This window comes from Vagococcus proximus, from assembly GCF_029143285.1.
Taxonomy (GTDB): Bacteria; Bacillota; Bacilli; order Lactobacillales; family Vagococcaceae; genus Vagococcus_D; species Vagococcus_D proximus.
The window spans coordinates 57,672-115,342 of sequence record NZ_JAPDSH010000006.1 but is presented as its reverse complement, the minus strand read 5'-3'; the positions used below and the strand labels follow the sequence as shown (position 1 = coordinate 115,342).

At 35.2% G+C, this 57,671-nt stretch carries 52 protein-coding genes and 1 tRNA gene (2 of these 53 cut by a window edge); 10 read left to right on the top strand and 43 right to left on the bottom strand.

Annotation, left to right across the window (positions count from 1 at the left end; all coding sequences use genetic code 11):
- The 10 genes from OL233_RS08645 to OL233_RS08600 form a co-directional block, all read right to left on the bottom strand.
- Nucleotides 1-975: the 5' portion of an ABC transporter ATP-binding protein gene (locus OL233_RS08645; RefSeq protein ID WP_275471925.1), read on the bottom strand. Its footprint begins 105 nt before the window's first position; only the first 975 of its 1,080 coding nucleotides appear in the window; it begins with the start codon at nucleotides 973-975; its stop codon lies beyond the left edge, outside the window.
- A gap of 13 nt (nucleotides 976-988) precedes the next feature.
- Nucleotides 989-2,029: an extracellular solute-binding protein gene (locus OL233_RS08640; RefSeq protein WP_275471924.1), complete on the bottom strand. Its 1,041-nt coding sequence runs from the start codon at nucleotides 2,027-2,029 to the stop codon at nucleotides 989-991.
- Between the two features lie 110 nt (nucleotides 2,030-2,139).
- Entirely contained in the window at nucleotides 2,140-2,907 is a 768-nt protein-coding gene (locus tag OL233_RS08635; protein ID WP_275471923.1) for a response regulator transcription factor, read from the bottom strand.
- On the bottom strand, nucleotides 2,892-4,544 hold the full coding sequence (locus OL233_RS08630) for a sensor histidine kinase (protein ID WP_275471922.1): 1,653 nt from the start codon (nucleotides 4,542-4,544) through the stop codon (nucleotides 2,892-2,894). The genes OL233_RS08635 and OL233_RS08630 overlap by 16 nt, the downstream gene beginning before the upstream one ends.
- Before the next feature lie 118 nt (nucleotides 4,545-4,662).
- Nucleotides 4,663-4,845, bottom strand: a complete 183-nt coding sequence (locus tag OL233_RS08625; RefSeq protein ID WP_275471921.1) for a hypothetical protein — start codon at nucleotides 4,843-4,845, stop codon at nucleotides 4,663-4,665.
- Between the two features lie 15 nt (nucleotides 4,846-4,860).
- Nucleotides 4,861-6,219: a TrkH family potassium uptake protein gene (locus OL233_RS08620; RefSeq protein WP_275471920.1), complete on the bottom strand. Its 1,359-nt coding sequence runs from the start codon at nucleotides 6,217-6,219 to the stop codon at nucleotides 4,861-4,863.
- Between the two features lie 81 nt (nucleotides 6,220-6,300).
- Complete coding sequence (locus OL233_RS08615) at nucleotides 6,301-7,101, bottom strand: energy-coupling factor ABC transporter ATP-binding protein (RefSeq protein WP_275471919.1); 801 nt, start codon at nucleotides 7,099-7,101, stop codon at nucleotides 6,301-6,303.
- Complete coding sequence (locus OL233_RS08610) at nucleotides 7,102-7,941, bottom strand: energy-coupling factor ABC transporter ATP-binding protein (RefSeq protein ID WP_275471918.1); 840 nt, start codon at nucleotides 7,939-7,941, stop codon at nucleotides 7,102-7,104.
- Nucleotides 7,929-8,705, bottom strand: a complete 777-nt coding sequence (locus OL233_RS08605; RefSeq protein WP_275471917.1) for an energy-coupling factor transporter transmembrane component T family protein — start codon at nucleotides 8,703-8,705, stop codon at nucleotides 7,929-7,931. The genes OL233_RS08610 and OL233_RS08605 overlap by 13 nt, the downstream gene beginning before the upstream one ends.
- Nucleotides 8,706-8,721: 16 nt before the next feature.
- Complete coding sequence (locus OL233_RS08600) at nucleotides 8,722-9,330, bottom strand: ECF transporter S component (RefSeq protein WP_275471916.1); 609 nt, start codon at nucleotides 9,328-9,330, stop codon at nucleotides 8,722-8,724.
- Between the two features lie 545 nt (nucleotides 9,331-9,875).
- Between OL233_RS08600 and OL233_RS08595 the strand changes: the two genes are divergently transcribed.
- The gene (locus OL233_RS08595; RefSeq protein WP_275471915.1) at nucleotides 9,876-10,619 is read left to right on the top strand and encodes a hypothetical protein; all 744 of its coding nucleotides are present in this window, start codon (nucleotides 9,876-9,878) and stop codon (nucleotides 10,617-10,619) included.
- Between the two features lie 31 nt (nucleotides 10,620-10,650).
- On the opposite strand, the gene OL233_RS08590 is transcribed toward OL233_RS08595, so the two are convergent.
- The 4 genes from OL233_RS08590 to OL233_RS08575 form a co-directional block, all read right to left on the bottom strand.
- Nucleotides 10,651-12,294 (bottom strand): glucosaminidase domain-containing protein, encoded by a 1,644-nt coding sequence (locus tag OL233_RS08590; RefSeq protein WP_275471914.1) that lies wholly within the window; start codon nucleotides 12,292-12,294, stop codon nucleotides 10,651-10,653.
- A gap of 416 nt (nucleotides 12,295-12,710) precedes the next feature.
- A complete protein-coding gene (locus OL233_RS08585) occupies nucleotides 12,711-13,163 on the bottom strand; it encodes a DIP1984 family protein (protein WP_275471913.1) in 453 nt (150 codons plus the stop codon).
- 23 nt (nucleotides 13,164-13,186) lie between these two features.
- Nucleotides 13,187-13,519 carry a nitrous oxide-stimulated promoter family protein gene (locus OL233_RS08580; protein ID WP_275471912.1) on the bottom strand — a complete coding sequence of 111 codons (333 nt, stop codon included), beginning with the start codon at nucleotides 13,517-13,519 and terminating at the stop codon, nucleotides 13,187-13,189.
- Nucleotides 13,520-13,593: 74 nt separating this feature from the next.
- Entirely contained in the window at nucleotides 13,594-13,761 is a 168-nt protein-coding gene (locus tag OL233_RS08575; protein WP_275471911.1) for a PspC domain-containing protein, read from the bottom strand.
- A 156-nt stretch (nucleotides 13,762-13,917) separates the two neighbouring features.
- Between OL233_RS08575 and OL233_RS08570 the strand changes: the two genes are divergently transcribed.
- Both OL233_RS08570 and OL233_RS08565 read left to right on the top strand, forming a co-directional pair.
- Complete coding sequence (locus OL233_RS08570) at nucleotides 13,918-14,361, top strand: MarR family winged helix-turn-helix transcriptional regulator (protein WP_275471910.1); 444 nt, start codon at nucleotides 13,918-13,920, stop codon at nucleotides 14,359-14,361.
- Nucleotides 14,361-15,788 (top strand): MDR family MFS transporter, encoded by a 1,428-nt coding sequence (locus OL233_RS08565; RefSeq protein WP_275471909.1) that lies wholly within the window; start codon nucleotides 14,361-14,363, stop codon nucleotides 15,786-15,788. The genes OL233_RS08570 and OL233_RS08565 overlap by 1 nt, the downstream gene beginning before the upstream one ends.
- A 28-nt stretch (nucleotides 15,789-15,816) precedes the next feature.
- Here the strand turns inward: OL233_RS08565 and OL233_RS08560 are convergent, their stop codons facing one another.
- From OL233_RS08560 to OL233_RS08550, 3 genes are all read right to left on the bottom strand, one after another.
- On the bottom strand, nucleotides 15,817-16,812 hold the full coding sequence (locus OL233_RS08560; RefSeq protein WP_275471908.1) for a CobW family GTP-binding protein: 996 nt from the start codon (nucleotides 16,810-16,812) through the stop codon (nucleotides 15,817-15,819).
- 118 nt (nucleotides 16,813-16,930) lie between these two features.
- Entirely contained in the window at nucleotides 16,931-18,082 is a 1,152-nt protein-coding gene (locus OL233_RS08555) for a serine hydrolase (protein WP_275471907.1), read from the bottom strand.
- 214 nt (nucleotides 18,083-18,296) lie between these two features.
- Nucleotides 18,297-22,994 carry an LPXTG cell wall anchor domain-containing protein gene (locus OL233_RS08550; protein WP_275471906.1) on the bottom strand — a complete coding sequence of 1,566 codons (4,698 nt, stop codon included), beginning with the start codon at nucleotides 22,992-22,994 and terminating at the stop codon, nucleotides 18,297-18,299.
- A 989-nt stretch (nucleotides 22,995-23,983) separates the two neighbouring features.
- On the opposite strand from OL233_RS08550, the gene OL233_RS08545 reads away from it, so the two are divergent.
- Nucleotides 23,984-24,322: a DUF1904 family protein gene (locus OL233_RS08545; protein ID WP_275471905.1), complete on the top strand. Its 339-nt coding sequence runs from the start codon at nucleotides 23,984-23,986 to the stop codon at nucleotides 24,320-24,322.
- A 52-nt stretch (nucleotides 24,323-24,374) separates the two neighbouring features.
- Here the strand turns inward: OL233_RS08545 and OL233_RS08540 are convergent, their stop codons facing one another.
- The 8 genes from OL233_RS08540 to rpoN form a co-directional block, all read right to left on the bottom strand.
- The gene (locus OL233_RS08540; RefSeq protein WP_275471904.1) at nucleotides 24,375-24,878 is read right to left on the bottom strand and encodes a DUF2165 domain-containing protein; all 504 of its coding nucleotides are present in this window, start codon (nucleotides 24,876-24,878) and stop codon (nucleotides 24,375-24,377) included.
- A gap of 166 nt (nucleotides 24,879-25,044) precedes the next feature.
- A complete protein-coding gene (eno, locus tag OL233_RS08535) occupies nucleotides 25,045-26,343 on the bottom strand; it encodes a phosphopyruvate hydratase (RefSeq protein ID WP_126829813.1) in 1,299 nt (432 codons plus the stop codon).
- Nucleotides 26,344-26,629: 286 nt separating this feature from the next.
- Nucleotides 26,630-28,159 carry a 2,3-bisphosphoglycerate-independent phosphoglycerate mutase gene (gene gpmI, locus OL233_RS08530; protein ID WP_275471903.1) on the bottom strand — a complete coding sequence of 510 codons (1,530 nt, stop codon included), beginning with the start codon at nucleotides 28,157-28,159 and terminating at the stop codon, nucleotides 26,630-26,632.
- A gap of 1 nt (nucleotide 28,160) precedes the next feature.
- On the bottom strand, nucleotides 28,161-28,916 hold the full coding sequence (gene tpiA / locus OL233_RS08525) for a triose-phosphate isomerase (RefSeq protein ID WP_126829809.1): 756 nt from the start codon (nucleotides 28,914-28,916) through the stop codon (nucleotides 28,161-28,163).
- An 80-nt stretch (nucleotides 28,917-28,996) separates the two neighbouring features.
- Complete coding sequence (locus OL233_RS08520; protein ID WP_275471902.1) at nucleotides 28,997-30,196, bottom strand: phosphoglycerate kinase; 1,200 nt, start codon at nucleotides 30,194-30,196, stop codon at nucleotides 28,997-28,999.
- Nucleotides 30,197-30,300: 104 nt separating this feature from the next.
- A complete protein-coding gene (gene gap, locus OL233_RS08515; RefSeq protein ID WP_126829805.1) occupies nucleotides 30,301-31,305 on the bottom strand; it encodes a type I glyceraldehyde-3-phosphate dehydrogenase in 1,005 nt (334 codons plus the stop codon).
- A gap of 40 nt (nucleotides 31,306-31,345) precedes the next feature.
- The gene (locus OL233_RS08510; protein WP_275471901.1) at nucleotides 31,346-32,383 is read right to left on the bottom strand and encodes a sugar-binding transcriptional regulator; all 1,038 of its coding nucleotides are present in this window, start codon (nucleotides 32,381-32,383) and stop codon (nucleotides 31,346-31,348) included.
- Between the two features lie 245 nt (nucleotides 32,384-32,628).
- Complete coding sequence (gene rpoN, locus OL233_RS08505) at nucleotides 32,629-33,960, bottom strand: RNA polymerase factor sigma-54 (protein WP_275471900.1); 1,332 nt, start codon at nucleotides 33,958-33,960, stop codon at nucleotides 32,629-32,631.
- Nucleotides 33,961-34,055: 95 nt separating this feature from the next.
- On the opposite strand from rpoN, the gene OL233_RS08500 reads away from it, so the two are divergent.
- The 3 genes from OL233_RS08500 to OL233_RS08490 all read left to right on the top strand — a co-directional run bounded on the left by OL233_RS08500 (nucleotide 34,056) and on the right by OL233_RS08490 (nucleotide 35,313).
- Nucleotides 34,056-34,127 (top strand) — tRNA-Arg (locus OL233_RS08500).
- A gap of 216 nt (nucleotides 34,128-34,343) precedes the next feature.
- A complete protein-coding gene (locus OL233_RS08495; protein ID WP_275471899.1) occupies nucleotides 34,344-34,739 on the top strand; it encodes a hypothetical protein in 396 nt (131 codons plus the stop codon).
- 133 nt (nucleotides 34,740-34,872) lie between these two features.
- A complete protein-coding gene (locus tag OL233_RS08490) occupies nucleotides 34,873-35,313 on the top strand; it encodes a hypothetical protein (RefSeq protein ID WP_275471898.1) in 441 nt (146 codons plus the stop codon).
- A gap of 106 nt (nucleotides 35,314-35,419) precedes the next feature.
- Here OL233_RS08490 and OL233_RS08485 read toward each other — a convergent pair whose 3' ends face one another.
- Nucleotides 35,420-36,403 carry a hypothetical protein gene (locus OL233_RS08485; protein ID WP_275471897.1) on the bottom strand — a complete coding sequence of 328 codons (984 nt, stop codon included), beginning with the start codon at nucleotides 36,401-36,403 and terminating at the stop codon, nucleotides 35,420-35,422.
- A 263-nt stretch (nucleotides 36,404-36,666) separates the two neighbouring features.
- On the opposite strand from OL233_RS08485, the gene clpP reads away from it, so the two are divergent.
- Both clpP and OL233_RS08475 read left to right on the top strand, forming a co-directional pair.
- The gene (gene clpP / locus OL233_RS08480; protein WP_275471896.1) at nucleotides 36,667-37,248 is read left to right on the top strand and encodes an ATP-dependent Clp endopeptidase proteolytic subunit ClpP; all 582 of its coding nucleotides are present in this window, start codon (nucleotides 36,667-36,669) and stop codon (nucleotides 37,246-37,248) included.
- Between the two features lie 62 nt (nucleotides 37,249-37,310).
- Nucleotides 37,311-37,841 carry a thioredoxin domain-containing protein gene (locus OL233_RS08475; protein WP_275471895.1) on the top strand — a complete coding sequence of 177 codons (531 nt, stop codon included), beginning with the start codon at nucleotides 37,311-37,313 and terminating at the stop codon, nucleotides 37,839-37,841.
- 24 nt (nucleotides 37,842-37,865) lie between these two features.
- Here the strand turns inward: OL233_RS08475 and whiA are convergent, their stop codons facing one another.
- The 17 genes from whiA to trxB form a co-directional block, all read right to left on the bottom strand.
- Nucleotides 37,866-38,801 (bottom strand): DNA-binding protein WhiA, encoded by a 936-nt coding sequence (gene whiA, locus OL233_RS08470; protein WP_275471894.1) that lies wholly within the window; start codon nucleotides 38,799-38,801, stop codon nucleotides 37,866-37,868.
- A 34-nt stretch (nucleotides 38,802-38,835) separates the two neighbouring features.
- Nucleotides 38,836-39,816 carry a gluconeogenesis factor YvcK family protein gene (locus OL233_RS08465; protein ID WP_275471893.1) on the bottom strand — a complete coding sequence of 327 codons (981 nt, stop codon included), beginning with the start codon at nucleotides 39,814-39,816 and terminating at the stop codon, nucleotides 38,836-38,838.
- The gene (rapZ, locus tag OL233_RS08460; RefSeq protein WP_275471892.1) at nucleotides 39,813-40,697 is read right to left on the bottom strand and encodes an RNase adapter RapZ; all 885 of its coding nucleotides are present in this window, start codon (nucleotides 40,695-40,697) and stop codon (nucleotides 39,813-39,815) included. Before rapZ ends, OL233_RS08465 begins: the two co-directional genes overlap by 4 nt.
- Before the next feature lie 110 nt (nucleotides 40,698-40,807).
- Complete coding sequence (gene uvrA / locus OL233_RS08455; RefSeq protein ID WP_275471891.1) at nucleotides 40,808-43,627, bottom strand: excinuclease ABC subunit UvrA; 2,820 nt, start codon at nucleotides 43,625-43,627, stop codon at nucleotides 40,808-40,810.
- A gap of 13 nt (nucleotides 43,628-43,640) precedes the next feature.
- A complete protein-coding gene (uvrB, locus tag OL233_RS08450; protein WP_275471890.1) occupies nucleotides 43,641-45,647 on the bottom strand; it encodes an excinuclease ABC subunit UvrB in 2,007 nt (668 codons plus the stop codon).
- A gap of 62 nt (nucleotides 45,648-45,709) precedes the next feature.
- Nucleotides 45,710-46,063, bottom strand: coding sequence for a thioredoxin family protein (locus OL233_RS08445; RefSeq protein WP_275471889.1), 354 nt, complete (start codon nucleotides 46,061-46,063; stop codon nucleotides 45,710-45,712).
- 114 nt (nucleotides 46,064-46,177) lie between these two features.
- On the bottom strand, nucleotides 46,178-47,395 hold the full coding sequence (locus OL233_RS08440; RefSeq protein WP_275471888.1) for a M20 metallopeptidase family protein: 1,218 nt from the start codon (nucleotides 47,393-47,395) through the stop codon (nucleotides 46,178-46,180).
- Nucleotides 47,396-47,511: 116 nt separating this feature from the next.
- The gene (locus OL233_RS08435) at nucleotides 47,512-48,000 is read right to left on the bottom strand and encodes a DedA family protein (RefSeq protein WP_275471887.1); all 489 of its coding nucleotides are present in this window, start codon (nucleotides 47,998-48,000) and stop codon (nucleotides 47,512-47,514) included.
- A 7-nt stretch (nucleotides 48,001-48,007) separates the two neighbouring features.
- On the bottom strand, nucleotides 48,008-48,787 hold the full coding sequence (gene asd / locus OL233_RS08430) for an archaetidylserine decarboxylase (protein WP_275471973.1): 780 nt from the start codon (nucleotides 48,785-48,787) through the stop codon (nucleotides 48,008-48,010).
- 11 nt (nucleotides 48,788-48,798) lie between these two features.
- The gene (gene pssA, locus OL233_RS08425; protein ID WP_275471886.1) at nucleotides 48,799-49,311 is read right to left on the bottom strand and encodes a CDP-diacylglycerol--serine O-phosphatidyltransferase; all 513 of its coding nucleotides are present in this window, start codon (nucleotides 49,309-49,311) and stop codon (nucleotides 48,799-48,801) included.
- Nucleotides 49,312-49,506: 195 nt separating this feature from the next.
- Nucleotides 49,507-50,220, bottom strand: a complete 714-nt coding sequence (locus tag OL233_RS08420) for a YebC/PmpR family DNA-binding transcriptional regulator (protein ID WP_275471885.1) — start codon at nucleotides 50,218-50,220, stop codon at nucleotides 49,507-49,509.
- Between the two features lie 142 nt (nucleotides 50,221-50,362).
- Entirely contained in the window at nucleotides 50,363-50,965 is a 603-nt protein-coding gene (locus tag OL233_RS08415; protein ID WP_275471884.1) for a YitT family protein, read from the bottom strand.
- A 34-nt stretch (nucleotides 50,966-50,999) separates the two neighbouring features.
- Complete coding sequence (locus OL233_RS08410; protein WP_275471883.1) at nucleotides 51,000-52,763, bottom strand: glycoside hydrolase family 35 protein; 1,764 nt, start codon at nucleotides 52,761-52,763, stop codon at nucleotides 51,000-51,002.
- A gap of 17 nt (nucleotides 52,764-52,780) precedes the next feature.
- On the bottom strand, nucleotides 52,781-53,608 hold the full coding sequence (locus tag OL233_RS08405; protein WP_275471882.1) for an MBL fold metallo-hydrolase: 828 nt from the start codon (nucleotides 53,606-53,608) through the stop codon (nucleotides 52,781-52,783).
- A gap of 81 nt (nucleotides 53,609-53,689) precedes the next feature.
- Nucleotides 53,690-54,865 carry a nucleotidyltransferase gene (locus tag OL233_RS08400; protein ID WP_275471881.1) on the bottom strand — a complete coding sequence of 392 codons (1,176 nt, stop codon included), beginning with the start codon at nucleotides 54,863-54,865 and terminating at the stop codon, nucleotides 53,690-53,692.
- Between the two features lie 15 nt (nucleotides 54,866-54,880).
- A complete protein-coding gene (locus OL233_RS08395) occupies nucleotides 54,881-55,441 on the bottom strand; it encodes a nucleotidyltransferase family protein (RefSeq protein ID WP_275471880.1) in 561 nt (186 codons plus the stop codon).
- Between the two features lie 94 nt (nucleotides 55,442-55,535).
- On the bottom strand, nucleotides 55,536-56,453 hold the full coding sequence (gene trxB / locus OL233_RS08390; RefSeq protein ID WP_275471879.1) for a thioredoxin-disulfide reductase: 918 nt from the start codon (nucleotides 56,451-56,453) through the stop codon (nucleotides 55,536-55,538).
- Between the two features lie 256 nt (nucleotides 56,454-56,709).
- On the opposite strand from trxB, the gene OL233_RS08385 reads away from it, so the two are divergent.
- On the top strand, nucleotides 56,710-57,671 hold the 5' portion of the coding sequence (locus OL233_RS08385) for an MATE family efflux transporter (protein ID WP_126829761.1). Its footprint extends 394 nt past the window's final position; 962 of the gene's 1,356 nt are visible here — the first part of the coding sequence; it begins with the start codon at nucleotides 56,710-56,712; the stop codon falls past the right edge of the window.

The following is a 57,671-nucleotide window of genomic DNA, read 5'->3' as shown; positions in this document are numbered from 1 at the left end:
AAATGTTGACTCTTCTGTTACTTGGATTTTTTGGTTGCCACCTAAATTTAAATAGTACTCTGTATTCAAACCTAGATAAATACTGTCAATAACATCAGCTGCAATACCATGATCGCCTGTTCTAACAAACTCTTCTGGGCGAATACTAATTTTTACCTTCTGCTCCTCAACGTGATTAAGTTGAGGGAAAGGTAGCTCATAATGATTCGGAAAAACCAGAACAGCTTTACTCTCTTTTTTCACTAATCTACCTTCAATCACATTTGTTCTTCCAATAAATGAAGCCACAAAGATATTACTTGGACGATGATATAATTCTTTTGGACGGCCTACTTGTTGAATTTTGCCATCTCTAAGTACCGCAATTTTATCCGAAATCGCCATAGCTTCTTCTTGATCATGAGTCACATAAACTGTTGTAATCCCAACCTCTTTTTGAATCTCACGAATAGCTTGACGCATATCAATTCGTAACTTAGCATCCAAGTTACTTAGAGGCTCATCCATAAGTAACACATCAGGACTAATCGCAATCGCTCTTGCTAAAGCCACACGTTGTTGTTGCCCACCACTCAATTGATCAGGTTTACGATCTTGATATTGGTCAATCTGCATTAATTTTAAATAAGTATCCGTTTTGTCTTTAATCTCTGTTTTTGAAAGTTGGCGTTGCTTCAAACCAAATTCTACATTTTGACGAACTGTTAAATTAGGAAAAATAGCATAATTCTGGAATACCATCCCGATATTACGTTTGCTAGGCTCCTTGTCATTAATCCGTTCATCATTGAAATAAAAATCGCCACCTTCGATTGAATTAAAACCGGCAATCATTCTAAGCAAAGTGGTTTTACCACATCCTGACGGGCCTAATAGAGTAAAGAGAGACCCATCTGGGATATCAACGGATAAATCTGGAATAACTTCTAATCCGTTGTATATTTTTTTAGCATGATTTATAGTAATTTTACTCATTTTGACTACTCCTCTATTTATTAGATTGAATGTCTACATAGACATCACTGTATTTTTTAACAATATCTTGTTTATTTTTAATTACATATTCTTGGTCTTCTTCAATTGTTTTAATATCAGATAGCGGTTTCATATTTTCGCTAGTTTCAGCGTCTTTTCTAACAGGACGATTTGTTGTCGTTGTTCCTAAAATATCTTGAACTTCTTTTGAGATAACATAGTCAACAAATTTCTTGGCATTCTCTTCATGGACAGAATTTTTGATAATCGCTGCACTTGCTGGTAGGAAAACGGTTCCCTCTTCTGGATAAATAATTTCTACATCTGCCCCGTCATTTAATAACTTCACACTAGGATCTTCATACGTTAACCCTATTGTCATCTCACCGTCAGCTACTGTTTTATAAACATTGCTAGAACTTGATGAAATTTTACCATCAACTAACGTAAAGACATCTTTAACATAATCCCAAGCTTTTTCATCTTCATAACCACCTTTTGCTAATAACATATTAGTTAACTGAGCAAAGGCACTTGATGAATTAGCTGGGTCTGCTGTCGAGATTTTCCCTTTAAATGATTCATCTAATAGATCACTATAGCCTTTTATTTTTTTGTCACCAATTAATTTCTTATTAGCTAAAATAACACTGCCATCAATCGTGTATGGTGTATAATATCCTGTTTTATTTTGATACTCATCTACTACATTTTCATTCTCTTTAGACGTGTACTTTTCAAATAAATCTGTGCTCTCTGCGTATTGGGAATAAGCACCACCCCAGATTACATCAGCCACAGGTGCTTCTTTTTCAGTTTCTAATTTCTTGAATAATTCACCTGTTCCAGCTTGAACGAGTTCAACTTTAATTCCATATTTCTCTTCAAAACCTGGAATGACCGCATCACTTAATCCTTCTGAATTGGGTGAATAGATGATAATTTTCTTTTCATCTGACTTCCCGCTGGCTTTATCCTCATTTTTAGCAGAGCATCCCACCAATAACGCTGCTGATGCAACCAAAACTCCCAAACTTAAATAGATTTTTTTCATTACAATACCCCTTTTCTTTAATTGATACCCTAATTGTAAGCGCATACTATCGTTAAGACTATCCAAAAATAATTTGATTTCGGTAAAAATAATCGCAAAAAAATGCTTCCTTATTCAACTAAGGAAGCAAAATCTGATACGCACATGCCTGTGTACTTATTAAAAACTTTATTAAAATACTTATATTCCTTAAATCCACACGCTGACGCAATTTCATAGACTTTATGCTTGTTTTTTATCATTTCAACTGCTTTTTGAATACGATAACGGTTCATAAACTCATTAAAGGTATAGTGTGTTGCTTTCTTAAATCGTGCCTGTAAGACTGACTTACTATAATTTAACTCGTGTTCTAACTCCTCCAAAGTTATTTTTTCACCATAGTGTGTCTCAATATAATGAATCATCTCTAACACCAGCTCATCTGTCATCTCTTGTTTTTGAAAAACCAATACCTCTTTCGAAAGCGCACAATTTTTAGCAGACAGTTGTTCGTGATAAAGACTCTGCATTTCTTTATGTTCGATTGCTTTTTTTATAGAGAGAGCCAACTTATCCATATCAAGAGGCTTTAATAAAAATTCTGTTACCCCAAACTTGATTGCTTGCTGAGCCATTTTAAACTCGTTAACACCTGAAATAATGATAGTACTATAAACCATATCTTGCGTTTCCTCTAACATATCAAATGCATTTTTCACAGGCATATTTATGTCACTGATTACAATATCCGGATTCAATTCTCTAATCATTTCAATACCAATTTGCCCATTAGACGCTTCACCTACGACCAAACAATTATATTTCGCATAATCAAATCCATAGACAATTCCTTTGCGTATAATCTTTTCATCTTCGACTACTAGAACCTTATACATGACTCGCCACCCCCTGTTTCAATAATCATTTCCACCACTGTTTGCACATCTGCACGGTAAATGGTGAATGTACTACCTGGATACATTAATTCTAATCGTCTTTTACAATTCATTAAGCCATGGTGATTTTGATTAGGATTAGGGTTAACTAACTGAGATAACAACGATTCGATATCTTCTGGACTCATAATCTCACCATCATCCATATAAGTTATCTGTATTTTTTTATCCGTTAAAGCTTTAATATCAATAATGACTGCTAATTGAGATTTATCTCTAAACCCATATTTCAAACTATTTTCAATTAAAGGTAATATCAATAATTTTGGAATCATTACCTCTTCACATACCGGACTACACCTGACACTATATGAAAAATCATCAAATCTAATAGCTGCAATCTCCAAGTATTTTTTTATATACGTCAAATCATCTCTCAACGAAGGCGTCGTAATCGTTTCATCAATACTGTACCTCAGAATATCATTTAACAATAAAATAAGTCGATTTGTTAAAGCTGTATCATAAAAACAGCTACTTCTAATAACCTCAAGAGTATTATATAAAAAATGAGGATTAAATTGTGCCTCTAGTTTTTTTCGTTCAAAAATCAAATTTTCGTTAGCTAATCGTATATTTTGATCGTATGAATTGTTTAACCGTACAAGCATTTTATTAATTGCATCCGCAATATCATAAAACTCATCCTTTCCCTCTATTTCAATACGATGTGTAGAATCGTTCATCACTTTTTCCATCTCTGTTTTTAATTTGTATACCGATTCAGAATTATTTTGAGAAAATCGTTTGACAAAATAAATTGCGAATAACATCATTATGCCAAATAGTGGTGCCATATAGTAAAAAACTCGTTGTACGATTAACCCTAAAGGTTCATGCTCAGTAAAGGTTACAACATTCATCCCTTTAGATAAGGCTAATTTATGAGAACTATATTGATTCCCTTGATACTCAAAATGTTCGGCTAAGAAATGAGCTTTAACCTTCTTTAAACTTGATTCAATAAATTGTGTAGACGAAGATGCTAATACATTATCAAAATCATCATAAATAATATAGTTCGCTCCAACACGGTTCAGCTTATTTTCTAGCTCTCTTTGATCTATCATTTCTACAACGAATCCTTTATTTGCCAACTGTTTTATCAATAACAAATAACGATTTCGTTCCCCATCAGTAAATGTTTTAAATCGCAAGTCCTCCGGTTTTTTTGATTCCGTAAGAACTAGACTCAAATAGTAACTTAATCGTGGGTCGTCTAAAAACTTACTCGACGTTGTAAATGCTAAGTCATTGTTTGATGTTAATAAAATTAAATCACTTTTCATGGCCTGATGACTCTGAAATACTGAAAATTGATAATAAATCGCTGCTTCCTCTATCTTATTTGATAAATAATTTTTATATAGCTCTTTATTCCCATCATATAAGCGATTAAAATCAGTTTCTAATGAAGAAAATACATCTGAAATCTCTGTTTCTTGTCTAGATAATAATTTTCTAGACGTTGTTAAATCATAATAATAAAGTCCGATTCCTAAACCTATAGTAGATAAAATAATCAATATTACGCTATAAATAAACATTTCCTTTTTCAATTTCTTTTGAAATGTCATGTTTTAAAAACCTCCCAAAGAAAACGATTTCATTTTTGTCAACATCTTAAAAACACTTAAACAATACCAATCTTACTATCTGTTGTCAAAAAGAAAAAGCATTCCGGGCCGAATGCTTTTAGAAAACTAATATTATAAAGTCTATTAACGCCTCCATTACGGTTAAGACTAACGCTTTTACTATCGAATGTTTTGCTTTTCTTTTCTTAAAATAGTCTCGGTATGACTTAAAGGATAAGGTCACAATGCTTAGCAGTATTAATGCAAGTACAACTAGACTTACTGGTATCATTAATTTCACTTTATCCCCCTCCCCCTAACCAATTAATATACTTTCTTGAGGATATTTAACTTTACCCGTTGTGTTCTTATCTTCTTTTCTCACAAGAGTAAATAACACGGTGTAGATACCTACTCTTCCAATAAACATTAAAATTATCATGACAATTTTACCTATAGTTGTCAGTTCAGCCGTTAAACCACCGCTTAAACCTACTGTAGCTAAAGCCGATACTACTTCAAAAATAATGTAATCCATCCCTTTGTCTACAGGTATCGTTTCGGTTAATAGTAGAATAAAACTTGTGACAGCGATTAAACTAATACCAATAAAGAAAATAACAAAAGCTTTTCTTACCACTTGCTCTGAAATACGTCTCTCCTGAAATTCTACATCTTTACGTCCTCTTAAAATGCTTCTAACAACTAAAATCAACACACCGAATGTTGTTGTTTTAATCCCACCGGCAGTTGAACCCGATGTGCCACCAATAAACATTAGAAAAATTGTGACAAATAAGCCAGCATAGCTCAACGTTCCGTAATCTATTGTCGCAAAGCCAGCTGTACGAGGCGTCACACTTAAGAAGATATAATTGATAAACTGATTAAATCTACTACCCGTGTTAAACGCTAAGGCACCATTTGAAAAATCTGTTAAATAAAAAAAGACTGTGCCTAAAATTAAAAGAGCCCCTGTAATGATTAACGATAGCTTTGTATGAATCGTTAACTTTCGTCGTTTTGAAAAACTTAGAATATCAGACCATACTAAAAAGCCTAAACCTCCAGAAATAATCAAGAAACTAAACACTACTAAAATATAAGGCGACTCTTGATAACTCATCAAACTGTCACCAAATAAATCAAAACCGGCATTACAAAATGCAGAAACCGAGTGAAAGACACTATAGAAACTCCCTTTCAGCCACCCATATTCAGGAATCCATTTAAATGAAAAAAGGACAGCTCCAATTCCTTGAATAATAAGAGCTGATTTCAAAACAAAAAGCATTAAACTAACTAATCCAGAAAAAGAATCGACATTTAAACTGTCTCTTAGCACCATTCTTGATTTGAAAGATAGTTTTTTTCTAAGAGCGATGGCTAACATGACTCCCACCGACATAAATCCTAACCCACCAATCTCAATTAAACACATAATGATAAATTGTCCCAATGTATTAAATTGGTCGGCTACCGATACCGTAGCCAACCCCGTTACACACACAGCAGATGTGGCGATAAACAAGGCATCTAAAAATGTCGTTTCATTCCCCGCTCTTGTAGTAAACGGGAGTGCTAATAAACAGGCTCCTAATAGGATTAACAGGATAAAACCAATTGTTATTTTTTTTACGGTATCTAGTTCTCTAAAACGTTTTTTAATAGTCATTCATCTGTTCCTTTACACTTTTAATTTTAGTGTCAGTATACACCTTTTAGAGAAATACTAACAGACAAAAAAGACTACTTACTAATAAGCAGTCTTTCCTTTACTCTTTAAAAATTCTTCCACGGTAAGATAAATGTCTTCTTCGCCTAATTCCTGTGATAATTTTACGATGCTTGGCGCTTCTAAATAAGCCTCTTCTAGAGTCTCAGCCTGACTGAAGACTATTTTTACACGATCATCTAGTAAGATTCGGCCTTTTTTCATTACGACGGCACGGTCAAAGGTTTCTGCAACAAAATCCATATCGTGAAGAATTGCGATAACTAATTTCCCCTCTGCTTGCAACTTCTTAATCACGTTTTTTATAAGTTGCTTGCCTTTGTAATCTTGGGCAATGGTTGGCTCATCTAAAATGATGACTTTTGTATCCATGGCTAAGATTGAGGCAATGCTTATCAATTTTCTCTCTGACAATCCCAAATCATATGGATTTTTATCAGCTAATTCAGCGATACCTAGTAACGCCATTGCATCATTAGCTAACTTGGTCGTTTCCTCTTTACTCTTCCCAATATTAAGTGGTCCAAACTCGATTTCATCACGAACTTTATTTTTAAAGATTTGATCGTTAGGATTTTGAAAAACCAAGCCAATATCTTTTGCTATTTCAGAAACTTTTAAATCTTTAATCTCTTTTCCTTCAATCTCGATTGACCCTTCTTGGCAGGTCAGTAGCCCTTTAATTAATTTTACAAGAGTGGTTTTTCCTGTCCCATTTTGACCAATGATAGCCGTTGTTCTTGAGTCAAATGTCAGAGAGATATCATGTAACACAGGTACATCTGGTGTGTAAGAAAACGTAACATTCTTAATGGCTAACATTTATCTTTCTCCCTTCATTAATTGACTCAATTCCGTTACCGTAACAGGATATAATCCATTCTCCAGTATAAGACCCAACCCTTTGGCTACTTGTGTATAGACAGGTTCGATAACACCGTAATCATGAATATCCTCTCTAGAAAAAATCTCATGTGGTGTAGCAAAATCAACCACTTTCCCATTAGATAGCAACATTACTCTATCCGAATAAGCCGCTATTTTTTCCATCTTATGCTCAACCATAATGATTGTCATGCCTTTTTCACTTAACTGTTGAACGGCTTGGAACACTTCCTCAGAACCTTTTGGATCTAATTGTGAAGTGGGTTCATCTAAAATAATAACATCTGGTTTCATTGCGATAACTCCTGCTAAGGCTACACGCTGCATTTGGCCACCTGATAAGTCAAAAGGATTACGATCACGGTATTCTGAAATACCAAGTAATTCTAACGCTTCTGTTACTCTTTTTTCCATCTCATCTCTTGGAATCCCTAAATTTTCAAGACCAAAAGCCACTTCCTCATATACTGTCACCTTCGCTCCTGTGACTTGAGTAAAAGGATTTTGAAAGGCTAAACCAACATTTTCTGATAGTTCACTAACAGATGATTCTCTAACGTTTTTCCCACAAACCATAACTTTACCGTCATATAATCCTTTATAAAAATGAGGAACAAGTCCCACCAATGCCTGACATAAGGTTGATTTACCAGCATTATTTTCTCCTACAATCCCAATAAATTCCCCTTCAGAAATAGTAAAGCTTACGTCATCTAACGCATTGGTTTCAGTTAAAGGATAACGGTATTTTAATTTTTCTACTTCTATCCTCTCCATAGGAAAAACCTCCAAACACTAACAGCTATTAGCACTAAAATGATGACGATACGAATGAATAAGCTACTTTTATGAAAAACAGGCTCATTGATATATGTCCGTTCTTTAGTTGAGTTAAATGCTCTTACTTCTAACGCCATTGAGCGCTCTCTTGTATTAGTCAATGAACTCATCACAACAGGTCCCATTAAGGGGATAAAAGCCTTCATTCTCGTCATTAAACTTCCCTCTGTTTCCATACCGCGTGAGCGCTGTGCATCAGTAATCGTCGCCATCGTTGCACTCATTTGGGGAATGATTTGTAAAACAGATAATAAAACATAGCCAATTTTAGGCGATAATCCTTTTTTAACCAATGACTCAACTAAATCGGAAGGTTTTGTTGTTAAGATTAAAACTGAAAAAGCTAAAATAATAACAAGAATACGTAAACAAAGTAACGTCGCATATAACGTTCCTTCTTTGTAAAAAACAACTGGTCCCATCTCTAATAGAGGTGTCTTGTTTCCACCATAAAATAAGCCCTGTATCAACGCAATCGAGACTAAAACTAAGGCACTCACACTAAGTAGCGGAACTGTTTTCCTTAACACTTTTGCAAGTAATAACACCACAACACAACTTAATAATGTTATCAGGCTCCCTGTAATAGTTGGAATAAGATAGGTCACTGCAATAATGCTTATGACAAAAATAATCTTAGTAATTGGATCAATCTTATAAATATAGTTATCATTATCATGATATAAACTTAATGAATTCATACTTTCTCCTTATGAATTAGAAACTTTGAATGTCTTGATCGTCATACATCAAAGTTAATTTTTGAGGTAAGCCTTTATAAATTAAGAAACAGACAATTACGGTTACAATTTTATCTGGGATATCTACGACAACTTCATCAACTAGTGACGATAACCATACTCCCTGCCCTTTAGCTTGCATAGCAGCAAAAGCAGCATCGCCCCAAATATTACCTGTTTGCCCACCCCAAAAAATTATGTTTAAAGGTGTTGAAATTACAACTGCGACTAGACCAATTAAAAGGCCTGCAATGATTGATGTTTTTAAGTTTTTGATATACCCTTTTTTTGCTAAGACACCTGCTACCACACCAATCCCTACTTGTGTAATGGCATAAACAAATGAAATAGGTGATTGCGTTAACCCATGAATAATATTATTAATTAATCCTACTAACGCTCCTACAACTGGGCCTGCTAACATACTCGCTAAAATTGTTCCAATAGAATCTAACCACAATGGTAATTTTAAAACACCTGCAAATGTTTTACCGATATAGTTAATTCCTACAGCTGCTGGTATTAATACAAGTGCTGCCGTACTTAATTTAAAACTCCACATGCTTTTCTTTTCATTCAATGACATTTTCCCATCTCCTCAAGTGATTTCCGTTTATTTTTATTCGTTATTTAATTTTGTTACGTTAAAATTCATTTGTAGATTTAAAACTCCCACCAATTAAAATACACTTCAAAAAAATGCGTACAGTAAATAAGCTCTCCCCCTTATAAATTAATCAGTAAAGATACATCTAACCCTTTCTGTTAATTATATAATACTTCATATAATAAACCATCATTTTCTTGTTAGGATTAATAATTTTTAACCTAATTCTACAATTCCACTATTAATCCAGTAAACATTTCACAATTTTTTTTATTATCTAGTAATCCGCGGCTGTTTTCATACATTTTTTATAGATAGTTTAATTATTAACATGTAGCTTATTTTAACACTATTTTCAACTATCACGATTCTATTTTAGCCCAAAAAATGAACAAGAGTCTCTATAAGCTAGATCCTACTTCAATTAGGTCAATTTTTACTCAATTACATGCAATTTGTGAATAGAAAGTAAACGGTTTACTTGATATGATTTTAAAAGAGTTAATTTAAAGGGAGAGACAATAATGAAGAAGATAAAAAAAAGTTTAGTAATATTAGGGGCAATTTTAGTTATAGGAACAGGCGGTGCTGTTATTGCATCACAAGTTATCAATTGGGGTGGAGAAGATAATATTAATGATATTTATCAAGCAGTAGACGCTCTTGATAGCCAATTAACCATTAAAAAGCGTGATCTAGCTTCAGCAAATAACGAAGTACGTTCTACCAAAGATGAATTAGATAAAGCTAAAGCAAACCACAAAAATGCTTTAGCTGAACTGAATTCAATAAATTCAGAAATGAAAGACCACGTTGATACTTTAGCTGTACTTCAAGAAGATTTGAAAGCTACTCAAGCTCAAGTAGGCGAACGAGATGCTTTACTTCAAGAAAAACAAGCAAAACTAAATGAATACGTTGCTCTTCTGACACAATACTCTGAGAATAATAAGCAAACTCTTATCGACGCGCAAGAACGTATTGATGCTGCAGAAACCACTATAAATGAATTAGAAAAAGAACTTATTTCTAAGCAAGAGCAAACAAAACTAGCTCATGCACAAGTTGATTCACTTACTATGGAAAAACAATCATTAGAAACTGAAAATACATCACTAAAAGAAAGCAATTCTGATACACAGGCTAAATTAGACAAAGCCTTAAACGATGTAGCCAATTTAAAGGCCTATGCTGAGAATAAGGTCTATGAACAAGAACACACGCCCGTGAAAGAAGTCGAAACAACTAATTCTACTCTTACTGAATAAAAAAAACATCCTACTAAAAGTAGGATGTTTTTTATTTAATACGTACTGCAAAATCTGGTAAAAATGAAGCCATTGGTAATTCTTTAACAAAATCACCTGGCTCTGGTGCCATAATCATCTGACCACTACCACTATACATCGCAACATGGTAGGTATTTCCTCTTGATCCCCAGAATAATAAATCTCCTTCTGATACATCTGCTAAGTCAATCATTTGACCTGCATATTCTTGATCCCACGTAACGCGAGGTAAACTAATATTTAAGCGATTATAAACGTACTGCATTAAACCTGAGCAATCAAATCCCTGAGGCGTTGTTCCACCCCAAACATAAGGGACACCTATATACTCACGTGCTATCGTTACAGCCTCTGATTTACTTTCTTTTGATACAGTATGATGCTTCACTTTTCTCAACACTACTTTTGTACCTTTTGGTAACTTATTATTATTTTTCAGTGTACGATTAAGTTTTTTAAGATCGCTTAATTTTATTTTCATCTTTTTAGAAATATCAACTAATGTTTCACTATTATTAGCTATATAAATACGCTCTTTATAGTTATCATATTCTGTTAAATCATAAGCTTTAATTAATCCATTTAACTTTTTATCATAACTAGTGTCTGTCGCGTATTTCCCTGTTAAGAATTTTGTAGCATGTTTAAACGTTGGTGCGTTTTTCTTCCACGTTCCTTTATAAAAACCAGAATTTCCTGCAATTCCATTTTTCAATAGTTTCGCATAATCTTCTAATGATTCTTTATAAGAGGGATATTTTCTAAAACCTGCATTAATTTGATACATGCTTCCTGATCCATTATCTTCAAGAGTTGCAAACGAAACAGATTTGCCTTCGTAACTACCTTTAATTCCAAATAGATTGTAATTTGGTGCTGATGCTAAAGCACTATTACCAAATCCACTTTCTAAAGCAGCCTGTGCAATCATAACTGAAGCATAGATACCATATTCTTCAGCTACTTCTTCAGCAAGGGGTGCAATTTTGTCAATAAACTCTTTAGCAGTTTGGGTCACGTGATAATTAAAACTCGAACCTAAAGGATTCGATCCATTATTTAAATAATTTGGTAAGTTCCCTTTATCACCGCTCATGCCTGTTTGTATTTGTGGTACTTTCATAGACGGTTGAGTAGGCCCGACTGGTTTAGCCGGCTTATTTGGCTTGTTTGGTTTAGCCGGTTTGTTTGGTTTGTTTGGCTTATTTGGTTTCTCTGGTACTGTTGACGTTTGTGTTTCCTCTGGTGCTGTCGATGTTTGTGTTTCCTCTGGTACTGTCGACGTTTGTGTTTCCTCTGGTACTGTCGACGTTTGTGTTTCCTCTGGTGCTGTCGACGTTTGTGTTTCCTCTGGTGCTGTCGACGTTTGTGTTTCCTCTGGTGCTGTCGACGTTTGTGTTTCCTCTGGTGTTGTCGACGTTTGTGTTTCCTCTGGTGCTGTTGACGTTTGTGTTTCCTCTGGGATGACTGAAGTTTCAACATCTTCAGGTACCTCCGAAGATGTTGTTTCACTACTATTATTAGTTTCTGTTACATTAATAGTTCCTAATCCCGGATTATCTAAATCCATACTATCTGCAAAAGAAACGATTGGTTGTGATAATAGACTTGAAAATAATAGACCGACTATTAATTTTGATGTAATTTTTTTCAATATGTCACTCCTACTAATTAATTTTTTTATGCCCTATTAAATGACAGTTACTAGTATACACAAAACTTATTAAAAACACCAATAAAAAAAACGTCTACAAGAGACGTTTTTATAAAACATAACACACATGCTGTTACCATCTATAGATTATCGTTTGAAAAAATAACGATTAAATAACTTAACACTATTTAAAACACAATTTCCCTATCCCACCCTCACTAAAAGAACTGCTACTGGTTGTAATGAATGATTTGTTAGTTGTAGACATGTTAGATGTTGAGGCCTCATATGTTATCTAAGGAATCGAACCTTAAAGGACTAGCCAGTCGCCCTACCATGCAATGTGACTATTCAGGTTAGCCAACAAACCTTTGTATGCCACTTTCTTTTAGCTACCATCTATTCTATTTATTAATTTATAAGTCTACTGTCCAATTTTTCCCTTGCAATTCTGTATCCAACTGACGATATTCTTTTGACAGTGAATCAATCCTAGATTGCAACTCCTTCACAGATAAAGTCACTGTCATTTTGATTTCCGTACGACTCACACGGTAATCTTGTTCATTTGCACGACCAACAAGAGTTGCTAAAATACGTCTCTCTTTTAATAATGCTTCCCTATCTACCAGAGCATCAGATAATGGCCGTCCATCTGACAGTTTTTCTCTTGCATTACAGGTGTTAATTTTTTTCACTAGCTCTGTTAGTTTTCTATTTGTCGCTTCCATTTCACTTAATAACACAATTGGGTCCTCATTTGGCGAGTCCCCTTCTTGAATTTTTAAATTTGAAAGCAATCTATTTTCTAAATTTTCTAATTTTGTTTGGTATTCCGCTCTGAGTAATAATGCTTCTGCTAATTTCATATCTCTCCACCTAACTCTCTCTATTAATTGACTGTAACCTTTCGTGTTAGACCTCTCAAACCATGTTTGACAGTCAAGACAGGGTGTTTGACTAACATTCGTGGGCCTGAATACCGCATGATCTGTTTCATTTGCTCCTTATACCTAGGTTGATAACAATGGACTGGACATTTTTTACACGTTGTTTTCTCTTCTCCAAATTGACAATATTGAAGACGTTTTAGTGCATACGTCAGCATTCTATTTTCTTCAATATCTGCTATTGACTCATTCTTACTATAGTAGAGTTTAATCATCACTTCTATCATATGCATTTCCTCTAAAATAAGTGGGCCTTCATTTTTCACACGTCCCATATGCTCCTCCTGACCATTCTGTAATGTCTTACTATCAGACTATCAGATTCCGAGCTTCAGCACAATACAGCCTTTTACATGCCTTCCTCCAAGAATAATGCAAGTAATATATATATCAACACCGCTCCTGTTATCACAAAAATGACACGAACTAAGTTACTTGAAATACCAAAAAAGCGACCAATTCCACCACAAACTCCTGTTAATACTCTATCTGATTGACTCTTTCTTAATGAACGCATGTTATTCTCCTCCTGAATTAATTATATATTGAGTTTAACACTCTATCTCTTCTTCGCCATCAGTCATTAGTCTGATGTTCACCTACACCCTTGACCCTAACTAAAAAAAGAGTTAAACTTATATAGTTCGCTTGCGAACTAATTAGGAGGGAAATAATGACAGAAGAAAAAAATCTACAACTTAAAACAGTCTTACTCTCATTTAGAGAGATACATCAAAAAACACGCCATATTTTAAATGCCGCTGCTATGGAAAAAGATATCACCATCGTCCAACTCTTAATAGCGGATATCATTAAACATTCCCCTGGGATAAATTCTCAAGATATCGCTAAAGAAATGCGCCTTGCAAAAAGCACCGTATCTGGCACTGTCAATCGTATGATCACGGCTAACTTTATTACAACAGAGGCCGATCTGCAGGATAAACGCTCTCATAAACTCTATATTACCGACTTAGGTATGAAAAAAATTAGAGCGACTTATGATATCTATCTAGAAAATTTAGCGTCGTTACTTGATATCGGTCCTGAAAAAATTGAAACACTACTTTCCATACACCATGATCTCTTAACTAAGATTGATGAGGTGACACTTTAATGGCAACTACTTCAAAAAAAAACACAACCATTCTTGCCGTTCTCTTAATGGGAACATTTCTATGTAATATCAATCAAACTCTACTCAATGTGGCTCTGCCAAAGATAATGGACGATTTTCAAATCAGTGCCAGTCTTGGACAGTGGCTTTCTACAGGATACATGTTAGTAAGCGGACTAATGATTCCTATCACAGCATTTCTAATCGAACGCTTTAAAACGCGCCCTCTGTATATCTTTTCGATTACCATGTTTTTAATTGGGAGTGCTATATCAGGATTTGCTCCAAACTTTATCATCTTAGTGGCAGGACGAATGGTACAAGCCATTGGAGCTGGTATTATTATGCCGCTGATGACTGTAACCTTGATGACCATTTACCCGCCTCATAAAATTGGAAGTGTTATGGGTCTTGTTGGCCTTGCGATGAACTTTGCACCCGGGATAGCTCCGACACTTGCCGGTTGGGTTGTTCAAGATTATCACTGGCGTTATCTTTTTTATGGGTTACTACCTTTTTCAGTGCTTAACCTTATTCTTGCTATTTTATTCTTAACTAATGTTGGCAAACAAAAGATGCTAAAGTTCAATGCCCTTGGCGTTATCTTATCTAGTTTAGGATTAGGCTCACTACTACTTGGTTTCAGTAATGCTGGTGAAAATCCATGGCTAAGTTTTAAAGTACTAGGTGTTATTACAATCGGACTTATCTTAACGTATCTCTTTATCAAACAACAGTTAGGTCAAAAAGTTCCAATGCTTAACTTCCTAGTATTTAAAAGTAAAATGTTCACTATGACGACTATCATCAATTTTATTATTATTATGGCATTATATGGTGGTATGCTATTACTTCCTATGTTTCTACAAAATGTTAGAGGGGTATCACCTTTCATATCTGGTATTATCATGCTACCTGGGGCTTTCTTTATGGCGATTCTTTCACCACTATCTGGTCGATTATTTGATCGATACGGTGCTAAACCTGTGACATTTATTGGGTTAATTATTTTAATTATCGGTACCGTAATGTTTGCCTCATTGAATGAAACAACTACTGTTTTGTTTGCCTGTCTTGCTCAAACCATTCGTTCGATAGGACTTGTCCTTATCCTAATGCCGCTACAAACAGAGGCTCTTAAATCTCTACCTATCGAAATCGTGGCACATGGGACAGCTATGTTCCAAACAACTAGACAGATTGCAGGCTCCATCGGGACCTCTTTATTAATCACCGCTATGAGCATGGCATCCACTTATCATGATACCCATCTTTTAGCGGCATCTAGTGGAACAGTGCAAGAAAGCTTACTCTACGGTATACGAGTTGCTTATATTATCACGACATTACTTTGTATCTTAGCTCTACTGCTTACAACCCGTTTAAAGAAACAACAGCCTATGGATACGAGACATTTCATCAATTAAAAAAGAACATGCCGAGGCATGTTCTTTTTTAATTTGTTACTTTTTTAAAGCTATCTTCTAAATATTTTTTATCCAAACTTTTTCCAATGAACACTAATTTCGTTAGGCTATCTTCTGCAAGTTGAGAGGTTAGGTTTAACTCATAATGCGTCACCACACCTTGTAAGGCACCCATCAACTCACGGTCTTCTATGCGAATTAATCCTTTATAACGGTATAACGCGCCTTCGAAATACAAGACCACTTCATCCAACCAACGTACCAGTTTGTTTTCTGGTATATAGTTCGGTGTTGTAAGGACAACCGATTCAAACTCATTTTGTCCATGTTCATTACAACTGTGGCAGGAACAAAAGTTAGTATGATTGTTAATATGCCCCTCTGATACTAATCCTTCAATTTCTTTTACCGCATCAAATAATTCCAAATTAAAGAAATCACTTGTTAGAAATGACTTATCTTTACTAAAATAACGAACATCTGCCAATGGATTAACTTTGCTAAGGTGGTCTAATAACTCCTGTTTTTTAGCCGTTTCTAACTGCTCTGATTTCGTTAAGATAAAACGATCCGCATAAGCTAATTGTTGCCTCACTTCTGGGACTTCCTCACTATTTTTCATCACATTCACGACATCTACCACTGAAATAACACTATCTAACCTAACAATAGGACGTAAATAAGGGGACGTTTGGATTGCACGAATAATCGGCAGAGGATCCGCAACTCCTGTCGTCTCAATAACGATTGCCTCTAATACTTGAGCTGAGGGGTGTTTCATAATCTCCCTCAAACAACTCACCAAATCTTCTCGCAAATTACAGCACACACAACCATTGTTTAATTGAATTATCTTTTCACTTGAGGTCTGTAATAAATCATGATCTACTCCTACCTCACCAAATTCATTCACAATAATTGAAATTTTTTCATCTGAATTATCTACTTGCTTTATCACATTATTGATGACAGTTGTTTTACCTGACCCTAAAAATCCAGTCACAACAGTTATAGGTACTAGCATACGTTATCTCCTTACTCTCTTTAAATTCTATCTTATAATTTTAGCGCCTCTCTTTACATTCGTCAACTTAACAGAAAAAGAGACGAGTAGTCATACCCATCTCCTTTTATTAGTTAAACTATTTTAGACGTAGCATGTTTTTATCAACAAGCTTAGCAATATCTCCAATCGCTTGCTCACTATAATCATCACCATATCCCACTGTCATGATTGTCATATAGTACGGTTTTTCCTTATCAAATACCAGTGAGATATCATTACTTACTTTATACATGGGCATCCAACCTGTTTTATGTGCTACATCAACACCAGGTAGACCTATTTCAACACCATCATCAAAAGTACTATTTTGAATCCATTCATACAACAGCTTCATATTATCACTTTTCCCTTGGGTCTTATGGACATACTCCATTGATTTACTTAAAATACGAGCCGTTGAAAAAACACGATTATTAGGTGAGCCTGGGTCAAGTTCTGCTAAGAATTGAATAAAGTTAGCTTCCCCCACAAAATTTAAAAGCATAAGGTACGCTACATTATCACTGTGTCTAATCACAAGCTCTGCTAAGTCTTTTACCGTATATTGAGAGCCTATTGGTTCAAATTGAATGATGCCTGTTCCATCTAACTTAAAATTAGCCGTATAGGTTAACACGGTATCAAGATTTATTTTTCCGCTGTCAACTAGTGTCATGAGATAACTTATAAATGGTAGTTTAATACTACTTGCTGTTCGTTTCACTTCATCCCCGAAAAAATTATAAGACAATTTATTATCTGTCGTTTCAACATGAACACTTATATCTCCACCTTTTTCTGCTAAGAAAGAGGTTAAATCTTCATCCAATTTTTCTTTAAATTCATCAGATGAAAAAGTAGGTTGTCTCTTGGACTCTCGTTTTTCTATATACGTTTCTCTAGGTTCCAGAACACTTTTTTCAACATATCCTTTTTTAGGATCACTTTCTATTTCGACCCAATCGGAATTCCCTTCCACAGGCTTAACAGTGACTAGTGTTCCTACCGGCAAGACATCTTGTCCAAGAATCTCCTCTTCGATTGAATGCCTTGGAAAATATGGTTCAGTGACGACATAATCATTATTAAATACTTTATTTTTTTTAACGGGTTTACTTTTTGAATCTGTTATTGTTATCCCCTTACCTACTTCAGCTTGACTGCTTTTTCTTTCCATCTTAATACTGACAACTGTTAGCATCAGCATTACTCCTGTCAAGCCTAATACAACTGCTACTCTTTTATCCATACCAAAAATTCTCCACTTCTTTATACTTTTACTCTTCAATATTAAAAATTTCTTTCGCAATTTAAAGCGTATCCATTTCAAAGTATATCATAAAAAATAAGGCTTTTGGACCACTTCAGACAAATTTAGAGTCGGTAATACTTGACTTCTGTTCGTTAAAATGTCCATAAAAAAATACTACACCTCTAAAGAAATGTAGTATTTTCATTTAACTTTATTTTCTACGTCTTTTCAAACCAACTAGCGCTAATAATGATACAAGCATACCACTACCTGCTAAAGCAAAACTTGATTTCTTCTCACCTGTTTGAGGTAAAATAGACTGTTTTTGTTTTCCTGTCGCGCTTGATTCATAAGTTGTACTATAGCTTGGGCTATACGTTGAATTATAGCTTGATTTATAACTCGTACTATAACTCGTACTATAACTTGGTCTGTCTTTCGGTTTTGGCGTTGGCGTTGGTTTTGGTTCTGGTTCTGGTTTTGGTTCTGGTTTTGGTTTTGGTTTTGGTTTTGGTTCTGGTTTTGGTTTTGGTTCTGGGTTTGGTTCTGGGTTTGGCTCTTCCGGTTCAATCGGTGTCCCTGGTTCGATTGGCGTCGGTTTCAACACAGGTTTACCTGGTTCTTCTGGTTTTTCAATCTCACCCACTTCACCTGGCTTAGCCGGAGCTTCACCTAATTCAACCTCTTCAACATCAGTTGGTGTCCCTGGTTCAACCGGTTTTTCTAACTCAGTTTCCCATTTATCAACTGGCTCAGGATCTTTTACTTCGCCTGGAGGAGTAATTTCTGATGGAGCTGGTGGTAGTTCTGATAGGTCGCCCACCTCACTTGGCCCCTCTAAACCACCTGGTCCGGTTGGGCCTTCAGGTTTAGTAATCTCTGACGGCGTCCCTTCAGGTACCTTAGGACCATTTACATTCCCTGGTCCAGTCACGTCTTTTGGATTTTCTGAAGGAGGTGTGATTTCACCAATCTCTCCTGGTTTTCCAGCTTCTTCCGGTGTTTCAGGATTTAAAAGCATTGCTTTTAATTTAGGTTCCACAGGTTCGTTTGGTAAAGCTACTGTTCCCACACTTAATTCTTCTGATTTAACAGCTTCAGGTAAGATAGGTTCAGCTGGTACTGCCGGTACCGGAATCTCTTTTACCTTTGGTTCATTTAAATCCGATGTCGTTCCTTCTATAAACTCAATATCTTGTGTCTCATACTCGAATTTGGTAGACATCTCTGGATCTTCATTGATTTTACCAAATTCTTTAAATGAAGGCTCTGCCTGATGCCACTCTGCCTCTGACTCCAAAAATAATAGAATAAATATCTTTAACGTCTCAGTTAACTCATCACCTTTTTTATTCGTATGTTCGCTATAATCAGGCTCATCGTCGGGGTCATTCATTCTATCAACCGCATCATCATAATTTTTTTTATTTAGCTCTATCGTTTCTAATATTAGATCAAGATATGAATTCTTCGTTCCTCCTTCAATCGAATAATTGTCATCAATCAGCAAGTTTAGTTTTCTGTAATACTTCCCTAGCGACTTTTTATCGTTCATGATGTTAAGTGGTTTACAGGGTTCTTTGGGCCCAAGTTCATTAATTTTGTTGACCGTATCATTGTACTCCGCAACATCCTTCTCTAATTTTTCTTTAACAGCAACCATTCGGCCATTATATTCCGTTACTAGCTCTCTGGCTACCTTAGGATCTTCATCAAGCATGTCCATACAGTTATTTATAAGTGTATGAATTTCATCATCGCTTAATTTATCTATATCTTCTATGCCTGTATAGTCCTCAGTTAAAAGCCTATACTTATCACCTATGGCATTAGCCTTTTTTTGAAATTTTTTAAAAATAGCACTTGCATCACTTTTTATCGTACCTAAACCAGCTATAAGTCCATCCGCTTGTTCTTGTAAGTCTTTTGCAAGCTGGATGCTGTCGCGATTATTTTTGTAAGTTTCTGAAGCTTTCTCATACCACTTATCAGTCTTTACCATAAACTCTGACAGATTTTCTACATAGCCAGCTTCAGTCAAGGCTTTAGAAGGCGAGCCTTCTTCTTTTCCTTTAGACTCCTCAAACATATTAAGGGCTTCTTGATAATCAGTAACCGCTGTGACAATCGCTTCTTTAGCGGTCTGTGCTTCTTCTCTCAATACTTTAAAGCGCTCATCAAAGTCTTTTTTCTCTATCGTGTCACCTGACGGATCTTTACTCTCATCGATAGGGTAAGTTTTCATGAAATCTTCTAATTCTTTTATCTTAGGCTGATTCACCGCAAACCTATCTTTTGCCGTTTTGTAAGCCGACTGAACCGTTTGGATTTCCTGATTTGCTTTAACCGCTTCATCATGCTCTTTTACTTTTTCTTCAAACTCCTTAGTCGCGGCCTTAAATTCTGTTTCTAAGGTAGCATACTGCTGACTGACTTCTGCATACTTACCTTGTAAGATTTCAAGCTCGTCACGTAATCGAGATTCTTCTTTTTCAGAAGCCTTAAAGACTTTGTTAACTTCGCTGTATCTTTCTAGTGTTTTATCGTAGGCTTCTTTAACACGTTTGTATTCTGTTTCCATAGTGTTGTAATGTGCTGTTGCCTCTTTGATAACCTTAATAAGTTTTTTATAATCCTCACATACTGACTTATACTCTGTTTCGATAATGCTAAGTTCTTTCTCAGTCTTTTCTTTTTCTTTTGTTAATTCAGGTATTTGGTCCTTTATCTCCGTTAATTTTTCAGTAACCTCATTCGCTTTATTTGATGTTTCATTAAATAAATCGTTTGTTTCTTTAAAATCATCAGCCACAACTTGGCGTTCTACTAATAAATCAGTTTTTGTTTTGTTAAGATCCCCAATCTTACCTTTTAATCCTGCTATCTTATCTTCGATTTCCTTAGCAGCTATTTTCGCATTTTTAAATTCTTCCGTTAACTCGTTTGACTTTTTTAAAGTTTTATCATAATTAGACTCAACGTCTATACGATTTTTTTCAATTAAGTCATAGTCTTCTTTTAACGCATTACGCTCTTCTTTTAATTCCTCATAAGAGTCAACCGTTCTTTCATACTCTTGTTTTAGCTTATCAAACTCTGCTTGTACAGACTCAAATTCTTTATTCGCTATATCAAACTTTTCTTTTATGATCTTATTCTCTTTTTTTGTCTCTTCTGCTTTTAGTTTTGTTTCATCATAGAGGTTGATTGTCTCATCAAACTTCACTTGTAACTCATCATAAAGTTTCTTAGAATTCTCTAAATTAATTGCCAGTTGGTCATACTCTATTTGAGTTTCCTTAGCTAAGACTAATGTCGACTCATATGTCCCTTTTACTTCTAAATATTTAGCATGTGCGTCTTTATATTCACCGCTAAGAACTTGATAGTCTTTGTTTAATGACTCGTAAGCCTGTTTAACCGTTGTTTCTTGAGTTAGTATTTCTTGTTGTTTTTGCTTAGTTTCATTATATGTTACCATTAATTGCTCTAAGTCAGCTTGTGTTTTAGTATAGGCTGCTAACACTTTTTTATATGCCTCTGTGTCAGTTTGAGCTGTTTGTTCATATTCTGCTAATTGCTTCTTGTAAGTTTCAAGTTGAGAGTCATACATTACTTTTTGAGTATCATACGAAGCTAGAGCATCATTAATAGAAGTTAACTCCGTTGTAAACCCACTTAATTGTTCTTGATAGCTCTTTAATTGCGTTTCATATGGGGCTTTTTTGTCTTCAAAATTTTTAACAATAGCCGCGTATTCCTTTACACTTGCTTCATGTTTATTTAATTCCTCATTTAAAGTCGCTAATTTTTCTTTATAGACTGTTAACCCTTTACCATATTCAGAAATTTGCTCTTTAGTCTGCTTCAACTGCTCATCATAAATTTCTTTTTGAGCAGTGTAAGTTTCTAAATCCGTTTCATAGGCAGTTAATTTTTCACTATAGATTTCCAGTTCTGTACGATAATCTGTCGCATTTTTTTCATAAGCTGCTAGTTTTGGTTTATAATCTGCCAGTTTTTCTTCTAATTTTGCTAACGTAGGCTCGTAATTTTTTAATTCTTCTTCAAATTTATCTAATCTAGGCTTATACTCTTTTAATTTTCCTTCGTACTCACCTAACTGGGCTTTATAAGCTGTTAATGCTTTGTTATACGCCTCTAATCCCTTTTTGTACTCTACAACAGTTACTGTTTCATACTCATTCAATTGATTTTCGAACAATCTATACTCTTCATTGTATGTATCTAAATCAGCTTGATAAACTTCAAGCTTTTTATCAAACTCTTTTAACTGCGAGTTATAAGCCTCTTTTTTATCATTATATGTCGCTAACATTTCGTCATACTTAGCTAATAAAATCTCATAATCTTCTGAGTCCTTATTATATTTTGACAATAAGTCATCATAACCCGTTAATACCTCTTTATAGTCTGCTAATTGTTTTTTATACTTCTCTATCTTAGTTTCATAAGTTTTTAACTCAGGTTCATACTGTTTAACATAATCAGCATAGACATCTGCAAATTTAGTATTATAAGTCGTTAATTCACCATCGTAAGCCGTTAACTCATTTTCGTATCCTTGTTTTAATGTACTATAATCAGCTTGTTGCTTAGTAAGGACATTTAATTCCTCAATTAAAGAATCTTCCATCTTTTTGTAATCACCTTTAAGTGTATTAAACTTCTTCAGTTCATCTTCATAGCTCTTTAAACCAAAGCCTCCTATAACTGGTGAAGAAATCACTAAACTTGACCCTTTAGTCTCTTCAATTGCTGATGTGCGGGCTAAAACGGGAAATACTGGTGTCATAACATTAGCAATCGTAATAGCAGTCATACTACCTGTTATTAAATTTCGTTTACTCCACTTTTTTATAATTTGTTTCTTTTTATCATTTCTCATGTAAGCACCTCTTATATTATATATTTTGACGGAACAAGTCTTTTCTTATTCATTTATTTTTATTTAATAATAGTTACGTAATCTTTAATACGTTTTATCACCTAAGCCTTCTTAATAAAAAACAAAATAATACATTTTTCATTACTAAGAAACATTTACAGATAATATATTTATTTAATTAGACAGATTACCCAATTATTATTCATTGTTATTATATCACCCTTTTTTATATACAATATTAATATTTTGTATTTTTAATAATAAATAAAATGACATAAAAATAATAATATCTATATAAAAGACTAAAGTGTTATTATATCAACCCAAAATACCCTTAAGTTCATTTAACGTTCATTATCATTAATATAACGTGGATGTAAAAAAATATATTAAAAAGATAAAATATATATATATATATATATATATATATATCAATTGTTATTTATAAAAATGGATTTTTTTTGTCAATATTACATAAAATAATCATTGAAATATTAGTCACATATAACATCAAATTTGCTTATTCGTTCATAATGTACCTTTAATGAAAATAGAATAGGATAATTTTGCCAAAAAAAGTCCTCTCCTCTTTTCAGAATGTTTTGCCTTTTTTATTTCTAATCTTTTTTTAATTTTCTTTCCCTTTTTCTAATGAAAAATTTGATTTTTTTACAATCAACCATTGTTTGACCAGTAATTTATGGGAAGCTCCTTTGAGTTAATTTTAAATTATTACATAGATTAATACCCCTTTGTATTTCTATAAAGAATTCTCAAAATTAGTTTTACTTGAGTCATAACCTTCAACATATCAGTGACTACAAATTCATCTGAATATTTTTAAGTTATTTTAAAAAACTTCTTTTTTTGCAAGCCGGTTCCTTTTTTACATTAAGAATTACATCACTTCAAACACTTCAAAAAAATTTTATTTTTTTACTACTATGATATATAATTCAACTGTAATAATAAAACTAAGGAGGCTTTCTATGCCTAGATTTATATTTAAAAATATTCCAGTTGAAGATGTCAAAAAATTATCACAAGAACTTGTAACTAAAAGTGCCGAAATTATCGACTGCCCAGAAGATTGGATTACTTTTGAACATGTAGAAAATAAAATTTTTTTCCAACAAAAAGATATAACCTCTGATAGTATCTTTATTGAAATTAGTTGGTTCAAACGTAGTCAAGATGTTCAAAATAAACTAGCTGCATATCTTTATAACGCTCTAAACACAACCTATAATCAGGAAAAAGAAATCACACTCATTTTCAATACGTTAGAAGAAGCCAACTACTATGAAGATGGTAAAAACTTCATTTAAGCAACAAAAAAAGCTCAACCATTTTATAGGTTGAGCTTTTTTATTATCTATACTAATCACGCTCTGGTTGATGAAAAATAACTAACAGTACTGAAAATAAAATTGAAAGCCACATCGCGATAGGTTGACCGTTCCACGAAGGAGACAGCCACATCTTAAACCACTCACCACCAATATCGATAAATCCAAAAAACCAAATAAGAAGCGTGAATATAAAGGTCAGATATCCCCATAATTTAGCTTTAAAGAAGGCATCACTATCTTTGTTTAAAGCTTTTAATAATCTGATCAAAGCATATACCCCAATAAAGAAGGTAGCTGTTTCAAAACAAATCAAAAGCGTGTAGGCGGTCTTCCAAATTATAGGAGTATCAAAATTACGCCAACCCACAACACTATTAACCGTATCCATCGACATCACATGCTTAACAAATTGAAAATTATCATCCCAAGCGAAAAAAATATTATCAATAATAACAAAAAATGTAAAAGACGTTGGCATAAGAACAGTAAAAATTTTTAAAAGACGATCGACTTTTCTTTCATTAAATACCATAATAATCTCTCCTTTCATCAACTACAACCTCAGTGTAACATTAGATACCTTAATAATTACGATTTAAAAAAACTTTATTTTGAACTGATTATTACTATTTTTCTGCTTCCTTCTAGTAACAAAAAAACCTCATCCAAAATAGGATGAGGTTAACAATCATTAATGATTATTTATTTTTTAAGTTGTAGAAAGATTTAAGACCTTTGTATTGAGCAGTATCGCCTAATTGATCTTCAATTCTTAATAATTGGTTGTATTTAGCAATACGGTCAGTACGGCTTAATGAACCAGTTTTGATTTGACCAGCATTTGTCGCAACAGCGATGTCAGCGATAGTCGCATCTTCAGTTTCACCAGAACGGTGAGAAACTACTGCAGTGTAGCCAGCTTCTTTAGCCATTTCGATAGCTTCGAAAGTTTCTGTTAGAGTACCGATTTGGTTAACTTTGATTAGGATTGAGTTAGCAATACCTTTTTCGATACCTTCAGCTAATTTAGTTGTGTTTGTTACGAATAAATCGTCACCAACTAATTGTACTTTGTCGCCTAATACTTCAGTTAATTTTTTGAAACCATCCCAGTCATTTTCATCTAATCCATCTTCGATTGAGATTAATGGGTATTTTTCGCAAAGGTCAGCATATAATGCAACCATTTCTTCAGTAGTTTTTTCGCCTTCGCCTGAATCAGCTAAAACGTAAACACCTTTTTCTTTATCGTAGAATTCTGATGAAGCAGCATCCATAGCTAATACTACGTCAGTTCCTGGTTTGTATCCAGCAGCTTCGATAGCTTCCATGATTACTTCGAATCCTTCTTCGTTTGAACCTAAGTTAGGAGCAAATCCACCTTCGTCACCTACAGCTGTAGATAAACCTTTAGATTTAAGAATTTTAGCTAATGCATGGAATACTTCAGCACCCATACGTAAAGCTTCTTTGAAAGTTGGAGCGCCAACTGGCATGATCATGAACTCTTGGAAGTCAATGCTGTTGTCAGCATGTGAGCCACCGTTGATGATGTTCATCATTGGAGTTGGTAATACTTTAGTGTTGAATCCGCCTAAGTAGTGGTATAAAGGCATTTCTAAGAAGTCAGCAGCAGCGCGAGCACATGCAATTGACACACCTAAAATAGCGTTAGCACCTAATTTAGCTTTGTTTGGAGTACCGTCTAATTCGATCATTAATTTGTCGATATCCATTTGATCTCTAACATCGAAACCGATAAGAGCTTCAGCAATAACATTGTTTACGTTATCTACTGCTTGAGAAACACCTTTACCTAAGTAACGGTCTTTATCGCCATCACGTAATTCAACTGCTTCGTATTCACCAGTTGAAGCGCCTGAAGGAACCATTCCACGGCCGAAAGCTCCGCTTTCTGTGTAAACTTCTACTTCGATTGTTGGGTTACCACGTGAGTCTAGGACTTCGCGTGCGTATACGTCTGTAATAATTGACATTTTTATTTCTCTCCTTTGAGGTTTCAATTTATAGCTAAGGTATTTCTACCATAGTTAGTAAGTTTGGTTAATCAAATTCCTCTAGTCGATGTCCCTTATCTCTAAGTTACTTCGTAACAAGAATAACGGCTCTCCTTTGAGGTTTCAATTTATAGCTAAGGTATTTCTACCATAGTTAGTAAGTTTGGTTATTATGATAAGTAGAGAGTTTTATCTCTCTTCTCTATCATAATGGTTTTTCGTTAAACTTGCAATTTTTCACTGTTATTTTCAAGTGTTTTCAAGTTTATTTTTTTATTAATGATTCACCAGTCATTTCAGCTGGTTTCTCAACGCCTAATAAGTCTAACATTGTTGGAGCTACATCAGCTAAACGGCCGTCTGTACGTAATTCAACACCTTTTTTAGTCACAATCACAGGAACTGGCACAGTTGTATGTGCAGTATGTGGATTACCTTCTGGTGTTGACATTGTTTCAGAGTTACCGTGGTCAGCAAAGATAATCGCATAACCATCTTTAGCCAAGATACCATCTACAACACGACCTAAGTTTTCATCAACCGCTTCAATAGCTTTAATAGTCGGCTCTAACATACCAGAGTGACCAACCATATCAGGGTTAGCGAAGTTTAAGATGATAGCATCGAATTTATCGTTTTCGATATCAGCAACTAATGAATCAGTTACTTCATAAGCGCTCATCTCAGGTTTTAAATCATATGTTTCAACTTTAGGTGAGTTAATTAGTGTACGACTTTCCCCTTCAAATTCCTCATTACGTCCACCATTCATAAAGAAAGTAACGTGAGGGTATTTTTCAGTTTCAGCAATACGTAATTGTTTTAAGCCATTGTTAGACAAGACTTCACCAATAACGTTTTTCATTTCCATTGGAGGATATGCAACTTCTGCTACAATACTTGGATTGTATAATGTCATTGTTACAAACTTGATGTTTGTTAAATGATTTTTACGTTCAAAGTTATCCCATTCAACGTCAGTGAATGCATTTGATAATTGGATCGCACGGTCAGGACGGAAGTTAAAGAAGATAACAGCATCATTATCGCTAACTTTCGCTACAGGCTCTCCGTCTTTAACAATAACAGTTGGAATGAAGAATTCGTCATTAACGCCTTCAGCATATGATGCTTCGATAGCAGCTACTGGATCAGTTGCTTGATTACCTTCGCCTAATACTAATGCATTGTATGCTTTTTCAACACGTTCCCAACGTTTGTCACGGTCCATTGCATAGAAACGACCTGATACAGTTGCGATTTCTCCGTAGTTTAATTCTTCCATTTTAGCAACTAATGCTTTCATGAAATCTAAACCAGATGTTGGTGCAACATCACGGCCATCTAAGAATGCGTGCACGTAAGTTTTCTTAACACCTTTTGCTTTAGCTGTTTCAAGTAAAGCGTAAAGGTGGTTTTGGTGACTATGAACACCACCGTCAGATAATAACCCGAATAAATGAAGAGCAGAATCATTTTCAATAGCATGATCCATAGCGTTAACTAATGCTTCATTTCCAGGGAATTCTCCGTCAGCAATTGATTTATCAATTCTTGTTAAGCTTTGATAAACAATACGTCCAGCCCCAATATTTGAATGACCTACTTCAGAGTTACCCATTTGGCCTTCTGGAAGACCAACATCTAAACCAGCAGCTTTAAGCGAACTAGTTGGGAACTCATTCCAGTAACGGTCGAAGTTTGGTTTGTTGGCTTGTGCCACAGCATTTCCGACAGTTTCGTCACGTAGACCAAAACCATCAAGAATGATGATTGCTACAGGTGCTTTACTCATACTATTTTACAGCCTCCAATAAAGCTAAGAATGAATCAGCTTCTAAAGCTGCTCCACCTACTAAAGCTCCATCAATATGTTCTTCAGCCATATACTCTTTAATGTTTTCTGGTTTAACGCTACCGCCGTATTGGATACGTACTTTATCGGCAACTTCTTGACCAAATTTGTTAGCAATTGTTTCACGAACAACGCCACATGTTTCGTTTGCATCAGCAGCTGATGATGATTTACCAGTACCGATAGCCCAGATTGGTTCGTAAGCTACAACTAAGTTAGCGACTTGCTCGTTAGTTAAACCATCTAATCCATTTTCAACTTGACCTTTAATCCATGCAGCTGTTTCGCCAGCTTCACGCTGTTCTAATGTTTCACCACAACATACGATTGGAGTCATACCATTAGCAATGATTGCTTTAGCTTTTTTATTGATGTCTTCATCAGTTTCGTGGAAGTACTCACGACGTTCTGAATGTCCGATAATAACATATTGTACACCTAAGTCAGCAATAGCTGCAGGTGAGTTTTCACCAGTGAATGCACCAGCATTTTCGAAATAGCAGTTTTGAGCTGAAACTTTTAATTCAGTTCCTTTAGCTGCTTCAGCTAAACTTTGTAAGAATAAAGCAGGTGATCCTACTACTGAATCTACTGCTGAGTTAGCAGGGATGTTATTTTTAACAGCTTCAACGAAAGCAATTGCTTCTGAAGCAGTTTTGTTCATTTTCCAGTTTCCGGCAATAATTGGTTTACGCATTTATATGATCTCCCTTTATATAGCTATCGTCCTATAAGTTAAAATAACTTATAGGACAACGGCCTATTATTTAGTGTCGTTTACTTTTCAGTTAACGCAGTTAAACCTGGTAAGTCTTTACCTTCTAATAATTCTAGAGAAGCTCCGCCACCAGTTGAAATCCATGAGAATTTATCAGCACGGCCTAAGTTGATTGCAGCAGCTGCTGAATCTCCTCCACCGATGATTGATGTTGCACCTTCTTGAGCTGCAATAGCATCCATAACTGAGATTGTTCCTTTAGCAAAATCTTCGTTTTCGAATACGCCCATAGGACCATTCCAAACAACAGTTTTAGCACCTTCAATTGTTTTTTCAAACAATTCGATAGATTTAGGACCGATATCTAAGCCTAAGAATCCTTTGTCTACAGCTTCACCTTCAGTTGCTTTAACTTCAGTGTAGCCAGCAAAAGCGTTAGCTTCGATTGAGTCTACTGGTAATACTAATTTATCGCCAGCTTTTTCGATCAATGTTTTAGCTAATTCTACTTTATCTAATTCAACTAATGAATCACCAATCTCGATACCTTTAGCAGCGAAGAATGTATAAGTCATTCCACCACCAACGATAACTTTATCAGCTTTTTCGATTAAGTTTTCAATAACACCAATTTTATCTGATACTTTTGAACCACCTAAAATCGCTACGAATGGGCGAACTGGCGCTTCAACTGCTTCTTTGATAAATTTGATTTCATTTTCCATTAAGAAACCTGCTGCTGCTTGAGAAACGTTTGATGAGATACCAACGTTTGAAGCATGAGCGCGGTGAGCTGTTCCGAAAGCGTCATTTACAAAGATGCCATCGCCTAAAGATGCCCAGTATTTTCCTAATTCAGAATCATTTTTAGATTCTTTTTTACCATCAACATCTTCAAAACGTGTGTTTTCAACTAATAAAACGCCACCTTCTGGTAAGTTGTTAATTGCAGTTTCTAAAGCTTCTCCACGAGTTACGCCTGGTACGAAAACAACTTCTTTACCTAATTTATCAGATAATGCTTTCGCAACTGGTGCAAGTGATTTACCCTCTTTGTCAGCTTCTTCTTTAACACGACCTAAATGTGAGAATAAAATTGCTTTCCCACCCTCAGTAGTGATGTGTTGGATTGTTGGAAGTGCTGCTGAAATACGGTTATCATTTGTGATTACGCCATCTTTTAAAGGTACGTTGAAGTCCACACGAACTAAAACTTTTTTACCTTTTAAGGCTAAATCTTTAACAGTTAATTTTGCCATAGTTGTTTTCCTCCTCATGTCTATCATTGAAATAAAAAAGCGAGGAAGCGCGATGCTTCCCCGCCTTATGTAGTAAATTAATTACAATTCGTTAGAACAGTTAATTAACCTAATTTAGCAAAGTATTCTAAAGTACGAACTAATTGAGCAGTGTATGACATTTCGTTATCATACCAAGCAACAGTTTTAACTAATTGTTGATCGCCAACAGACATAACTTTAGTTTGTGTTTCGTCGAATAATGATCCGTAAGTCATACCTACGATATCTGAAGAAACGATTGGGTCAGCTGTGTAACCGTAAGATTCGTTAGCTGCTGCTTTCATAGCTGCATTAACTTCTTCAACAGTTACTTTTTTGTCTAAGATAGTTACTAATTCAGTTAATGAACCAGTTGCTACAGGAACACGTTGAGCTGCTCCGTCTAATTTACCGTTTAATTCTGGGATTACTAAGCCGATAGCTTTAGCAGCACCAGTTGTGTTAGGAATGATGTTTTCAGCTGCTGCACGGGCACGACGTAAGTCTCCGCCTTTGTGAGGAGCATCTAAAGTATTTTGGTCACCTGTGTAAGCGTGGATAGTTGTCATTAAACCTTCAACAACACCAAATTCTTTGTTTAAAACGTCAGCCATAGGAGCTAGACAGTTAGTAGTACATGAAGCACCTGAGATAACTGTTTCTTCACCTGTTAAGATGTCGTGGTTAGTATTGAATACTACTGTTGGTACGTCGTTTCCGCCTGGTGCTGAGATAACAACACGTTTAGCTCCACCTTGTAAGTGAGCTTCAGCTTTTTCTTTAGAAGTAAAGAATCCAGTACATTCTAAAACGATATCAACACCTAGCTCGCCCCATGGTAATTCTGCTGGGTTAGCATTAGCTAATGTTTTAACTTCTTTTCCGTTAACTAAGAAATGATCTTCTTTAACTTCAACTTCACCGTTGAAACGGCCTTGAGTTGTATCATATTTTAATAAGTGAGCTAATTGTTTAGCATCTGTTAAATCGTTGATTGCTACTACTTCAATACCTTCTACTTCTTGGATACGACGGAAAGCTAAGCGTCCGATACGTCCAAATCCATTAATCCCTACTGTTACTGTCATGTGAGATTTCCTCCTTATGAAAATCAAAATTATTTTTATTTTAAAGAGTTTCCTCTTTTAAAATCTCATTTGCGGCACTTTCATCTGTAATTAGCCATGTTTGTTTTGGGGCATGTTTCATATAAGCTTTAATTGCGCGGGCTTTTTTAGCGCCACCAGCAACTGCTAGAATATAAGGAACTTTTTCCAAATCATCTAACTGTAAGCCAATACGTGGAATCTTATACACGACATTCCCTTCTTTATCGAAGAAATAGCCAAATGACTCCCCAACTGCTCCTGATTCTTTCAACATCACAAATTCTTCTTCAGACATGCCTCTTCTTTCGGCCATATGTAACGCTCGACCAATACTGTGAATCACACACGTTGATTCATCAATCAATCCTAATACTTGTTGAACGAATGGTTCTTGTAGTAATGATTGATACGTTTCCTTACTTACCCTTTCTGGTACGTAAAGTGGTCGTGATGTGCCACCTGTTTTAGCAGCCATCGTAGAACTGACTGAGTTCGCTTGGATACCAACCGACTCTCCAATTCCTCCGCGCGCTGGCACGAAAATATTATTACTAAGTTTATGATCCAGGACGGTCATATTTTCTGCAACAGCAGCCATCGTCGTGCCACCCATAACGGCAATGACATTCTCTTTATCTGGCAGTATCGTTCGAAGTGACTCTGAAACCATCAAACCAAAGCTCGCAAGTACCTTATCTTCGTCATCGCTGTTACCAGCGACAATCACACATTTTTCAATGTCAAAGTAATCTGCAACTTGTCGTTCTTTCTGTTTCATTCCTGAATATTGGCCCATAAGCGATTCTAATCCTAGCATAACGCTTTTCCCTTTCGGGGTGATTGTCATACCACTCTTAGATGCATCAATAAGACCTAAGTTCTTAAGTAAGTCTGTTTCAGTACGTAATACACGTTCTGTTAAACCTAATTTCAAAGCTAAGGTTCTTCTGCCAACAGGAGCCATCCAATCGATATTCTTTAAAACAAGATACCGTTCTTGTACGACTTGCATCGTATCAGGGGCAATTGCTTCAATTAATTCTAGTTGGTTTTCCATTACTATACTCCTTCGTGGGACTTCAAACGACCCAGTGTGTCATTCAGCGACCCATCAACTTTAAAAAAAAGGTGAAATTGAATTATACACTTACAATTCGCTCTCAACTAACTTACACATATAGTTTAACACCCTTTTTAATTTTTAGCAAGAAAAAACAACAAGCCTTATTCAGGCTTGCTGTTCTATACTATTCTTTGTGAAATAAAGGGGTACGCATTTAGAGTATCCATCACCTAAAATACTTAATCATCAAACCGTTTACGTTTACTCGATGATGGAATCCCAAGGGCATCTCGGTATTTAGCTACCGTTCTCCTAGATAGTTCTATTCCTTCTACTTGTAAAAGAGCTACTAACTTTTGATCAGATAATGGTTTTCCTTTATTCTCATTTTTTATCAATTGGTCGATTAGGCTTTTCGCATCTGAAGCGGAGACATCCTCCTCACTATTTTGATCACTTAATCCTGTCGTGAAGAACGACCGTAATTCGAAAATTCCAAAAGATGTTTCTAAATATTTGCCATTTACAGATCGGCTAATTGTAGATTCATGCACACTCAGCTCTTCTGCAATTTCTTTTAACATGAGAGGTTTTAAACGTCTGCCTTCTTCTAAGAAGAAATCCCGTTGACGATTTACAATCTCCATGCCCACTTTTAAAATAGTGTCTCCTCGTTGTGTCACGCTTTTTTTTATCCACTCAAACTCTGCTTTTTTCTCTTTTAGATAAGTATCAACTTCCTGATCGCCAGTCTGCTTCATTCTATCAAAATACTGTTGTTGAAAATTAACCGTAGGAAAAGATGTGCGCGTTGAACTAACTTCTAATCCTTCTTCTGTTTTTTTAACAATCAAATCTGGGCGAATGTATTGCTGAATGGTTTCTCCATATGCAGCTCCTGGGTTAGGGCTTAATAACTGAACAAAATCGTAAATTTTCTGGATAGCACCTAAGCTTATCTCATATTTTTTAGCAATAGCTTGCCATTTACGATTAGCAAAATTTTCAAACTCTTCTTCGATTACCAGGTATGCTAAATTTGGAGCTCCATTATCTCTTTCTATTTGTAACAATAAACATTCTTGTAAGTCTCTAGCTGCTATTCCTGGGGGGTCTAATTGTTGCAGTAAAGTCAATGCATCTACAACTTGAATATATGACACTCCTGTTGCACTCGCAACATCATTTAAATCTATAGATAAATAACCATTTATATCAATAAATTCTGCCAAATAGATCATTGTCTGTCTAATTGGAGTATCTCGATAATTCAAATGGATTTGTTCTAATAATGATTCAAATAAAGAAAGTCTATTGTCTGGAATTTGGTTCAAATAATTCGTTTCCTCTGTTTGAGCGGATGCCTTAGACGATGTTTTCACAGGTTGTTCATAAAATTCACCTTCAACTACTACATCCATTAAAGGGTTTTCCAACGCTTTATTTTCTAAAAAATGTTGAAGTTCATCTGAATTATACTGCAACATTTGAATGGATTGTTGCATTTGCTGTGTCATAGCCATTTTTTGAGTTTGCGATTGCTTTTGGGTCATACCTTGAAATAATTTCATACGGATCTCCTTTCAGTAAATTAACACATATAGTTCTTGTTCTCTATAAGTCCTTGCTATTTCATTTAATATTCGCTAAAATGGTCACTGTACTTGCACCCTTAGTGTAGTGGATATCACACAAGATTCCGGTTCTTGAGACAGGGGTTCGATTCCCTTAGGGTGTATTTTTATTATAATAGCAAAAACTAGTCGACTTGTGTCGGCTAGTTTTTTATGTTTCATAATGTCATTTTAACACAAAGTTGCCTTTTTCCCTACTTTTACTCTCCATGAACTAATTTCGTAAAATAGGTATTATTTAGGTCTTTTTTTCGATTTATTGTTTAGTTTTACTCAACAAGGTATAATTAGTACAGAAAGACGGAAGGACGGATAATAATATGATTTATAAAGATAATGATTATACACATCATATGGCCCATTTAACATCAAGTATGTGTAAAAAACAATTAGGTAATAATAAACCGTTATTTTTTGTTGGAGAAACTATTATTTCAGGATTTGTTGTTCCAGATGATGACCCAAAACTTGTAGCAGATAAAGATTCAGATAATAGTAATCCTCTATTTGATATCGCAGCAGCAAGCATTAGCATTCGTACAAAAGATGCTAAAGAAGAGCTTTCAGTTGATGAAATTTTTACAATCGAACCAACTTACCTATATTTAGAAGACGTAACAATCAAATCACTAGCAAGTGGGAATAAAACAACCCTTGCTGCATTTGCTTTACGTATTTCATCAATTGACGGCTTATCTGCTGGCTCTTTAGACTAAAACCTAAACTAAAGTTTAGGTTTTTTTATTTTTCGAAAAAAGTTCATATACTGTCCTATTTAATATGCTATTATAAAATAGAGTTAAAAATAAATTAATTTTCAACTCTATTTTATAATTCAAGGAGATTAAAATGAACAAACTACTAGTAACACTAAGCCTAATCTTTACACTTTTCTTGACAGGATGTGGGTTAATTTCACCTGAAAAAAAAATCTATTTATCTGAAGAAAAGATACAAGTCCTTAGTTCTTTAGAAACTAAACAAGAAATCATTGAAAAACTTGGCAAACCTTCTACAGAAATAACTAATCCAGAAAAACTTACAAAGAGAATAACGGCATCTAAATCACTTCTTACAGATCAAAAGAAAGAAGCACTTAATTCTAGTGATCCGACAGCTATAGAAAATCTTGAAGAAGTTATTGCAAATGCTGACTTACTATTAGGCAGACTTTCAAATCACGAAAAAGTTGAATGTCTTATTTACTACCGGAAAACCAATTCCGGTGATAAAATGGAAAAAGATGTTTATATTTATGACAACTCACTTCAATTTACTATAAGTCAATAAGCAGTACATCGCATAATTGATGACTACTAATTATAATAATATTTAGTAAAAAAACACTTTACAGATTATCACTAGATAATCTGTAAAGTGTTTTTTATTTAGACAATTATAAATTAGCTTCTAAAAATATATCGTAAACCTGTAAAACTTGTCTCAACGCGACTAATTCGACTTCTTTCAATTCTCTACTTTCAGAACCTTCTCTGCCTTTATAATGCAAACTGACATGTTTCGAACTTGCCATATCTCTTAGCATTTCAAGTTTGTCAGAATTAGGCGAGAACTCAACCCATTCCCAGGTTGTCCCTCCTGCTTCAGGTTTTGTTTCTTCCGTTTCTTCAATATCTTTTGGTAATCCAAGATCACGGTCTATTCGTACATCATAAGCATCCATCGTATACTCCATCGTATCCGTTTGAATTGTAAACTTTTGTAAATCCAATGCATCATCACCTGCATAAGAGTATCTAATCCACAAGTTCATAGTTAAATCTTCCATATCATCACGTCTTGATGTAACTAAATAAGGATACACCTGATTGGAACGATGATTATCTTCTAAATACGAGCTTGAATACCTCAAGTGTCCATTAACATCATCTTTTTCTAGATTATCTATTTTTTTAGATAATAATTGGTAAAGCTCTTTCGTACGTTTCTCTTTATCAATAGGCTTTTTATGCCCAACTTCTTTCGTAACCTCAGTTGCAACCTTAGTCTGAGTTTTTTTCGTCTCTGTTTCTTTTTTTACTTCTTCAGCAATCTCTTTTTCAAACTTAGGGGTTTGTCCAGTAATTTTTCTTTCTACACTACTCGCCATTTTAGTTAGCTCACCTGTCGTTGCCAAAGTAATAATAGCGATAAGAAGCAAGATAGCGTTTGAAGGTCTAATCCTAGTATTTGTTATTTTACCAATAACAAATGGATTAATTGTATTGATTATCCCCACTAGTGACGTTACTAACATAATTATAGCTGTTTTATTTGAAAATAAACCAGAATCTGTCATTAAATTTTTAGCGATGGTAAATGTACTCATAAAAAACACAAAAAACAACACACGATTGACTATTATTTTAAAATAACGCATATCAGGACCTCCATTTTTGCTTATAAGCTATTTTATTATCCGACCTTCTTATGAACATTTTACCATAATTCATTACATTAAAACTATATATATTACGTTTATATTACATTTTTTATTAAAGGTTCGTTAATTATAATGTTTTTTAACATAAATTATATTACTGTAATATTAATTATTGCATAAAAGTATAATTGTGGTCAAGTTTCTTCCTTTATGTTAGAATAAATAAGAGTTTAGAGATCTATTATGTAGGAGGAAAACAGATGAATTTAATTCCAACAGTCATTGAACAATCATCTCGTGGTGAACGTTCTTATGACATTTATTCAAGATTATTAAAAGATAGAATCATTATGCTAAGCGGTGGTATTGATGATAACGTAGCTAATGCTGTTATTGCACAACTACTCTTCTTAGATGCACAAGATTCTGAAAAAGATATCTACCTTTATATTAATTCACCAGGTGGGAGTGTATCTGCCGGTTTAGCTATTTACGACACAATGAACTTTGTTAAAGCAGATGTACAAACAATTGTATTAGGTATGGCTGCATCTATGGGAAGTTTCTTACTAACCGCTGGTACTAAAGGGAAGCGTTTTGCACTTCCTAATGCAGAAATTATGATTCACCAACCTTTAGGTGGCGCACAAGGTCAAGCAACTGAAATTGAAATTGCTGCCCGTCATATCCTAAATACACGTGAACGTTTAAATGCTATTTTAGCAGAACGTACAGGTCAACCTATTGAAAAAATTGCTCAAGATACTGACCGTGATAATTTTATGTCAGCAGAACAGGCTAAGGAATATGGCTTAATTGATGATGTAATGGTTAACCGTTAATCAAAAACAACTTAGAAAACTCTAAGTTGTTTTTTTCTCACTAAAAATAAAGGACGTGACACATGGATACATCAAAAATGAATGCGACATTTTTAAGTCATAATACAGGTATTTTAGTAGGACAAGATACTGCACCAATTAAACTTATTGAACTTATTAATGTGCGCTGCCCTTTCTGTAAAAAATGGCATGAGGATAATAACAAACTATTAATGACTCTTGTTTTAGAAGGTAAATTACAACGATGTATTAAATTATATGATAAAGATAAACCTGGACTAGACAAAGGGAACATCATGCACCGTTTTATATCAAAAACTGATGGTCAACTTGCTGTAGAACAACTTACTACCATATATAATACTCAAAATACTTGGGGGAATTTTGAAGCATTTAATGATATTAGTAACTATGCTAAAAATGACTTAAAATTAGAAGAAGATTATCGTAAAAATTTCAGTTCAATTATTCAGCAAGAGGCAACAAAAGCCAATATCCCTTTTGTACCTACAATGGTTATCAATAATCATATCTTTGATCAAAGTATATCTCATGAAACACTTCTAAATTTATTAGAGAAACAAAAAGCTTAGTCACAATGGACTAAGCTTTTTGTTTTATAGTTTATTTTCTCTTAGTTTTTCTGCATACTCAGTTAACTTACGAATACGATGATTAATTCCTGATTTAGAAATAGCACCTGAGGGCACCATTTCCCCAAGCTCTTTTAAACTAATTTCCGGATGTTCCAAACGTAACTCTGCAATTTCTTTTAGTTTTTGTGGCAAGTGATTCAAACCAATCATTTGATCAATATACTCGATATTATCAATCTGTTTTTGTGCAGCATTAATCGTCTTACTTAGATTTGCAGTCTCACAGTTAACCATACGATTAACTGAATTTCTCATATCCCTAACAATGCGAATATCTTCAAATTTAAGCATACTTGTTGTTGCGCCGATTAAGGTTAAAAAATCAGCAATATCTTCCGCACCTTTTAAGTAAGTTATATAGCCATTTCGGCGCTCTAGAGTTCTCGCATTCAAATTGTAATAAACCATCATCTCGCAAACATCTTTACTGTGTTGCTCGTATAATGAATATATCTCAAGATGATAACGACTAGTTTCCGGATTATTCACTGAACCACCTGCTAAAAACGCTCCCCTTAAATATGAACGCATTTTTTGCGCATTCCCCATAATACTTGGAGAAACTGTATCAGTGAACATTGAATTCTCTACAATCTCTAAATCATTCAGAATACGCTCTGTATCTTGCTTCAAACGAACAATATAGATATTATTTTTCTTCAACTTCATTTTACGACGAACCAGCAACTCGCTTTGGACATCATAATGTTCTTTGAGCAATGAGTAAATCCGTCTAGCTGTTGCCGCATTCTCAGTCTGTACATTCAGTACAAAATGGCGATTTGACAATGTCAAAGCACCATTCATTCTGATAATTGCAGCTAACTCCGCTTTTGCATGTTCTTTATGAACTTCTAGTGTTGTTAGTTCTTTTTTTACATCTGCTGCATACGACACGTTGTTTCCTCATTTCTTCGTTTTGCTTACTATCTTAATAAAGTAATCTAAATACTTCATCTACAACTTTATCACGATCATGGAAAACTCCACCATCACGTAACTTTAAGAAATCAGTAGAAATAACACGACAGCCTTCTTCTCGTAATCCTTGGAAATCATGACTAACTTGAACTAAGTACTCATCATAAATTTCAGGATTCATATATCCCTCCGGTACATTTTCAATGTTAACCAAAACTGTATCAATAAATTGACGATTCAAGTGCTCGTGTAATACTTTCACATGATCGGCATCAGAAAAATGTTCCGTTTCACCTTTTTGAGTCATAATATTACAAATATAAACAACTTCACCTTTTGCATTCGCCAAAGCATCGCCAATATCTTGAATCATAATATTAGGTAAAATACTTGTGTACAAACTACCCGGCCCTAAAATGATCATGTCTGCTTCTTCTATGGCTTTTATAACTTTTCGAGCTGCTTGTGGTTCTTCCGAATTATTCGTATTCGTCACGTAAACATGGTCGATTTTTTTACGATGTTTCGTAATTTTAGATTCCCCAGACTCTTCTGTCCCATCTTCAAAAACAGCGTGTAGCGTCAACGGTTCTTCCGAAGCAGGATAAACTGCACCTTCAATATGCATGATTGTAGATAACAGTTGAATCGCCTCGTAACTACTCCCTTTCATTTCTGCAAGAGCAACGATAATTAGATTGCCTAATGAATGATTCGCTAAAAACTTATCTTCTTTATTAAAACGATACTGAAATAAATCTTCATATAATTTTGGCATATCAGAAAGTGACACTAAAACATTTCTTAAATCTCCAGGAGGGGCAACATTTATAGTCGAACGAAGTGAACCACTGCTGCCACCATCATCGGCAACTGTTACCACTGCTGTGATATCTGCACTTTCATCCCGTAATCCTTTTAAAATAACAGGAAGTCCCGTGCCACCACCTATGACTACAATTTTAGGCTTTCTTATACGGTAAGTTTTCATGAACGATTCACCGACTCTTTGCGTTTATCTTTATCACGATGAGTCGTATTAACAGGATACTCCACAGCTAAAGCCTTCCCTACTCTTTCAGTTAAAGCAACCGAACGATGTTGCCCACCCGTACATCCTATTGCAATAGTCAAACTCGTTTTACCTTCTTTTTTGTATCCGGGCAAAATACTGCTAACTAAATCATAAAATTTTGTATAAAACTCTTCTGTCTCAGGGAAACTCATCACATAATCATAAACCGGTTGGTCCATACCTGTTTGTGGACGTAATTCGTCAATATAATGAGGGTTAGGTAAGAAACGAACATCCATTACAATATCTGCATCAATTGGCAGACCATATTTAAAACCGAATGAAACCATTTCAACACGGAACATTTTTGTTTCTGTTGTTTTATACTCTTTGATTAACATTTCTCTCAATTGACGTGGACTAAGTTCAGTTGTGTCAATTACAAGTTGGGCATCACCTTTAATTTCTTCTAGCAAGCCTCTTTCCTTACGAATTCCTTCTGTTACAAGACCATCCATAGCAAGAGGATGAGTACGTCTTGTTTCTTTATAACGAGAGACTAACTCTTCATCGGTAGAATCTAAAAAGATAACACTTGTATCAACCATTTTTGTATTTTCAATTTCAACTAACATATCTTGAATTTCTTCAAAAAACGCACGTGAACGTAAATCAATTACTAAAGCAATTTTTGTTACTTTTCCAGATTCTTTAATCAATTCCCAAAACTTAGGTATTAAACGTGGTGGTAAGTTGTCGATACAGAAAAAACCCATATCCTCAAAACTTTGCATAGCAACAGTTTTACCTGCCCCACTCATACCAGTAATGATGACTAACTGTAAACTCTCAACCATTTGACCATCTCCCTTTTCTTTATCTAGATAATTATATCATACCGGGCGTATCCACTCAATCTATTGTCTTATCAAAAAAAGAGGGGTTCTTATAATAAGAACCCACTCTCTTAATCTAATACTGCTTTTAAATAGTGACCAGTGTAGCTTCCTTCTACTTTAGCAATTTTTTCTGGTGTTCCTGTTGCAAGGATTGTTCCACCACCATCTCCACCTTCTGGACCTAAGTCAATCAGATGGTCTGCCGTTTTTATTACATCTAAATTATGCTCAATGACTAATACTGTATTACCAGCATCTGCAAGTCTATTCAACACCTCTAATAATCTCGCGATATCATCCGTGTGCAACCCTGTCGTCGGTTCATCTAAAATATAGAAACTATTGCCTGTTGAACGCTTATGAAGTTCACTCGCAAGTTTCATGCGCTGTGCTTCTCCACCAGATAAAGTTGTCGCTGGTTGGCCTAGTGTAACATAACCTAACCCAACATCCACTATCGTTTGAATTTTTCGTTTGATTTTTGGAATATGTTCAAAAAACTCAACCGCATCATCACAAGTCATATCTAATATATCTGAAATATTTTTACCTTTATAGGTTACCTCTAACGTTTCAGAGTTATAGCGTTTACCATGACACACTTCGCAGGGAACATACACATCAGGCAAGAAATGCATCTCTATTTTAATAATACCATCGCCACGACAAGCTTCACAACGACCGCCCTTCACATTAAAACTAAAACGACCTTTCTTATAACCACGAACCTTAGCCTCTGTTGTCTGAGCAAATAAATCACGAATATCATCAAACACACTTGTATAAGTAGCAGGATTACTACGTGGCGTTCTTCCAATCGGACTTTGGTCAATGCTAATCATTTTATCAACCGTCTCATAACCCGTCATCTTTTTAAATTTGCCTGGCTTAGCTGAATTACGATTAATCTTTTGAGCCAATGCTTTCTTCAATATCTGATTGACCAGTGTACTTTTTCCGGAACCTGAAACTCCTGTCACTGCGACGAATTTACCTAATGGAAACTCAACCGATACGTTTTTTAGATTATTTTCTGAAGCACCTGTAATTTTTAATTTCTCGCCATTCCCTTTACGTCGCTCTTTAGGAACTAAAATCTTCTTCTTACCTGATAAGTATTGTCCTGTTAATGAGTTAGGGTCTTTTTCAACTTCTTCTGGTGTTCCAGCAGAAACAATTTCGCCCCCTCGGGCTCCAGCTCCTGGACCTATATCGATTAAGTAATCGGCGGCACGCATCGTGTCTTCATCATGTTCAACAACGATTAGTGTATTACCTAAATCGCGCATTTTTTTCAGCGATTCTATTAAGCGATCGTTGTCTCGTTGGTGCAAGCCAATTGAAGGTTCATCTAATATGTAAAGTACACCAGATAAATTAGAACCAATCTGAGTCGCTAGACGAATACGTTGCGCTTCCCCACCTGATAATGTTCCTGAAGCTCGACTTAATGTTAAGTAATTAAGTCCGACATTTTCTAAGAAGCTCAAACGGTCTCTCACTTCTTTTAGGATAGGTTTAGCTATCGCTGTTTCTTGCTCATTTAGTTCCAAACTCTTGAAGAATGCCAATGCATTTGAAATCGAATAATTACTGATTTCTCCAATATGTTTTCCTTCAATTTTGATAGAAAGTGCTTGAGGATTTAAACGATTCCCTTTACATGAGGTACATGGTAATTCTGTCATATACGTTCTCATTTGCTCACGAACATAATCACTATTGGTTTCATGAAAACGACGTTTAATATTTTTTAAAATCCCTTCAAATGGTACTTCTACATCTCTTACGCCACCAAAATCATTTTCATAGTGAAAATGGAAGGTTTTACCGTCTGAACCATTTAGTAATAAGTTCTTTTGATCTTTAGTTAACGTTTCATAGGGGACAGTCATATCAATTTTAAATTGTTTACACGCCTGTTCTAGCATCTGCGGATAGTAATTAGATGTCACTGGATTCCAAGGTGTAATCGCTCCTTCACTAAGGCTCAAGCCTTGGTCAGGTACAACCAAATCCTCATCTACCTCTAGTTTCATTCCTAATCCATCACAGTCAGAACACGCCCCGTACGGCGCATTAAATGAGAACAATCTAGGTTCGAGCTCACCTACCGTAAAGCCGCAATGCGGACAGGCATAGTGTTCACTAAATAATAGCTCTTCCTGCCCTATAACATCCACTAAAGCGTATCCTTCTGCTAATCGTAATGAGGATTCAAAAGAGTCGAATAAACGTGAACGAATGCCATCTTTAACCACGATACGGTCAACAACAATCTCAATGTCATGCTTTTTATTTTTTTCAAGTTCAGGAATTTCTGTTATATCGTATAATTCGCCGTCAATTCTGACACGGACATAGCCTTCACGTTTTACAGTTTCAAAGACTTTTTTATGCTGTCCTTTTTTTCCTTTTACCAACGGTGCTAAAATTTGAATTTTTGTTCGTTCTGGTAACTCCAATACTCTATCTACCATCTGCTCAACGGATTGACTTGATATTTCTGTTCCATCATTTGGACATATCGGGTGACCGACACGAGCAAATAATAAACGTAAATAATCATTGATTTCTGTCACAGTCCCTACAGTCGAACGAGGGTTTTTACTTGTTGTTTTTTGGTCAATTGAAATAGCTGGACTCAATCCCTCGATACTATCTACATCGGGTTTATCCATTTGTCCTAAAAACTGTCTGGCGTATGCTGATAAACTCTCAACATAACGGCGCTGTCCTTCAGCATATAACGTATCAAACGCTAACGAACTTTTTCCAGATCCTGATAAACCTGTTACAACTACGAATTTATCACGTGGAATTGTCACATCCACATTTTTTAAGTTATGAGCACGTGCTCCACGAATTACTATTTTGTCATTTGCCACAATCTAACCTCCACTACTTGTTTCCCGCTTTTAACTCGAGTACGGTATCTCGTAACGTTGCTGCACGTTCAAAGTCAAGACTCTTGGCAGCTTCTCTCATCTCATGTTCAAGCTTCATAATAACATCTGCTTTTTCTTTTTTAGATAACTCATCGTACTGTTCAGATATACTAACCTTCCCACCTTTACCATTTTTACCGGCAGGTTTAGAAATGCTGATTAAATCACGGATTTCTTTGATAATTGTTTTCGGAACAATGGCATGTTCTTCATTATAGGCTTCTTGAATGCCACGACGACGAGCAGTTTCTGACATTGCTTTTTCCATAGAATCTGTAATCTTATCTGCGTATAAAATAACTTTCCCTTCTGAATTACGAGCGGCACGTCCAATGGTCTGAACAAGAGAACGCTCACTTCGTAAGAAGCCTTCTTTATCCGCATCCAATATCGCAACTAAGGATACTTCTGGAACATCGATTCCTTCACGAAGCAAGTTGATACCGACAAGAACATCAAATTCACCCAATCTTAAATCGCGAATAATCTCCGTTCGTTCCATGGTTTTTATATCACTATGGAGATACTTCACTTTAATTCCGATCTCTTTCAGATAGTCTGTTAAATCTTCTGACATTTTCTTAGTTAACGTTGTGATAAAGACGCGTTCATTTTTCTCTATACGCTCATTAATCTCACCAACTAAATCATCAATTTGTCCCATAATTGGACGAACCTCAACAACCGGATCAAGCAAGCCTGTTGGACGAATAATTTGTTGAATAATACGATCTGTACGTTCTTGTTCATATGGGCCTGGTGTTGCTGAAACATAAATAATTTGATTAACATGTTTTTCAAATTCTTCTAATTTTAAAGGTCTATTATCTAATGCACTAGGTAAACGGAACCCATAGTCGACAAGCATTTGCTTACGTGCCCTATCCCCATTGTACATCCCACGGATTTGTGGAAGTGACACATGTGATTCATCCGCTACAATTAAGAAATCATCTGGGAAGAAATCTAATAAGGTGTACGGTGCTTCACCTGGCTGTCTACCGTCCATAAATCTTGAATAGTTTTCAATGCCTGAACAATACCCCATCTCACGCATCATCTCTATGTCATAATTAGTTCGTTGCTCTAAACGTTGTGCTTCGATTAACTCATCATTTTCTCTTAGTTCAGTCAAACGCCCCTCTAATTCTTTTTGAATTGCTTCAATCGCCACTTCCATCTGTTCCTCGTTGGTTACAAAATGTTTAGCTGGGAATATGGCAACATGTTCTCTCTCACCAACAATCTCACCTGTTAAAGCATCGACTTCACGGATACGTTCAACTTCATCGCCAAAGAACTCAATCCGCATAGCATGTTCATCCCTAGAAGCTGGGAAAACTTCAATAACATCACCACGAACTCTAAAACGACCGCGTTGAAAATCAATGTCGTTACGTTCGAATTGAATATTAACAAGCCCTTCTATTAATTGGGCACGGTCCATTTCCATTCCTTCCCTAATTGAAAAGACTTGATCTTGGTATTCATTAGGATTCCCTAAACCATAAATACATGACACGGAAGCCACCACAATAACATCGTTACGTTCTAATAATGAACTTGTAGCGGAATGTCGTAGTTTATCAATCTCATCATTTATACTTGCATCTTTCTCAATATAGGTATCACTAGACGGAACATACGCTTCTGGTTGATAATAATCATAGTAACTGACAAAATACTCAACCGCATTATTTGGAAAGAATTCTTTTAACTCACTATAGAGTTGTCCAGCTAATGTTTTATTATGCGCTAAAACAAGGGTCGGCTTATTTACTTCTTTAATCACATTAGAAATTGTAAATGTTTTACCTGTCCCTGTCGCCCCTAATAGAATTTGTTCTTTCTTCCCATCATTTAAGCCGTCTACTAACTGCTTAATCGCCTCGGGTTGGTCCCCTGCTGGCTCATATTTTGAAACTAAATCAAACTGTTTTTGGTCGTCACGTTCTATCATTAAAATCCCCCTTGCCTGTTCTTACTCATTGTCTCTATTTTAACATACCGAACATACTTTCGCTATTGTGAATCACTTTCATCGGCTAACATTTCTTGATAACCCGTTATGATTTTATCAACTTCTTGACTAAAGTCACGAGTATTAATCATTCGTGCTTTTCTTAGATATTCTCTACCTTCTACAAATAACAGCATGACAGGCACTGTCAAAACATTAAAAACTTCGGCTACTTCGGGAACCTCTAAAGCATCTAATTCAACCAAACTTATTCCCTCGTATTTTCCCATTATCGTTTCAACTTGTGGTTTTAAACCATGACAGACACTACAGTTTTCTTGACCTATATAAATGAACGCTAAGTTATTGTCTTCTATATTTTTTTGAACCTCTTCTATTGTTTTTAATTTTTTCACATTCTGTTCCTCCTATTGATTTCTCTATACCCTCTATTTTAGACTACTTATTTTTTATTGAACAGAAGTTAGCCTACAAAAAAACGATCGGGAAAGTCCCAATCGTTTTAGCATTTATTTTGTGTTTTCTGTTAACCAAGCAATCGCACTTGCTACATAAGCTGCCGCACCATATGGCAGCGCATCTTCTGATAAAACAAGTTTAGGATGATGAACAGGATATGGATGTGATACTCTTGCATCTGCTGCGCATAACCCTAACATTAAGACTGGGACTTGTTGACTGACATAAGCAAAATCTTCTGATCCCATATTGGCTGACATTCCCGGCATATCAGCTAAATTAAAGGCCTTATCCTTACCAATAAAATCAGCTAAATGTTTCGCAACTGGTTCAATAACACTACTATCACTAACAAGAGTTGGACAACCATTTGTAAAGATACATTCCCCTTCACATCTAAATGCTGCTGCGACATGCTGTGTAATCTCTTCCATACGTTTTTTCACCTGCTCACGGACATCTAAATCTAAGGTGCGAAGCGTCCCCTTCATCACGACACTTTCAGGAATAACATTCGACGTATTTCCTCCATGAATTTCTCCTACAGTAAGAACAACCATCGCATCTGCTGGTAATTCTCGACTATGAATTTCATGTAATGCCGTATGAACATGACAGGCAGCCGTAATTGGATCAATTGCATTGTGTGGCATTGAACCATGCCCACCTTGTCCGTTAATTTTAATTTCGAACCAGTCGGCTGAAGATTGAGTAATTCCCGGTTGAGATATAACCACCGTCCCATTATCAGCTGGCACTCCTGGTGCAACATGAATCATAAGCCCTGCATCGACTTTAGGATTCTCTAAAAGACCATCTGCAATCATATCTTTCGCACCCTCTAGAATTTCTTCTGCGGGCTGAAACATTAATTTAACTTGTCCAGGTAACTCCTTTTCATGATTTTTTAAAATTTTAGCTGCTGCTAATAACATAGTGGTATGGAAGTCATGCCCACAGGCATGCATAAACTCATTTGTAGATTTAAACTCTAAGTCTGTTTCTTCTACAATAGGTAACGCATCCATATCTCCACGAAGTAAAAATACTTTTCCCGTATCTGCCCCAACTAAAGCAGTAAGCCCTGATTTACCACAGTTTTGAGGATTATAACCCATTTCAATTAATCTAGATTTTACAAAATTGACAGTATTTGTCAAATTAAACTCTGTTTCAGGATTTTCGTGTAAGACACGGCGATTGGCGACTATCTCATCTTTCATTTCTAACGCTTCTTTTAAAATACTATCTTTTAATTTTTTAATCATGATAATCTCTCCTTTATATCTCTTTATTATACGCTCATAAAATAAAAAAATATAGATAACTTTTACAGATAAAAAAAGACTAACAAATATTATATTTTGTTAGTCTTTTCATATATTTATTTTAAGATCCCTGCAAATCTACCTACTAGTAGGTAAAAAAGTGTCCAGATAAAAGCCGCTATAACACCGACAGTTAAGTACTTTTTGATTGAATAATGTGTCATACCACAAAAGTAAAAAGTCATATGACGAAAACCTGGAATAAAGAACCCCATGATGATAGTGAGAAAGCCGTATTTATCCATCCACCTATCAACACGATCAAGTTTATTCTGATTTATACCTAACCATTTAAAAATACCATGAACCGCTTTACTACCTATATATTTACCAATACAATAACTGATCGTCATACCAAGAACAGTCCCTAACATTGCAACACAAAGGGCTATAATAAAGTTAATCTTATCTGTATTTGAGTAATAACCTATGATACTCATTAATACTTCATCCGGAACTGGCAAACCAACTAATCCCAAAATTAAAGATAAAAATATCGTGATATAACCGTAGTTAACAATATAAAATTCAAACTTTTCCGTCACCGCGATGTTACCCCCTGTCAGAGATAATCGTTGCTACTTTATCCCCTAAATTTATAGGCTGCTCTTTTTTTATACCTTCAGACCATTCAATTGATTTATTCATAAAGAATAGGACGACTGTCGAACCAAAGTTAAAATATCCTAATTCGTCCCCTGCTGATACTGTCGAACCATTCTCAAATGTCTCTTGAATAGAATTTATGTTTAATGCTCCAACAGGCACGTAAAAATCATCATTCATTTGATAGACGCCACGATGGTTCTTAGTAAATAGACCGTCAATATACGTTGTAGCTGCATCATTTACAGGATAAGACTGTTTGCCCAATTTACGTAACATATTATATTTCCCGCTTATCGGCGCATGAAAACGATGATAATTCTTTGGACTTAAATATAAAATAATAAAATGGCTATTGCTAGTATCAATCGTATCATCGCCCAATAATTCTACTAAAGAGTAATAATTATCCTTTATAAAAAATTTTTTATCCTTCGTAATTTGACCAAAATCTTTCACTCTAGCTTCGACCGGACTGACATAAATTTTATCCGATTGTTCAAATTTAATAGCCGATAAATCCATTTTACGAGTAAAAAAATCTTGTAATGATTTATATTCTGAAAGCGGACGGTTTATTGTTGTTTCAGATACTTGATAGTGTTTGATATACCAAGGAATTAATTTTGAACTCCATTTTGAGCCGGTTATTTTATCTGCACACTTTGCAAAAAATGACGTCTTTAAAACAGAGGTCCAACTTTTATAAACTATTTTTTTTAACATCAACAAACTACTTACTCCTCATCCGGTTCTATATTTTTAAAATTAGGCAATCTTAAATTACTAACCATTAAAATTCCTAAAGCAATAACGATAATATAGTAAACTAATAAACGATTGACTTCAAAATAAGCCAACAAACTCAATAACGCTGCTCCTGGAACTGGTAAACCAATAAATACTTTCAGCTTACTCTGTTCTGAATTAAACCTTGCTAAACGGATCGCTGCACAGCTTAAATAAATAATAGCTACAAATAATTTGACTAATGGATGACCTGCTGTCGTCAACAACATAATCATTGGTGCTGTCCCGAAAGTCACGATATCCGCTAATGAATCTAATTCCTTACCAAAATCTGATGAATTACCAACTCGTCTTGCTGCTCTACCATCCACAGCGTCAAAAGATGCTCCCAGCAAAATAAACACAGCTGCTAGGTCTAAATTACCTTCCATTGTAAACATTATCGATAGTAACCCACTTGTTAAGTTTAACAAAGTCAGTATGTTGGGTAATTGTTTCATGTTATCCTCTCCAAACCCTTTAATATAAATCTACTTACTAGCTGACTTTATTAAACAAGCCACTGCCAAAAAGTATTCCTATAAACTATATCATATAACTGATTATTTTTGCTATTTACATTTTATTTTAGCTGAACTTTAATAATAGACTGATATTAAAAAAAAAGACCGTAAACGATCTTTCTTTCCTTACTATTATAACTCTACATTGTGGTGAACTTTTTGAACATCGTCTAAATCTTCTAACACATCGATTAATTTTTCAAATTTTTCTAAATCTTCACCTTCAAGACTAACTTCATTTTGAGCTAACATCTCTAATTCTGCTACTGTAAATTCTTTTACGCCATTCTCTTGTAAAGCGTTACGTACATTATTGAAATCTTCTGGTTCAGCATAAATGATAACTTGACCTGCTTCTGCCATAACATCACGTACTTCAATATCTGCTTCTAATAACGTTTCAAACATTTCATCTGCATTATTACCTTCGTATGCGAAAACAGCTGTATTATCAAACATGTAAGCAACTGCACCACTCACACCCATGTTACCGCCATTTTTACCATATGCTGCACGAACGTCTGACGCTGTACGGTTAGCATTGTTTGTAAGAGCATCAACAATAATCATAGACCCGTTTGGTCCGAAACCTTCATAACGTAACTCTGAGAACGTTTCATCACTTGAGCCTTTTGCTTTATCAATAGCACGATCAATAACGTGTTTCGGTACATTATATGTCTTAGCACGATCAATAACTGATTGTAACTTTTGGTTTAGAGCCGGATCAGGTTCACCTTGTTTTGCTGCAACGTAAATCTCTACGCCAAATTTTGCATATATCTTACTATTAGCTGAATCTTTTCCAGCTTTTTTTTCTTTAATATTTTCCCACTTACGACCCATTATATTCATCTCTTTCCTAGTTCAATTTTTATACTTGTTCATTATACTAAGTAATCGCCTATTTGTTAAGGATTATTTATATTTATTTCTGAACCAGATAAAAGGTTATTTCTTTTTTTTAACTATTATTTTTAATAACTATTTATATTAATTGCCCTTTTGCTTTTGCTTCTAATAAGAAATTAAGCAGGTACGAATTAACATAACTAAATAACACACCTACTATAATAGATAACCATCCATATGTCAGTACCCCCACTGCTAACACACCAAAATTAATATAACGAATCAATACTGCTACTTTTATTTTCGGTTTATTTTTATGAATAATTAAGGCAATAACATCCATACCTACAGTCGAAGAATTGGAAGAGATACAACAATAATACCCTATTGCGATAAAGACACTTGCTAGCATAAAATCGATAGGTAAATTGACTGTTGCACTAAATGGTAGAGAGTAGAACATGCTAAAAAATAGCATATAACAACAACTACTTATCAGTGATCTGAAAAAATTAGCCTTTCCAAGGGAAATATAACAGGCCAATAATAACAGTAACGTCACACCATTAGACAAATATAATAACGGTAAGTGTGTTATTTTTTCTAATATCATGGCGACACTTGTCACACCACCATTTATAATGTCATTCGGCTTCATCCATTTTGCATAGGCAAAACCCATAAACATATTACCAATAATAATTTTTATAAAAGGGACAGCTTTACGTTCAAGTTGCATACTTTACTACCTAACTTTCTATTTAGCTCGTTTTTCAATCCACATAAACAGGGTGGTCACTAAAACTAACATTTTCGATTTCATTACCTTCTGTTTCAAATATAATAAGAGTATTTACACCATTTCTCCATAATTCTTTAGGTACGAATAAATAAGAGGTTGGTCCTTTACTCCAATAACGTCCTAAATGAAATCCATTTAAATAAACAACACCTTTCCCAAAATTACGACAATCTAAAAATGTATTTTCTGGTTTAGGCACCTTTACTTCACACCTATAAAAACTTGGACTTCCTTCTATCCATTCTTTTGAAAAATCAATTTCCTTACTATTATCTAACGATAAATTATAATGTTCCCATCCACTGATATAATGAATATCTTCTCTGATACCACCACGAATTCCCTTTCTTTGTTGAGGTGATATCAGTGTTGGTCCATAATTATTTCGCCCTTGATTTTCAACTAAAATATCAAGAATATTTCTTTCAAAAGGCAAGTCAACAGGAACTTCTTCTCCTACTTCATTTTGATACTGAGTGGCTTTTAATTCATTGTTAACAAAAAATTGCACTCTGTCCCCTGTTTCAGTCACTTTTAAAGCAGTCTTTCTGGGCCCTGTTAACTCGGTTCGGTACATGATATAACCAAACGATTGACCCATTTCTTCCATTGTTAAAGGGTAGTCATTTTTTACAGGTGACGTCAGGTCTGTAAGGATTGACGGTAAACTTACTTTCTCCTTCACTTGAAAACAACCTATATTTTTAAAAACTGGCAATTTTGGTTCAAATGTTTCCACATTTGGACATTCCTCTTCTATTACTTTTTGAATAGCGTAGAATTTTTCGGTTGGCATCCCCCACTCTGTCAGCGGTGCATCGTAATCATAAGAGGTTATCTGGGGAGTGCTATGAGTAAATTGGTCCGAACAGCCATTGTAAAAACCAAAATTTGTCCCGCCATGAAACATATAGAAATTAATACTCCCACGCTTTAAAATTTCTCTTACTTCCTCAGCGGTTTCATTCGGATCACGTTTAATAATTTCTTCGCCCCAATTATTAAACCAGCCGTCCCAAAATTCCATACACATTAAAGGTGCTTCTTTGCCATACTTCATATGATAAGCCTCTAGTGCTTTAAAATTTGAATTCGCGTCCGAACCAAAATTAGCCGTCGCTAATACACTATCTTCTGCTAATCCTCCCGAATCTAATGCGGCTTCCCAACCACCGTCTGATGTAAATAGTGGGATTTCAGCCCCATATTTTTTTAATAAAGAAGCAATTAATTTTAAATAATCTTTATCATTTCCAAAAGAACCATACTCATTTTCAACCTGCATCATGAGTACACTCCCTCCTTGAGTTGTTTGATAAGGAAATAGACGTGGAATTAATTCACTATAATAATCATCTACTGCTTGAATATATCCATTATATTGACTTCTTATCCTCATTTTAGGGTCCTCAAGTAACCAGGCCGGAAGACCGCCAAACTCCCACTCTGCACATATATATGGTGATGGTCTAAGAATAATAAAGAGTTCCATTTCCTGAGCAAGTTTACAAAATGCTTCGATATCGGCTAGTCCTTCAAAATTAAACTTCCCTTTTTGAGGCTCATGTACGTTCCATGGAATATAAGTCTCTACTGTATTACACCCCATAGCCTTCAAATTATATAATGTATCTCTCCATTTCTCAGGGATTATCCTAAAATAGTGCACCGCTCCGGATATAAGTTTGGTCGGCTTACCATCTATCAAAAACTCTTTATTCACCTCAAACTTCAATGTATTATTCCTCCTAATTAAACTGTTATTTCAAAACCATCGTAAGCAATAATAAAATTATTTTCTTCAGCCCACTGGACCATTTCATGATGAAGCATTCCTCCATTATGAGAAAAATGACTCAGTACAAATTTAGTCTGTTCATCAGCTAATCCCATTTTAAACATACGATTTTTCACTTTAAGATTATCGTAAATGCTCATATGGTTTTTTGGTACTTCTACCTTTTGATGGGTGCAATCTAAACTGACCAAATTGAAATAAGGCCTCGACTTTTCCCAAAATCCCCAATTTTCTTCTAAGATATAGCCCGTATCATGGGCATAAAGTAAGGTTTTATTAGCTCGTGTCACTTGATAAATTAGACACATTTCATTCGGGTCATGGTCTGCCACTAATGGAACAACATCATATTCACCTGCTTGAAATAATCTGAAAGGTGCTACCTCGTTAAATGATAGCCTTTTTTTATCTTCCCATCCTTCTAATTCAACTGCCCGTTGATAAAAATTATGAACTCTTTCATTGCCATAAACTGAAAGCGTTGTCTCAATACCAACACTATAACCGCCCATACGCATTAATAAATCTTCAGGATAAAAATGATCAGCATGACCATGGGTTATAATAAGTTGTTCTATGTCGGCTAAGTTATAATTGTGTTGAATAAAATGAAAGTAACTGTCACCTGGAAAATCAATAAGTAAGGTATCATCTACCAGTGACTGACTTCGTGTTCTAATTTCTTTACCACCCAATTCACGAGCCTTCTGACACACTTTGCATTTACAAAAAAGAGCAGGGACTCCCTCTGCTGCTGCTGTTCCAAAATATTTTATTTTCATTTTATTACCTCCCTTACACGAAAACGTTTCCATTATAGAGACAATAATAGCACGCCCTAAAGAGCGTGCCAATGAAGTATCTTATTTTTTGATATGTGGTATTCTATAAAAATCTTGTTTAGTCGCTTCCCCACTTATTAACTCATAAACAAATCCTGCTCTAATATCCAATTCAGCAATTTTTTGATGTTCTTTTTTTAAATTACTTACAACAGGACATGTCACTATTTTACGCTGTTGTTTCATAAAAGCTTGCCCTACCTTGTTAAAGCCTAATAGTCTTAAATAAGGATTATCCCAACTTTGCGTCACTTCTTCTTCAGTTAATTGTAACAACACATAGACACAGAGTCGCTGAATTCTAGTCCAAGTAAATCGTTTTGTTTTAACCAATGCTACAAATTCTTCAAACGATGTCGCTTTTAGCACCATCTCTTTTAAACGGTATTCTATTCCTTCAACCATTTGATAGATTGTTTTTAACTCATCTTCAGACTTAACCATTAACTGATACTTTAAAAATGGCCATGCTTTTTCCCAATCAACCGGCTCACTCTCATTAAGGTCATTAAATGTTTCAACTGGTAGCACCTCACCTAGCGCCTCAAATTGATGTGACAATACAGCTTCTCTAATAGCAGTGGCACTCGCAAACTTTGTGCCATTCAATTCTTTATCATGGTAGTTCGACACCTGACGTTTTATCGGAAAAAGTGCCATAGGGTTAGTATACTTTTGATTTTCTTTAGCGTAACTCATACCTAATATATGATTAGGTGATTGAGTCGATACTGGCCAGTCAGGTAACAATAGTCGGTACACTTCATTCATTTGTTGTGGATAGCTTAATCCTAGATGATTAAGCGACTGAAACGTCTCATTAATTTCCTTTTGATTTTCTGCATTAAAACGTGCGAATTGCTCATAATCCAAAACTTCTTCGCTATCAGTCCCAAAACATAAAGAAGACACGCCTAATTCCTGAAGCAGCTTCACAGCACCTTTTGCAAAATAATCTGCAGACTGAACAGCAGATGTGACTGGTAATTCAATAACCAAGTCAGCACCATTTTCAATAGCTTCTTTTGCTCTCGTCCATTTATCAAGTATTGCTGGTTCCCCTCGTTGCAAGAAATTCCCACTCATAACGGCCACTACTACATCTGCTTGACTTGCTTCGCGAGCTGTTTCTAAATGGTACTGATGGCCGTTATGAAAGGGATTATACTCCACAATCACACCACAACTTTTCAACATATTTTTCACCTCTTTTTAGTTCTCTTTAATTATTAATTTAGGCCATCTCATCTGCCAATTCTTCGACTCTACTCTTGTTTTATAATATGCTAAATTAGTTGATGATTCACTAAAACTCGGGGTAGGTCTCACTATGCCGCGTACGTTATCATTCCACCCGAATGGCGCTATTAATCGTAACTTATCATTCTCAAGGTAAGCGCCAACAGCAGTACATCGTTCTGGAAAATTAGAGATGGCATCCTCAACTGACTTGTAGGGAGTTTGGTTTGGATGATGAACGTGCATATACACTTGATTTTTTAATTCCCATTGGCAGTTAGGGGTGTTACTATTTAATTCTTTCTCTCGCTTCAGTGTCTCATCATAACTCATCTCTGGATCAAAGAAAATAACATCAACATCTGTTAAAATCATCGCTGTTTCAGAATTATCAAATACCTCTTGCCAAATTAAATTGCGAATCGTCCCGGCACACAGACACCCTTCTTTTAAGTCTAATCCTTCGATAATCCTTAGTACGTCCATGATTTCTTGATTATTTTCTATAATTTCTCTTACTTTAGTTTCAAACATGCTTCATCACCCACCTCATCAAAAAAAGACTTGAACTTTTGTCCAAGTCTTTCTATAAATTTCCTGATTAAAAGTTATGTTTAGTTTAACACGATTAATCGTTTAACGCTTCAATATATTTGTAAACTTCTTGTCCTGCAATACTACCATCTCCAACAGCTGTTGCGATTTGGCGTAATACTGTTGCACGAACATCTCCAATAGCATAAATCCCAGGAACTGATGTTGCCATTGTGGCATCTGTCTCAATCCAACCTTCTTCATTAGTAATTCCTAATGATTTGAATGGCTCTGATAAGGGGTCTAGTCCTACATAAATGAAGACACCGTCTGCATCCATCTCAGTGATATCGCCTGTCTCAACATTTTTCAAACGTAGTCCTGTCACTTGACGGTCATTTCCTACGATTTCTTCTACTGTTGTATTCCAGATAAATTCCATTTTTTCGTTATTAAACGCACGCTCTTGTAATAATTTTTGTGCTCTTAATTTATCGCGACGGTGAATAACCGTTACTTTAGAAGCCACTTGAGTTAAATAACTACCTTCTTCAACAGCTGAATCTCCTCCACCAATCACAATTAAGTGTTTGTTACGGAAAAACGGGCCATCACAGACCGCACAGTAAGATACACCACGACCGCTGAACTCTTCTTCACCAGGGGCACCTAACTTACGATGTTCAGAACCTGTCGCAATGATAACTGTTTTAGTATCATAACGGGCATCATCTGTTACTACTGTTTTATAGTCACCATGATCTTCTATTTCAGTCACAAAACCATAAGCATGTTCTGCTCCAAAATTACTTGAATCTTCTAACATTTTACTTGCTAATTCTGGTCCTTGCACTACGCCAACACCTGGGTAGTTTTCAACCTCTGCAGTGTTATTCATTTGCCCACCAGGAATGCCTCCTTCAAGTACCATTACTGATAACTCAGCACGAGAAGCATATAAAGCGGCAGTCATCCCACCAGGTCCTGCTCCAATAATAATTACGTCACGCATTTAGACACATCCTTTAAGTTAATTTCTCTTATTACTTTAACGTTATACGCTTACTTTGTCTACACTTCTGCTTATCTTTTTTTAACAGGCATTCTTAATAATTTTTTTGTCACTTTGACTAAAATTCTTTTTTTCTTCCATATCATTCAGATACTATTGACTTTGTAAACCATTACTATAAAATTACACTTAGTAGTTTTTAAAGTTATCAATTTATGAACGCAAATAAAACATCATATTATAAGGGAGGAATTCTATGCCATCTAAATTCAAACTAAATATCTCGGATAAAGAACTGATATTTTTAAGTTGGCCTATTTTTGTAGAGATTTTTCTACGTGTTATTATCGGTAATATCAATGTCTTTATGATTTCCAGTCACTCTGAGCCTGCGGTTGCAGCCGTTGGGGCAGCGAACCAGCTTCTTAACTTGTCCGTTTTTGTCTACGGCTTTATCACTGTCGGAACTCAAATCATCATTGCTCAATTAATCGGGGCAAAACGACGAGGAGAAATTCCAACAGTTATCACAACTGCTCTATTCGGTTCTGTTGCAATTGGGGCGACAATCAGTTTAGTCTTTATCCTATTCCCAAGTCAGTTGCTTCAATTTATGAATCTTGATGCTGATTTGGTTAACATCGGAAAAGGCTACATTCAAGTCTACGGAGGAAGCTTATTCATCTCTTCGATTACAGCCACAATTGTTGCTGTTTTAAGAAGTCATGGACTAACTCGTCCAGCTTTACTCATTCCGATGACATCAAGTATTTTAGCTGTTATTGGAAATTACTTTGCCTTGTATAGCCCATTCGGCTTACCAAACTTTGGAGTAAATGGCTTAGCTTGGGCAAGTGTTTTCGGAAATACAATGGGCTTAATCATTGCCTCTCGTTTGCTTATCAAGCATGTTAAATACAATATTTTAAAAACGCATCCGAAATTATTCTCAGTCCCTTATATCAAGAGTATTCTAACACTAGGTCTGCCGTCATCAGGTGAAGCGTTCTCATATCAAGCTGCTCAAATCGTCGTGACGATGATTGTAGCTTCTCTTGGTCAAAGTGTCCTAGTTGCTAAATCATATATCACTGCAATTACACAATTTGTCTACTTGATTGCTAATTCATTAGCACAAGGAAATCAAATCATGATTGGACGTAAAGTTGGCGCTCGTGAATTAGATGATGCCTACACACGTGGTATTCGTACAATTGT

Coding starts and splice junctions, on each gene's coding strand:
- pssA (WP_275471886.1), bottom strand. CDS start 49,311: ATGAAACAATTACCCAACATACTGACTTTGTTAAACTTAACAAGTGGG.
- OL233_RS08630 (WP_275471922.1), bottom strand. CDS start 4,544: ATGACATTTCAAAAGAAATTGAAAAAGGAAATGTTTATTTATAGCGTA.
- OL233_RS08420 (WP_275471885.1), bottom strand. CDS start 50,220: ATGGGTCGTAAGTGGGAAAATATTAAAGAAAAAAAAGCTGGAAAAGAT.
- OL233_RS08475 (WP_275471895.1), top strand. CDS start 37,311: ATGGATACATCAAAAATGAATGCGACATTTTTAAGTCATAATACAGGT.
- OL233_RS08540 (WP_275471904.1), bottom strand. CDS start 24,878: ATGGTATTTAATGAAAGAAAAGTCGATCGTCTTTTAAAAATTTTTACT.
- eno (WP_126829813.1), bottom strand. CDS start 26,343: ATGTCAATTATTACAGACGTATACGCACGCGAAGTCCTAGACTCACGT.
- OL233_RS08555 (WP_275471907.1), bottom strand. CDS start 18,082: ATGGATAAAAGAGTAGCAGTTGTATTAGGCTTGACAGGAGTAATGCTG.
- OL233_RS08595 (WP_275471915.1), top strand. CDS start 9,876: ATGAAGAAGATAAAAAAAAGTTTAGTAATATTAGGGGCAATTTTAGTT.
- OL233_RS08485 (WP_275471897.1), bottom strand. CDS start 36,403: ATGCGTTATTTTAAAATAATAGTCAATCGTGTGTTGTTTTTTGTGTTT.
- gap (WP_126829805.1), bottom strand. CDS start 31,305: ATGACAGTAACAGTAGGGATTAATGGATTTGGACGTATCGGACGCTTA.
- uvrB (WP_275471890.1), bottom strand. CDS start 45,647: ATGATAGAACGTGACGACCAAAAACAGTTTGATTTAGTTTCAAAATAT.
- OL233_RS08395 (WP_275471880.1), bottom strand. CDS start 55,441: ATGTTTGAAACTAAAGTAAGAGAAATTATAGAAAATAATCAAGAAATC.
- OL233_RS08610 (WP_275471918.1), bottom strand. CDS start 7,941: ATGGAGAGGATAGAAGTAGAAAAATTAAAATACCGTTATCCTTTAACT.
- OL233_RS08415 (WP_275471884.1), bottom strand. CDS start 50,965: ATGCAACTTGAACGTAAAGCTGTCCCTTTTATAAAAATTATTATTGGT.
- rapZ (WP_275471892.1), bottom strand. CDS start 40,697: ATGGTTGAGAGTTTACAGTTAGTCATCATTACTGGTATGAGTGGGGCA.
- OL233_RS08550 (WP_275471906.1), bottom strand. CDS start 22,994: ATGAGAAATGATAAAAAGAAACAAATTATAAAAAAGTGGAGTAAACGA.
- asd (WP_275471973.1), bottom strand. CDS start 48,787: ATGTTAAAAAAAATAGTTTATAAAAGTTGGACCTCTGTTTTAAAGACG.
- OL233_RS08510 (WP_275471901.1), bottom strand. CDS start 32,383: ATGGAAAACCAACTAGAATTAATTGAAGCAATTGCCCCTGATACGATG.
- OL233_RS08640 (WP_275471924.1), bottom strand. CDS start 2,029: ATGAAAAAAATCTATTTAAGTTTGGGAGTTTTGGTTGCATCAGCAGCG.
- OL233_RS08580 (WP_275471912.1), bottom strand. CDS start 13,519: ATGGGACGTGTGAAAAATGAAGGCCCACTTATTTTAGAGGAAATGCAT.
- gpmI (WP_275471903.1), bottom strand. CDS start 28,159: ATGAGTAAAGCACCTGTAGCAATCATCATTCTTGATGGTTTTGGTCTA.
- OL233_RS08560 (WP_275471908.1), bottom strand. CDS start 16,812: ATGCTAGTACCTATAACTGTTGTGACTGGATTTTTAGGGTCAGGTAAA.
- OL233_RS08635 (WP_275471923.1), bottom strand. CDS start 2,907: ATGTATAAGGTTCTAGTAGTCGAAGATGAAAAGATTATACGCAAAGGA.
- OL233_RS08600 (WP_275471916.1), bottom strand. CDS start 9,330: ATGTCATTGAATGAAAAGAAAAGCATGTGGAGTTTTAAATTAAGTACG.
- trxB (WP_275471879.1), bottom strand. CDS start 56,453: ATGCGTGACGTAATTATTATTGGAGCAGGACCTGGTGGGATGACTGCC.
- OL233_RS08615 (WP_275471919.1), bottom strand. CDS start 7,101: ATGTTAGCCATTAAGAATGTTACGTTTTCTTACACACCAGATGTACCT.
- OL233_RS08570 (WP_275471910.1), top strand. CDS start 13,918: ATGACAGAAGAAAAAAATCTACAACTTAAAACAGTCTTACTCTCATTT.
- OL233_RS08545 (WP_275471905.1), top strand. CDS start 23,984: ATGCCTAGATTTATATTTAAAAATATTCCAGTTGAAGATGTCAAAAAA.
- OL233_RS08605 (WP_275471917.1), bottom strand. CDS start 8,705: ATGAATTCATTAAGTTTATATCATGATAATGATAACTATATTTATAAG.
- OL233_RS08440 (WP_275471888.1), bottom strand. CDS start 47,395: ATGATTAAAAAATTAAAAGATAGTATTTTAAAAGAAGCGTTAGAAATG.
- OL233_RS08520 (WP_275471902.1), bottom strand. CDS start 30,196: ATGGCAAAATTAACTGTTAAAGATTTAGCCTTAAAAGGTAAAAAAGTT.
- OL233_RS08405 (WP_275471882.1), bottom strand. CDS start 53,608: ATGAAAATAAAATATTTTGGAACAGCAGCAGCAGAGGGAGTCCCTGCT.
- OL233_RS08490 (WP_275471898.1), top strand. CDS start 34,873: ATGAACAAACTACTAGTAACACTAAGCCTAATCTTTACACTTTTCTTG.
- OL233_RS08575 (WP_275471911.1), bottom strand. CDS start 13,761: ATGCGTTCATTAAGAAAGAGTCAATCAGATAGAGTATTAACAGGAGTT.
- OL233_RS08495 (WP_275471899.1), top strand. CDS start 34,344: ATGATTTATAAAGATAATGATTATACACATCATATGGCCCATTTAACA.
- OL233_RS08465 (WP_275471893.1), bottom strand. CDS start 39,816: ATGAAAACTTACCGTATAAGAAAGCCTAAAATTGTAGTCATAGGTGGT.
- rpoN (WP_275471900.1), bottom strand. CDS start 33,960: ATGAAATTATTTCAAGGTATGACCCAAAAGCAATCGCAAACTCAAAAA.
- OL233_RS08565 (WP_275471909.1), top strand. CDS start 14,361: ATGGCAACTACTTCAAAAAAAAACACAACCATTCTTGCCGTTCTCTTA.
- tpiA (WP_126829809.1), bottom strand. CDS start 28,916: ATGCGTAAACCAATTATTGCCGGAAACTGGAAAATGAACAAAACTGCT.
- OL233_RS08585 (WP_275471913.1), bottom strand. CDS start 13,163: ATGAAATTAGCAGAAGCATTATTACTCAGAGCGGAATACCAAACAAAA.
- OL233_RS08620 (WP_275471920.1), bottom strand. CDS start 6,219: ATGACTATTAAAAAACGTTTTAGAGAACTAGATACCGTAAAAAAAATA.
- clpP (WP_275471896.1), top strand. CDS start 36,667: ATGAATTTAATTCCAACAGTCATTGAACAATCATCTCGTGGTGAACGT.
- OL233_RS08400 (WP_275471881.1), bottom strand. CDS start 54,865: ATGTTGAAAAGTTGTGGTGTGATTGTGGAGTATAATCCCTTTCATAAC.